Genomic DNA, 57,310 nt, shown 5'->3' on the forward strand with positions numbered 1-57,310 from the left:
TTTAGTGTGAGACTCTTGATACTTTTGCTGCTCCCGACCCTGCTCCGGAGAACAAGGTCAGGCCGCCACCGCATCAAGCGCCCACACTTATCGGCTGTAAATTTTTAAAGAACAATTCATCTTAATCGCTTCGTTTTCGTTCGCAGCGATCAGCGAAGGAGGCGAATTATGCGGGTCATCCCGGATATCGTCAAGCGACTTTCGAATAATATTTTTGGGGGTCGCTACGCCGATTATGTGAGGAGAAATTCCTGTGCCTCTTTTGCAGCGTTTGCGGCGCGAGTCTCACGCCCGTGCGCGAAGGCGTGGTCGATCAGCGCGATACCGTGCAAAGTGATGCGGAAAAATGCGCGCCGAACCAGCAGATCGGGCTGTACTGCTCACGCGCGCGTACGTCGCGCATCGTGATCGACCCATGACGCGAGCCCGCATGTGGGGGGCGATCACGCCTTCAGCGCCACCCATGCCGGCGCGGCGTCCAGCTTGAAACTGAATGTCGCGCCGCGTTGCTCGCGGTCGACCAACTCGATGCGGCTGCCATGCAGTTGCAACATCCGTTGCACGATCAACAATCCCAGACCGCCTTGACGGCGCACATCGCCTGAACTGAACGCACGCCGGAACAGGCTCGCGCGAAGCTCGGGCGCAATCCCCGGCCCCGTGTCGCTGACCACGACGCTCACTTTATCGCCCTCGCGGGCAAGCTCGACGCTGACCTCGCCGCCGTCCGGCATATGCCTGATCGCGTTGTCGAGCAGATTGGTCAGCACACGCTCGATCATGCCCAGGTCGGCGCAGACCGCTGGCAACCCCGGCGGGATATTGGCCTGCAAGCGGATTTGCCGGGCCTGTACTTCGAGTTCGAACTTCTGGAACACGTCCTGCACGACGTCCGCGAGGGGAAACGTTTCGAGCGTGAGTTGTACGTTCTCATGCTCCAGTCGCGCAAGCTCGAACAGCGATTGCGCGAGCCGCCCGACCTTCGCGCTTTGTGCGAGCGCGATCGCCAGATAGCGACGGCGCTCGACGCCTTTCAGGGTGTCGTCCTTCAAGGACAGCGTCTCGAGATAGCCGTGCAGCGAAGTCAACGGCGTGCGCAGATCGTGCGAGATGTTCGCGAAGAGTTCGCGCCGCTCCTGGTCCTGCCGTTTGAGTTCGCGCCACTGCAAGCCGATGCGATCGGCCATCTGGGCAAACGTGCGTTCGAGAATGGCAATCTCGTCACGCGTTCCCGTGTGCGCCGCCGAGCGGCTGAGCGCAAGCGGCGCCGGTTCCGATCCTTCGCGAATCGACGCATCGAAGCGGCTCACGGTATCGGTCAGACGTCGCAAGGGTCGCGTGATCAGGCCAAACGCGATCAAACCGGCAATCAGACCGAGCGACGCGACCACGGCCATCAACCCGAGCGTCGTGCGCAGCACCGTGCTTTGCGCGAGCCGCGAAGCGAGTGCGTCACGCGCTTCTCCAATCAGGACTACGTAGATATAGCCGGCCGGCCGCCCGTCGGCGCCAGAGATCACGGCGGCGCTGAACACCTTTCGGGCGTCCACGCTACGCGGATCATCGCCCAGAATCGGCAATGGTTGGTTGGCCAGAAAACGCTGCACCGGTAGCAGGTCGACCTGCATACGCCGGATGTGCCCCGGCGGCGCATCGTCGCCCGTGATGCGGCCGTTGGCGTCGAGCAGGTACACCTCGACGCTGGGATTGACCGCCATCAGTTGTCCGAACAATGTGCGCAACGCCGCCGGTTTGGGCCCGTCCGCGCCCATGAGCGCAGAGTTGCTGGCGATATGGAACGCCAGATCGTGAGAGAGCGCCTGAATGACCTCCTGATCGTGCAGATCCGACGCCCGTATCTGCAACCAGGCCGACGCCCCGCAGCACGCGAGCAACAGCACCGAAAACACGATGGACACCCGCTGCGTCAACGACAGTCTCACGACGCCCCTCCTTGCATCTCGTCGCGCGGCGCGGCGTTGCCCGGGGCCGTGGGCGCCAGCGGGTTGAACTTGTAGCCGCGTCCCCATACGGTCAGGATGCGCACGGGCTGCGCCGGGTCGGCTTCGATCTTGGTCCGCAGGCGGTTGATGTGCGTGTTGACCGTGTGCTCGTAGCCTTCGTGCTGGTAGCCCCAGACGGCGTTGAGCAACTCCATGCGCGAGAACACCTTGCCCGGATGGCGCGCGAAGTGGTACAGCAGGTCGAATTCACGCGGTGTCAACTCAATGCGCTTGCCATCGACTTGCGCTTCGCGCGTGACCGGATCGATCGAAAAGCCGCCGAGCATCAGGGTGCCGCCGTCGAGCCGCAAATCCTTCGCCATCGCCTCGACCCGGCGCAGCAAGGCCTTCACGCGCGCGACGAGTTCCAGCACTGAAAACGGCTTCGCGAGGTAATCGTCGGCGCCGAGTTCGAGTCCAAGAATGCGGTGCACCTCGCTCGAGCGCGCGCTCGTGATGATGATCGGCGTGTAGCGCGTCATCGCCCGCGCGCGCCGGCAGATCTCGAGGCCATCGACGCCCGGCAGCATGAGGTCGAGGATCAGGGCATCCCAGCCGCCCTGCTCCAGCAGCCGCAGCCCTTCGGCGCCGTCGGCGGTGTGGACGACCTCGTAGTGCTCGTCGCGCAGATGCAGCATGAGCACGTTGGCGATATCCGCGTCGTCCTCGACGATGAGCACGCGTTTGGGCTGATCCATGTGTCGTTCAGGCGTAGGGCGCAGCGCGCCTCGGATTGCCCATTGTGCAGAAAATTCCGCCACGGAGTTATCACAATTAATTTTACTTTTCGTGAGGACTTCGATATCGGCGACTGCCTAAGCTTCGTGTAAAGCATGCGCGCCGCCCCAATCCCATTGGGGTGGCGTTGCAGCGCACAAGGAGGGCACGATGGATATTCGTAGACGACTCCTATTGTCCGGTGGCGGCGCGCTTGCCGCCATGGCCGCGCTCGGTCAGTGGCGCGTGAGGGCGGCCCAAGCGGGCAGCGACACGGCGGCGGCCAGCAGTGCGACGTCCGGCCCGGCCGAACATTTCGCCGTGGTTCATACCGAGGCCGAATGGCGCAGGCTGCTGACGCCCGCCCAGTATGAAGTGCTCAGGAATGCGGGGACGGAGCGCCAGTTCACCAGCCCGCTCAACAACGAACACCGCACTGGCACGTTCGCCTGCGCGGGCTGCGCCACGAACCTGTTCGCCTCGAGCACGAAATTCGACAGTGGCACGGGCTGGCCGAGCTTTTATGCGCCCCTCCCGCATGCGGTGGTCGAACATGAGGATCGCTCGTTCGGCATGGTCCGTACCGAAGTGCACTGCCACTGCTGCGGCGGCCACCTCGGCCACGTCTTCGATGACGGACCAAAGCCGACCGGCCTGCGCTACTGCATGAACGGCGTTGCCATGACCTTCAAGCCCGGCTCGGCCTGAACACTCAACCCGGATTGCCCTTCCCGACACCATCATGTTACTCATCGTCCTCGCGTATCTCGGCGGCGTGCTCACGATCCTGAGCCCGTGCATCCTGCCCGTGCTGCCGTTCGTCTTTGCGCGCGCCGATCAGCCCTTCGTCCGCTCCGGCCTGCCGCTCCTCGCCGGCATGACCGCCACCTTCGCGGCCGTCGCGACGCTTGCCGCCGTCGGCGGCGGCTGGGTCGCGCAGGCCAACCAGTATGGCCGTTGGCTCGCGATCGTACTGCTCGCCGTATTCGGCCTCACGCTTCTAATGCCCCGCTTCGCCGATCGGATCATGCAGCCGCTCGTGAACGCCGGCAATCGGCTCTCCAACGCCGCGCAGCACGACGGCGCACCAGGTATCGGCTCGTCGTTTCTGCTCGGCATTGCCACGGGGCTGCTGTGGGCGCCTTGCGCCGGCCCAATTCTCGGCCTCGTTCTGACCGGCGCGGCGCTGCAAGGCGCGAGCATCGGCACGACCTTGCTGTTACTGGCGTATGCGGCAGGGGCGGCCACTTCGCTGGCCGTCGCGCTACTGCTGGGCGGCCGTGTCTTCGCGGCAATGAAGCGCTCGCTGGGCGCGGGCGAGTGGATCCGACGCGGTATTGGCGTGGCGATGCTCGCCGGTGTCGCCGCCATTGCGCTGGGCCTGGATACGGGCTTCCTCACACGCGTTTCGACGGTGGCGACGGGCGGTCTGGAGCAGCATCTCGTCGATACGTTCGCACCGTCGCGGCACCCCGCCATGGCGATGACCGGTTCCGCCAATCGCGCGCAGTTGCCGAACGCGTCCGACGACAACACGGATGCGGCGAACACGATGTCGGCGAACAGCGGCGCCATGATGCGCACCTCCGACGCGATGCGCGCCGCGACGACGCCCGCGCTACCGGTGCTCGGCCAGTTGCCGCCGCTTGCCGGCGCCGTGCAATGGCTGAATTCGCCGCCGCTCACCGCTCAATCGCTGCGCGGCAAGGTCGTGATCGTCGACTTCTGGACGTATTCGTGCATCAACTGCCTGCGCTCGCTCCCCTACGTCAAAGCCTGGGCCCGCAAGTACCGCGACAAAGGGCTTGTCGTGATTGGCGTGCATGCGCCCGAGTTCGCCTTCGAGCGCAATATCGACAATGTGCGCAAGGCCGTTCGCGATCTCGGCGTCGACTATCCCGTGGCGATCGACAACGACTACGCCATCTGGCGCGCGTTCGACAACCAGTACTGGCCTGCCCATTATTTTGTCGATGCCAAAGGGCAGATTCGGTATGAGCACTTCGGTGAAGGCGAATATGACCAGTCCGAACGCGTCATTCAGCAACTGCTCGTGGAAGCGGGCCACCCGGAGGCGGCGAATGTCCCGCTCGGCCTCGGCGGCACCACGGAGCGCGGCGTCCAGCTAAAGGCCGACAACGCCGACATGCGCTCCCCCGAAACCTACATCGGCTTCGAGCGCGCCGAGGGCTTCGCGTCGCCGGACGGCGTCGCGCAGGACGCTGCGCGCAACTATCGCGCGCCCTCGAACCCTGGCCTCAACCATTGGGGACTGGCGGGCGAATGGAGCGTCGGCGCCGAGCACGCGACGCTGGCAAGACCTGGCGGCGAGATCGTCTACCGCTTCCACGCACGAGACCTGCACCTGGTTCTGGGCCCTGGCCCGGACGGCAAGCCAGTGCGCTTTCGCGTGACGGTGGACGGCAAGGCGCCGGGCAACGCGCACGGCAGCGATGTGGCGTCGGACGGCGCCGGCACGGTGACGGGACAGCGTCTCTATCAACTGGTACGCCAGCCCGGCGACGTGGCTGACCACACGTTCGCGATCCAGTTTTTCGATGCGGGCGTACAGGCCTTTGCATTTACTTTCGGTTAAACCCCAGCCGCCGGGCGCGCTTCGCCCGGAAAGGATGACATCGTGAATCCGTTTTCCATGAAATCCGGATCTGCATCGATCCGCAGATTCCCCCTGCCTGGCAAGATCGCCCGTTTCGGCGCCCTGGCGATCGTGATGGCCGCCGTCGCGCTATGGCAGCGCAGCGCACACTCCGATGAGCGTGCGGTCTCCGTACCGGCGCCGCTTCAGGACGAGCATGCGAGTGACGCGCATTCGGAAACCGCCGTCGTTGCGGGAGGCTGCTTCTGGGGCGTCCAGGGCGTGTTCGAGCACGTGCGCGGCGTCACGCAGGTGGCGTCCGGCTATACGGGCGGCGCGGCCGATACGGCCGAATACGAGCGCGTGAGCGACGGTGATACCGGGCACGCGGAATCGGTGCGGATTACTTTCGATCCCGCTGTGGTCAGCTACGGCAAAATCCTGCAGATTTTCTTCTCGGTCGCGCACAACCCGACGGAACTCGACTACCAGGGCCCCGATCACGGCACTCAGTACCGCTCGGCGGTATTTCCGATGAATCCGCAACAGCGCAACGTGGCGCAGGCATATATCGCGCAGTTACAAGGCGCGCATGTGTTCGCGAGCCCGATCGTGACGCGTATCGAGACTTTCAAGGGTTTCTATCCTGCGGAGAATTACCACCAGAACTTTCTCGTCCTTCATCCCGACTACCCCTATATCGCGATCAACGATATGCCGAAGGTCGAGGCACTGAAAAGCTTGTTCCCTGCGGTTTACCAGACCAAGCCTGTACTGTTTCAGGCCACGGCCAATATGAAGCCATAGTCGCATAGGAGAGCGGATAGATTCTGGCGCGCTGCAAGGTGCGCCCTGCTGCCTCATTTTTCCCTGCAGTTGGACTTCGGGCTCGCTAGCGTTTGCTCGACGGTCCGCCGCACTACGAGTCCCCACTGCGGCGCCCTGGTTCACAACCCTCGTGTGGTGAAAACGTCAAAGTCAGCCGGTCGTATTTTTGAAATGTATTTTTTGAGGACCATCATAGGGCGACGGACTTTGAATCAGGCTTACAGGTAAATGGGGGCATGTCATGGGCAGCGCGCTAGTTTGGGCAGCAATCCCTCACAACAGCGATGGGGTCGTGTTCCAGGTTCGCGTGATTCGCGGACTTCAACGTTTTCATCTTCCACGCCGGGCGCTCGAGGAGGCTTTCGACCTGGCACCTCATGCGTCGGATGCACGGCAACTCGAACTCTTTTATCAGCACAAGACCCACATCGTGAGTCGGGCCATGCGCAAACGTCCGATTGCGGGCACTCACACCGCTGCACTTCAGACTGCGGATTTGACCACTTCCGTAGAAGCAGGACAGGACGCGACAGCGTATCTGTCGGAAACGCAAGGGTACCTGGCTACAAACTGAAGGGCTGTCGACGAGAACGGTCGTTGGCGTGCGGAAAATCGGACATCGAAAACGGGTTGCGGATTCAACCGGTCGATGCGCCGGTTTAATGGAATCGTTCTGCCGGTGTGTCGAAGGCGAGAGCGGCAGGCGAATCAAGCACGCAGCGATGCGTGCTCACGTATATGCGACCTGTACGAGGAACGTTGCGAAGTAGTCGTCGTCCAGCCATCCAGAAATATGCTTCGATGCCTCGATGCGCTGGATTTCCCTCTGTCCTTTATCGGTCAGGATGGCAATCTGGAATGCCGGGAGATACGTCGCATTGGGGGGAGTTCTCTGGTCAACAGTCTGGATCAGCCCTTGCGAGCGAAGCGACGTGAATATTGCCGGTCGCTTGTGCCATGGTATTTGTCGATACAAAGCAAGTCGAAGAGCTTCGAGTACAGCGCCATTGTTGAATTCCATGAGCATCCTTCTGGTGATCGGCTGAATCGTCCTGCTGGCTCTGAACACACACCGTAGCACATCAAACGGCTCTGTACGATGACACACGCAGGAAACCTTTCGTCTCCAGCGGCACTTGACAGACGAAGCCATGCAGACACGAGTGATTTTCAGCTGACCGAGCAGCACCGATAGCCGAGTGCCGGGAAAGACCAAACTGCTGTTCCTGGATCTCCGGCGCGGGCGGCCGATCAACAATTGGTGCGTTGAACCCGTTGGAGGGAACGGGGCGTAGCGCGCAGCCACGCGGTTTCGCATCTTTGGCGTCACGCCTCCTTCAAGGATCTTTTGTCTGCCGGGACGCTGAGGTCAGGGATACTTGGGCTAGAGACAGTTAGTTGCACAACAAAACAAAAACCACCTCCCTTCGTCGGCCGACGCTGCCACGTGCGATGGCAACGGCATGCGAAGAGGATCCGGGCCATGCCGGTGGATCGTACAAACCACGAAATGTATGATGCCGCTTATCGCGACAAAGACCTCATGCGCACCGAGCGCCCCGCTGGCAGGCGCCGCGCTTGAGCCGCTGCGTCGTCCTGCATTATTGGTTTGAATGGGACTTGTCCGCCGAAACGGGTTACCGGCACTGGAGGAATCCATGTTCGACAAGGCGCTACGGATCGAGGACGGGGCGGACTGGCATCACTTCCACGTTTATACCGACAGCACGCCTGTCGCGATGCTGCTTATTGCAGCCTTGCTGCTCGCAATCCTGCTGGCGAGCGCGATCTGCTACTACGTCACGCGCTCGATCATGCTGATGATCGTTGGCCGCCTTGCGCGCCAGCCGCAGCGCAAGTGGCTGCGCGCAGCCGAGTCCCACAGGGTATTCCATCGGCTCGCGCCGCTCGTGCCCGCCTTGATCCTCTATGCGTCCGCCCCCCTGCTCTCGGGCCTCACGTTCCCGCTCATTGCGGCGCTCGGACATCCACTGGCCGTGCTCGCGGCATGCTACATGGTGTACACGCTCCTGCGCGCCGCGCTCGCGTTCCTCGACAGCGTAGGTGAGCGCTACAGTCACTTCCCGTCCGCCAGCGAGCGCCCGATCAAAAGCTTTTTGCAGACCGCAACCATCGCGCTCTACGTGATTGCCCTGATCGCGGGGATTTCGGTTTTGCTGGAGCGCTCCCCGGCCTACTTCCTCACCGGCCTCAGCGCAATGACGGCGCTTCTGATCATCATTTTCCGCGACTCGCTGCTCGGCTTCGTGGCCAGCATCCAGCTCACCGTCTATGACATGGTGCGGGTGGGAGACTGGATTGAAGTGCCTGGTTTTGTCGCCGACGGCACCGTGATCGACATTGCACTGAACACGATCAAAGTCCGGAACTTCGACAATTCGATCGTCATGCTACCAAGCTACGTTCTGCTCACGAACAGCGTAAAGAACTGGCGTGGGATGACTGAGTCGGGCGGTCGGCGCGTCAGGCATGCGATGCATTTCGATGCCGACACCGTCCGCTTTCCAGACGAGGCACTACTCGTCCAGCTGGGCAACGATCTTGAAGGGCCACTTGTGCGAGTCGCCCCCGGGGACACCCAGCGCCGCACGAACCTCGGCCTGTACCGCCTCTATCTGAACGCGTATTTTCGCGATCATCCGGCGGTCCGCAAGGACATGCCGATCGTCATCCGGCAGGTGCAGTCGAGCCAGCCCGTCATCGCACTCGAGATATTTCTCTATGTCGACGAAACGCGCTGGGAACCCTACGAAAACCTGCAGTCGGACATGCTCGATCATGCCTACGGGCTCGTGTCGCAGTTCGGCTTGCGCTGCTGGCAGGAGCAACGCGCGTCGTCGCGACAGCTGTAACCTGCCCGGGCAGGCCGCGGCAATCTGGCCGACGCGACCTGCGATTCCTGACCGTACGTTGGAATCCGGCGACAACGGCCATATTGCCTTTGCCATTGAAAGCCGGGATCGCTCAACTCCCCTTACTAAATCGATCAGGGCTTCCAGGTCCGCAGCCGAAGCGTGCGTAACGATGTCGTCGCTTAGAAGAAGTGCCGTATGCCGACATTGGCGCCAACCGTCGTGCCATCTACACCAAAAAGCGCGCCGTTGATGGCAAGGCCCGTATCCATCTTGCCGTTGTTGTGCACGATGGCGGCTTGTGCGTAGACCACCGTCGCCTTCGACAAGAAGTATTGCGCGCCGATCGAACCCAGAATCGAGTTGTTGCCGGTCTGGTTGCGATCGCTCGTCCACCACACGCCGCCGTCCACCGTAACCGTGGGCGTGACCGAATAGTTCAGGCCGCCGGCAATGACATTGTTGTTGAAGCTTCCTGCGACCTTGTAGTTTGTGAAGGAAGCCTTCGCAATGACCGACCCGAACGTATACGAAACGCCGAGGGTACGCCCGAGAAACTCAATATCCGAAGGAACCGGCGTAGGCTGCGCGGCGCCGCTGTTGCCGTCATACATCGCGGCATTGATGGCAAATCCGGCGTGCTCATACTTCAAACTAAACGAGTATTGGCGGCCAGCCTGAAAGTCGCCCGCCACGCCGCCAGGTGCAAGCATCGCGCGCGCGGTGAACCCTGCAATCTCGGGGCTCGCGTACGACACAGCGTTCGAATTAAAGAGGCCGGTTGCGTATACGTTGTCGACGTAGATGATTGCGCCACTGCCGAAATCGGAGAATCCGCGTGGGTCGGTTTCGTCGATCGCGTAGAGAAAAGGGGAATACTGCAAGCCCGCCTTGACCTCGCCAAAACGCCCGGCGAGCGAGATCCAGGCTTGACGTCCAAAGAAGTTGCCGTTCGAATCGTTAAAACCGCCATTGGCCAGACTGATCCCGCTTTCGAGGTCGAAGTTTGCTCGCAAGCCGCCGCCCAGATCTTCAGAGCCGCGCAAGCCGAACCGTGAAGAATTCAACCCGCTGTCGACCAGCGAAAACTGCTTGCCGCCGTTCCCGCCGTTCTCCGCCAACGTCTTGCTGGTATACAGCAGCGCGGCATCTGCCGCGCCGTAAAGCGTCACGCTACTCTGCGCGTGCGCGGCCCCACAGGTGGCCAGTAAAGCCAGAATCGCCGCCCGTTGTGCAATTTCGCATCCCATCTTCTTCATGATTTCAACCTTTCATTTGGCGATATTTAGTATTGCAAAACAATTATCTTAAAAGGCGGTTAGTAAGCGGTTTATGCGGCTCGAAGTCCCCGTCGTTCCTTCCGGCCGCAGCCTGCACTCACGCGCTCAACGACCTGCCTGCGCGCCAGCGCGCTCCGTTTTCGTAATCACCAGCAACAAGATCGCACCAAACGCGAAGAGCCCAGAGAACACATACAGGCCAGTAGCCATGCTGCCCGTAGTGGTCTTGAGCCAGCCGATCACGGTGGGGCTCACGAAACCGCCGAGAAGACCGATGCTGCTGATGAGCGCGATCCCGCTCGCCGCACCCGCGCTACCCGAAAGCCACGCGGAGGGAATTGCCCAGAAGAGAGGCACTGTCGAGAAAATACCTGCGGCCGCAAAACACAGCAGTACGAACGACAGCGCCACTTGCGACGACGCCATCGGCAACATCATCAACGCCGCTGCACCCACCATCGCGGCGATCGAGGTGTGCCAGCGACGCTCGCCAATGCGGTCGGAACTCGCTGCGCAAGCAAACATCGCCACGGCGGCCACGACGTTCGGAATCGCAGCATAAAGACCAATGCGAGCGAGATCGGTCACCCCCAGCCCCTTGATGATGGTCGGCAGCCAGAACGGGATCACCGCAATCGCGCAAATGAAGGAGAAGTAAACCGCTGCAAACGCATATACCCGCCGGTCTTTCAGGACATCGCGCACCGATCCGGCGACGTGGGTCGATCCCTGCGCCTCGACCTCCTGGGCGACGAGCGCTTTTTGCCGGGGCGTCAGCCAACGAGCGGCATGCGGGCCTTCGGGCAGTGCGAAGAGGATGACGAGGCCCAGTCCGACACTGGGCAACCCCTCAAGAAGGAACATCCATTGCCAGCCCGCGAGCCCGGCCACGGCGTCCATGTTCTTGAGGATCCATCCCGAGAGCGGATTGCCGATCACACCGGCCAGGACGAGTGCAGAGGAGATCGCCGCGAGCGCCTTGGCGCGCCGCGCCGCGGGGTACCACAGAGTCAGGTAGTACACGACACCGGGGAAAAAGCCTGCTTCGAACACACCCAGCAAAAAGCGCAGCGCGTAAAAGGCCGGCACCGAGTTCACCATCATGGTCGCCGCCGAGACGATCCCCCAGCCGATCGTGATTCGCGCCAACGTGCGGCGCACGCCAATCCGGTTCATCAGGAGGCTGCTAGGCACTTCGAACATGAAGTAGGCGATGAAGAAGATTCCCGCGCCAGCACCATAGACAGCGTCGCTAAAACCGAGCGCCGTTTTCATTTGAAGCTGAGCGATGCCGATGTTGATGCGATCGATGTTCGCCAGAACGTAAGCCACGAACAACAACGGCATCAAGCGCCACCGGATCTTCGAATACGCGGCGTCAATCTCACTTGTGCCGATATCGGGCAGGTCTTGCGCCCCTGCCGCTTTGGTTGGTGCGTTCATCGTCTGTCTCCTGATTCTTTTTTTGAATGTGCTACCTGAATGTCAAACCACACCGCGCTCCCTTAACTGTGCGAGCCTCTGCGCGTCGATGCCGAACTCCTCGCCCAGCACGCGCGCGGTATGCTCGCCGAGCATGGGCGGCGCGCGGTGAGTGACGGGCGTGCGCGAGAAGCGCAGCGGGCTGCGCAGGGAAGGTACGTCGACGCCGCGGCTGTGAGCTAGCGTGAGCGCCAGTTCGCGGTGACGCGCCTGCGGGTCGTCAAACACCTCTGCGATGCTATTGATCGGGCCACCCGGCACGCTAGCGTCGTTGAGCTCCGCGAGCAATGCTTCGCGCGAACGGCCGACAATGCGTGGCGCGAGCTCGGCCCGCAACGCGCTTCGGTTCGCTACGCGCAGGGCATTGGTGCGAAAACGCGCATCCTCCAGCAGCGTTTCGCAATGCAGGACCCGACACAACGCCTCGAACTGGCCATTGTTGCCCGCCGCGACGATCAGGCTGCCATCGACGCAATCGAACACTTCGGATGGCGAAGCAATCGGATTGGTATTGCCCGCGCGTGCTGCCACCTTGCCGCTCATGAGATAGCCAAGTGCGAGATGGCCGTTCAGCGCAAGCGACGCATCGAGCATGGCCGCGTCGAGATATTGGCCCTCGCCCGTGCGCAATCTGTGAAACAGCGCACCAAGGATTCCGATCGCCGCATAGAGCCCCGTAACGACATCGGTGATCGGTATCGCGGTGCGCATCGGGCCGCCGCCGGGTTCGCCGTCGGGCTGGCCGCAGGTGCTCATCACACCCGCCATGCCCTGCAGAATGAAGTCGTATGCGGGACGGTTCGCGTAGGGGCCGTCTTGGCCGAAACCCGTAACCGAGCAATACACGATGTCAGGCCGCAGCTCGCGAATCGACTCGTAGTCGAGCTGATAGCGCGCCAGCGATCCAACCTTGTAGTTCTCGACGACCACGTCGCATTGCGCCGCGAGCTCCCGGGCGAGCTGCGCACCTTCGGGCGTCGAGATGTCGAGCGTGATCGATTGCTTGTTGCGGTTGTATGCAAGGTACAACGCGGAGTCGTTGCTGTCCGTGCCGTCTTGCGGATCGCGGAGAAACGGCCCCATACGCCGTGTGTCGTCCCCCTCGCCCGGCCTCTCGATCTTGTAGACGGTCGCCCCCATGTCGGCGAGCGTTTGCGTACACAACGGTCCTGCGATGACCCGCGTCAGATCCAGCACCTTGATGCCATTCAATATGCCACTCATCCTCACCTCAATCGATTGTCTGCCTGCGTCGTATGCGCGGGCGGGCGTTGCTTCAGGGCAAGTCGGCGCAATGGCACGGCGTGCCACCGGCGTGATACGTTCAGGTCGTGTGCGGCACGAGACCGGAGGCGACCCACTTCCGCGGAATTTGCACCGGAAAATCCAGCAGCATTTGCGCGTAGGACTTGCCTAGCGGATCCGAGCGCAAGCTGCCTACGCCGCCACCGCCCAGCGCCTCGTGCAGCACGAAGTTCAGCGCACCGAGACCCGGCACCTCGAAGCGTTCGACGGCACCGCTAACCAGATGTGCGACGTACGCCCGCACGCTTTCGACCGTGAGCTGTCCGCGCAGAACCGGCAGGAATTCCGCGTGTCTGGCGATCACGGCAATGTTTTCGTCATCGCCCTTGTCGCCACTGCGCGCCCACGCCAGCGCCACGAGCGGGACTTCGAGCGTATCGCCAGTGAGCGCGCCAGCATCGTCGCGGGACTCGGGCATGCGCAGCGGCGCCGCCGGCACAGGCGCGCATTCAGGCGCGCCGGGCACGGGTTCGCTGTGCGTATCCATTGCCACCTGCAGCGGCACGGCGTGCTTCGGCACGAGGAAGGAGAACACCTTGATGACCGGCTGGATCTCCGCGCGCCCCGAGAATGACGACCGGGTGCCAGGCCCCATCGACGTGCCCGCGGACGCGCATTCGCGTTGCAGGAAGCTCAACGCTTTGGCGTTCTCGTGTCTGACTGCAATGCGCAGAACGACTTCGCGTACGTCGGCGCTCGCGCGTGTGCGTTGTTGCGGAGGGTATAGCGAATCGCAGCCCAGCAACTCGACGCAGGTCTGCGTGTAGTCGCCAAAGCCGCGCTCTTCCATGAGCCTGCGTGTACGCTCCAGCAACGCGGCGGCGGTGCGGTTTGCTTTGGCCACGGCGTCGATACCGCGAATCGCCATCATGACCTGCATCTGATAGCCTTCGCGATGCGTCCCGTTAGCCTTGTACGTCGCAGTGGGCGGCCGCCCGCGCGCGCCGCTCACATGAACCGTGTCCGTCGTGACGCGAGCCACGCGCACCTCGCGAAAGTCACAGGTGACATCGGGCATCAGGTAGTTCGCCGGATCGCCGACCTCATAGAGGATCTGCTCCGCCACCGCGCCCGGGTGGATCAGCCCGCCCGTGCCGGCCGGCTTCGACAACGTCAGGCTGCCGTCCTGCGCGACGTCGATCACGGGATAACCGATGTTTGCCCAGTCGGGCACCGTCTGCCAGTCGGTAAAGAGCCCTCCGGTTGCCTGCGCGCCGCACTCGATCAGGTGACCCGCGAGCGTACCCGCCGCAAGCCGGTCCCAGTCGTCCCACTGCCAGCCGAACTCGTGCGCCAGTGCACCGACCACCACGGCGCTATCCACGCATCGGCCCGTAATCACGATGTCCGCACCAAGTGCGAGCGCCTGTGCAATGCCGCGCGCGCCAACGTACGCGTTGACCGAGAGCGGATCGGTGGGCAGATCCGCGCCGTCTGGCCACTCACGTATCCCATGCGAGCGCAGCGTATCGAAGCTCGACAGGATATCGTCGCCCGTCACGACCGCGACGCGCAGGCTTAGCCCCTGCTCGCGCGCCACCGCCAGCAATGCCGCACGGCACGCATGCGGATTGAGGCCGCCAGCATTCGCGATCACGCGCACGCCTTGCCGGCAGATCTGCGCGAGGTGCGGCGCCATCGCGGTGTGCACGAAATCCGTTGCGTAGCCTAGCGATGGGTCCTTGACGCGTGCACGCGCGAGGATCGCCATCGTCGTTTCGGCGAGGTAGTCGTAGACCAGATACTGGAGCCATGGCACCGCCAGCAACTGGGGCGTGGCGATGGCGGAGTCGCCCCAGAAGCCGCTTGCGCCGCCAATCCGGATCGTCTTGCTCATACGGCCGCCTCGATGCGCACGAGCAGCGCCCCCTTGTCGGCCTGGCCGCCGGCCTGCGCTCGAATCTCGGCAACCGTGCCGCTCATGGGCGCCACCAGCGTGTGTTCCATCTTCATCGCCTCCAGCGCCAGCAGGCGTTGGCCCGCTTCCACACGATCGCCTTCACTCACGGCGAGTTCGAGGATCCGTCCCGTCATTGGCGCAATCACCGAGCCTGTGCCCTCCTCATCGAGGCGGCTCTTGCGCGCGCTGATCTGCTCGAACGTCCACGCTTGTCCCGCATGAAACACGTGCAAGGTGTCGGCCTGTGTGGCAACGGTGACCGTTTCGCGCATGCCGTCGCATTCGGCCGTGAGGCGCGCGCGATCGGCGCTGCACCATTGCACGCTGCGCATGACGAACTGCTGCGATCGGGTCGCCGCTTCGTTTGCATCCGCGCACTCGCGGCTTATCTGCAGCCGCCAGTCGCTTCCCGCCGCATGCAATGTCGCGAGCCAACGCGCGTCTGCACTACCGAGCGTCAAGCTGCTAACTGCCTGACAAGGCGACGCCGGTGCAATCAGCCGAGTATCGAGCCGTTGTGGCATGCGCAGCGCGAAGGCCGCGAAGGCCGCGTAGGCGAGCGTGCGTCCATCAGGCAGCCCACGCGCGGCGAGCGTTGCGCCGAAGCGCTCCTCGACGAAGCCGGTGTGTACCGCGCTAGCGCTCGCGAAAACCGGATCGACGAGACAGTCGGCCAGAAAGCCCTGATTGGTCGGCAACCCGAGCAGCACACATTGGCGCACGGCGTGCGAAAGCTTGCGCCGTGCCTCGTCGCGCGTTGTCCCGTGCGCGATCAACTTGGCGACCATCGAATCGTAGTGCGCGGAAACCTCGCCGCCTTCGGCGAGCCCGTGATCGACACGCACGCCGCACTCGGGCGCCGGAGGCTGCCAGCGCAGCACCGGCCCTGTCTGGGGCAGGAAGCCCGCGGGAACGTCCTCGGCGGTCAGACGGACTTCGATCGCGTGCCCGTTGAACTGGACGTCCTGCTGCTCGATGGTCAAACGCTCGCCCGCGGCCACGCGCAGTTGCCATTCGACCAGATCGATGCCCACGACCGCCTCGGTCACCGCGTGCTCCACCTGCAGACGTGTGTTCATCTCCATGAAGTAGAAGCGGCCTTCGCGATCGAGCAGGAATTCGAGCGTGCCCGCACCCACGTAGCCGATCGCGCGCGCACTGCGCACCGCCGCCTGTCCCATGCGCTCGCGCAACGCCGCATCGACGGCAGGCGACGGCGCCTCTTCGATCACCTTCTGATGGCGTCGCTGCACCGAGCAGTCACGCTCGCCGAGATGGATGGCATTGCCATGATTGTCGGCCAGGACCTGGATTTCAATGTGCCTCGGCGCGATGACGGCGCGCTCGAGAATCAGTTCGTCGTTGCCGAATGCGCTAGCGGCTTCGGCCCGCGCCGAATTCAGCGCATGCGCGAGCATCGCTTCGTCGCTCACGAGGCGCATGCCGCGCCCGCCGCCTCCTGCGACGGCCTTCACCATCACGGGGTAGCCAATCTCGGCTGCCGCACGCGCAAATGCGGCAAGGCTCTGATCACGGCCCTGATAGCCGGGGATGCACGGCGTGTCCGCAGCACGCATCAGATCCTTGGCGCGCGCCTTGTTGCCCATTTCGCGAATCGCCGTGCCGGAGGGACCGACGAAGACGAGACCGGCTGCGTCGACGGCATCGGCAAAATCTTCGTTCTCGGCCAGAAACCCGTAACCGGGATGGATCGCGTCGGCACCGCTGCGGCGAGCGGCTTCGAGAATCGCGTCGATGTTCAGATAGGATTCGCGCGGTGCGGCAGCGCCGATATGGACCGCGCAGTCCGCGAAGCTCACATGCGGGCTGTTGCGATCCGCATCCGAAAACACAGCCACGGTGCGATAGCCCATACGTCCTGCGGTGCGCATCACGCGGATCGCAATTTCTCCCCGATTCGCCACGAGCAGCGTGTGGAACGGTCGAATCTGCTTCGTGGTGCTCATGCCTCGTTTTCCTCCTGGTTCTTTGCCGGCGTACGAGCCTGCCGTACGTCGTCCTTGCTGAAACGGCGACTCCATGCCGACGCACGCTTCTCCCTGAACGCGGCAATGCCCTCCGCTCCTTCGTTGCGCATGCAATCGGAAAATAGCGCGGCTGCCGCATCCAGCACCGTGTCGCGCGCGTTATCGTCGCAGCGCTGAAGCAGCGGCTTGAGCGTACGGTTCGCGCCCGGAGCGCATGAACAGATGCGCGTGAGCCACTGCGCGACCAGTTCGTCGAGCGCGTCGCTGTCGGGCGCAAGCTCGTCGACCATGCGCAGCCTGACGGCGGTCTCGCCGCTGATGCGCTCGCCGCTCAGGCCGAGACGGCATGCCACCTGCACGCCAAGCCGCGCCACGACCCACGGCGCGATCTGCGCGGGAATGATGCCGAGCGAGGTTTCGCTCAGTGCAAAGCGGGCGTCAATGGTTGCGAGCACAACATCCGATGCGCAGGCAAGGCCCATCCCGCCGCCCATCGCGGCCCCTTCGACCGCAACGATCACCGGCACGGGCAGTGCGCTCACGCGCTGCATGAAGCGGCCGAATTCACGGTTGCGTGCGGCGACCGGATCTTCGCCGGCCGCATTGGCGTCGAGCCGCGCCTGGAAGCTGCCGACGCTGCCACCGGCACAAAAAACCCCGCCATTGCCGCGCAGGACGACGGCCCGCACGCTCTCGTCCTGCGCCGCCTGCGCCACGGCCTGATCGAGCCGCGCCACCACTTCTGGCGCGAGTGCGTTGCGGGTTTCGGGCTGGTTGAGCGTGACGAAGAGCACGTCTTGATGTCGCCGCACGAGCACGGCGTCAGTGCACGGCGCCATTTGAGGCTTGATATCGAAATTCACGGCGTGCCTCATGCGTCCATGTTCATGAGGCCCATCTGGCGCGCGATGACCATCAGCATCACCTCGTCGGCCCCGCCCCCAATCGAGCCGAGGCGGTAATCGCGGTACGCGCGCGAGACGGGGTTGTCCCACGTGTACCCCATGCCACCCTGAAACTGCATGCACCAGTCGGCAATTTCGCGCGACAGGCGGCCGGCCTTGAGCTTCGCCATCGACGCCAGTTCCACGACATCGCCGCCCGCGACATAGGTCTGCGTCGCCATGTAGACCAGCGCGCGCAACGCCTCGAGTTCGATCTTGAGCTCGGCGAGCTTGTACTGGATGAACTGGTTGTCGAGCAGCGGCTTGCCGAACGCCCGGCGCTGGCGCAAATAATTTGCGGTGTCCTCGATCAGCGAAAGCGCGGCAAGGCGCCGTGCGGCGCCGTCGAGACGCTCTTCCTGAAACTGCTTCATCTGATAGATAAAGCCCATGCCCTCTTCGCCGATGCGGTTGCGCACCGGCACACGCACCTCGTCGAAAAAGATCTGCGCGGTGTCGGACGACCACATGCCGAACTTGCGGATCTTCTGGACTTCGACGCCGCGCGCGCGCTTGCCGCCCTCTTTCAACGGCACGACGATGAGTGACTTGTTGCGATGAACCGCCCCCTCCGAGGTATTGCACAGCAGACAGATCCAGTCTGCCTGCGTGCCGTTGGTGATCCACATTTTCGAGCCGCTGATCACATAGTCGTCGCCATCGCGGCGCGCGCGTGTTTTGAGCGACGCGACGTCCGATCCCGCACCCTGCTCGGACACGCCAATCGAGGCCACCATCTCGCCGGCAATCGCCGGCGCAAGAAACTCGCGGCGCAGTTCGTCGGAACCGAATGCGGCCAGCGCGGGCGTCGCCATATTGCTCTGCACGCCCACACCCATCGCCACGCCCTGCGCGCGGCAATAGCCCATGCTCTCTGCGGCTGCGAGCGCAAACGAGAAGTCGAGCCCGAGGCCGCCATAGGCCTCCGGCTTGGTGATCCCGAGATAGCCCAGCGAGCCCATCTTGCGAAACAACTCATGTGCGGGAAATATCTCCGCTGCTTCCCATTCGTCGACGAACGGATCGATCTCGGTCGCGATAAAGCGCCGGATGCTGTTCATCATTTCGCGATGTTCTTGCGTGTACAGCATGTCTGTCTCCTGATTTTTGATGTGAGCAGCCGTTCGAGCGCGGGCTAGAAGCGCGCGACGCCGAACTGCACGCGCTTGGGCTCACGCCGTTGCGCTTCACGTGTCGTTGCCAGCACGAAAGCGAGCACGGCTCGCGTGTCGCGGGGATCGATCACCCCGTCGTCGAGCAGATGACCGCTGGTATAAAACGCGCTAGCCTGGCGCTCGAAGTTCGCGACGATCTCTTCCTTCTGCTGCGCGAGCCGCGCCTCGTCGACCGGCTTGCCTTTGCGCTCAGCCTGCTGGCGCGCGACGATCTCGAGCGTCATTGCCGCCTGCTCGCCGCCCATTACCGCGGTACGCGCATTGGGCCAGGAAAAGCAGAAGCGCGGTTCGAAGGCGCGGCCGCACATGCCATAGTTGCCCGCGCCAAACGACGCGCCGCAATAGATCGTGAAGAGCGGAACGTCGGCATTCGAGAGCGCCTGGATAAGCTTCGAGCCGTGCTTGATCATGCCGGCTTCTTCGGAAGCCCGGCCAACGATGAAGCCCGTGGTGTTCTGCAAGAAGACGATCGGCGTGCCGGACTGATTGCACAACTGGATGAACTGCGCGGCCTTGGTTGCGCCCGCCGGGTCGATCGGCCCATTGTTGGTGATGAACCCGACCGGGTGGCCTTCTATCCTCGCGTGGCCGCACACCGTGGCCGCGCCATAGTCAGCCTTGAAGTCCATCCATTGCGAACCGTCCACGAGACGCGCGATGATTTCGCGCATGTCCACCGGCCGGCGATGTTCGAGCACCATCGCGCCGGCGAGTTCGTCGGGATCGCACGCAGGCCCCTGCGTTGCGCAGGTGAACGTCTCGCGGTCCCACGGCAGCGCCGCAACGATATCGCGGACGATCTCGATTGCATGTGCATCGTCTTCCGCCACGTATTCGGCGAGGCCGCTCACGGTGGCATGCATTTGTGTGCCGCCGAGCGCTTCGTCGGTCGCGATCTCCCCGGTGGCCGCCTTCAGCAGCGGCGGCCCGGCGAGAAACGCCTTCGCACGTCCGCGCACCATGACGACATAGTCGGACAGGCCGGGCATGTAAGCGCCGCCCGCCGTTGATGAGCCATGCACCACGGTGATGACCGGCAGCCCGGCGGCGGACAGGCGCGCGAGGTTGTAGAACATGCCACCGCCGCGGATGAATTTTTCCACACGGTACTTGCGCAGGTTCGAACCGGCCGATTCGACCAGATGAACGAATGGCAGTTTGTTCGCCAGTGCAATTTCCTGGCAACGCATGAGCTTCTGGTTTCCTGCTTCGGTCAGCGCACCAGCGTCGATACCCGAATCGGTCGCGACGATCATGCAGCGCACGCCGCTCACGAACCCGATAGCGGCGATTTGCGAACCGCCCGGGACAGATGCTTCGAGGTCGGCATCATCCATCCCGTAACCGGTCAGGTTGCACAACGGCAATAACGGACGACCCGGATCAAGCAGGCGGCTCACGCGCTCACGCGGCAGCAGCGCGCCGCGCCGTGCGAACGTGGCCGCCGCTTGCGAGGACAGGTCCGCCGCGCGCCGCTCGAGCGCACGCAACTGGTCGATCATCGCCAGCATGCCTGAGCGCTGCGACCGATATGCTTCCGAAAGAACATTGATACGTGATTTGAAAGGGGCCATGTTGCTGTCAGTGTCTTGCACGATGAATCGGTTTGGTTGGTGATATTGCAAACGACACTGCTTGCGTGCACAACGATAAATGCGACGAATGTGCACAATGTGCACATAGCGTTTTCACTGCCTGCTATACTCGACCGCGCCGGAAACGCCCCCCGAAAAAGCCCAATCGCCCAGCGCGCGAATCTGCCATGCCCAACTCTCGTCGTACTCACTCAGAGCCCGTTGTGCGCGGTGCGCAGAGCATCGAGCGCGCCGCGCAGGTGTTGCGGGTGCTCGCGCAGCATCATGTGAGCGGTGTGTCGCTGCAGACGTTGACGGACGTAACGGGGCTCGATCGAACCACCACCTACCGGATCGTCTCCGCCCTGGTTGAGGTAGGCCTTTCGGTGCGCGACCCGCAAACGAAGCTCTATCGCCTCGGCGTTGAAAGCATGGCGCTGGGATCGGTTTCGATGCAGGCGCCACCGCTCGTGGAGCAGTGCCGCCCGATGATGAAACAACTCGCGCGTCAAACCGCCGAGCACGTGTTTCTGGTGGTTCGCTCGGGTGACTACAGTCATTGCCTGCACATCGAAGAAGGCGAAACGCCGTCGCCGGAGTTCGGAAGAAACCGCGATCGCATGCGGCTGCTTGGCATGGGCATACCAAGCATTGCATTGCTAGCCGAACTGCCCGACGAGGAAATCAGCGCGCACTATGCGCGCCACACAATTGAATATGGTCACCGCAATCTCGACGAGGCCCGCCTGCGCCGCTGGGTCATGCAAACGCGAGAACTGGGCTACGCCCAGGTCGCCGCGCAAGGGTTGAGCGGCGTGGGCATCAGCTTTGCGATGGGGTCGTGTGCGACGGCCGCGATCGGAATCGTCACTGTGTCCGCGAAAATGCCCCGAGGGCGCGGGGCCGCCCTCGCTGCGCTCGCTCGCGAACAACTCGCGAGCGTCGTGCACCCCTCGCGATCCTCAACCCAATCCTTGGTACCCGGCAATGCAGGGAGGCCGACTGACGTGTAGTGCGGGCGTGCACGTCGAATAACGATATCAACCGTCTCGTCGAAGTATAGGAGTCCCTATCTTTCAACCTGGATTTTGAGGTGCAATACCGGGGCACTCGACCTTGCCGCGCGCGGCCTCGTACCGCCCGGTTAGTGCGCTAGCGCGCACAACTCCCGACGTGCTGGGTGGCACAATCCGCGCGGGCACGGTGGCAGCACCAATGCGCGCCGCATAGCTGGCGGAGAAGAAATCGCGCGCCCAACACTGGAGACGACCGGATGGCAACATTCACGTTTTGGCGGTGTGTGTTGGGTGGATGGGCCGATGCCTGGCGCTATGTCTGCCAGCGCCCGGTCCGCGTCATGTCTTTTTTCCTCATTGCATGGCTCGCTCCATATATCGACGCGCTCCTGCTGCCCGATTTGCATCCTCCGTTCAAGGCGATCGTATGGGTGCCGTTTGGCGTGGTCGGGCTTGCCAGGGTCGTGGTGCTCACGGCATTGCCTGTGGATGTTTTACGCTTTCTTTTGCTGGATGCCCCGCAGGCACGCGCGGAACCGGTTTTCGGGCGCAGTCTCCGGCGATACGTGACCGTCACGTGGGCCAGTATCCTGGCCATACTTTGCGCTGCGGTGGTTGTCGTCGGCTTCGGGATCGGCGTTGCAGTCGTGCTCAAGCCGGACCATTTTCGCGCGCCGCCGATGTCCGTCCTGCTAGCGTATGCCACGATAGTTGCGGTGTGTCTTGGCCTCATTTTTCTCACCCGCTTAAACCTGCTTTTCACTCACGTGGCCATCGGCGGCCGCGTGCGTGTGGCTGACGCGTGGCGAGACTCTCGCGGCCACTTCTGGAGCATCTCGGCAACGCAGGGCATTGCGTCGTTACCCCTATTCCTGTTCTCTTGCCTCCTCATACGTCAGCACATGGGTATGGCCCGCCCTGCGGATATGTGGGCGTTGCTTGGGGCAATTGCGGATGTCACCAACTTCTGTGTGGGCGCCGGATGCGCTGGATGCCTGTATCGTCGTTACGCGCAATCACTCAAAAATCCAGGGGAGGCCGCTTAGCGGTTGACGGAGTTCCTCACTGGCGGCGCTCTCCAATTCTCGAACACATTGAACGAACCCATCCCACGCGCACAGCCGAATGTAGACACAGGTGACGGGTCCGGTCGCCATGGGATCTGCGAGCCGGATTCGGGCTGGCCCGATGTAAAACTCGTCGCCGCCGACTTCCAGTCGATACTGGCGTCCTACGAACGCGAGTCCGGCGCCGAGCAGAACCTGTGTGATGCCCGGGTCAATGCGCGCTCGATATCGTGCTTCGGAGCGTCTTGCGCCAACGCCAGAAAGTCAAAGATGTAGGGGTCCTTCAGCGCTTCCCGGGCAAGATAGCCCGATCGCTAGCTTGCTGCCGCGAGTCGTTCGTTCCAGCGATTCGCGCGCCATTGGACTTTGCGGGTGGTGCCTGTCGCCAGAGTCACAGCGTCAGGCATCTGAGCGCTGAATTAAAGGACGACCCGTACCCCAAGTTGCTCCAGAGCCGCATTGAATGCGGTGACTGTGGTAACCATCTCCTTAATGTCTCCATTTTCGGAGTAATCCGCAATGGAGATTTGGGATATGTTACCCGCGTTACCGAATCGAACGATTTTCTTTGTGAGAATATAGTGAAGTATACATTTGAAATATGCCGCTAGATTCTGATTTCTGAAAAGATCTCCAACCTCTACCTCCTTCAGTTCCGGAAGACCCGATCTCGGCTCAGTAATAGTCAGATCGGGATAGTCTTGATCTGAAAAATATGGGGCGTCGTGCCCGCGCACCGTATATTTCTTGCCCGCGAGTAAATTGCCAATTTTTGTATTTGCATAGATTTTTTCCTTCTCTACGGGCAGCATTTCATTAAAACTCTTGTCATTTTTCGGGTGAGCAAAATAGTACCCACCGCTTTCCCGAAAAACATTTCCCACTCGATTTGGGAGTTTCTTTGACCATTCATAAGGATCCGAAGTCCCTTGAGCCGGCTTTTTGAAAAAATCATGCGCCGGATTATATAGGACAACCTGAGAACGATAGCCTGCAACCATGCAACCATCCAGAACAGTCAGTGGCATGGCCTGGCCGCTCGCAAAGAACGTGGCATCTTTCAGGGTAGCCACGAGATTCTGGCAGAAATCAATAACCAGATTGCCTTCATACTTCAACCCGACTTCGATAGCGTGGCCCGGTTGGCCAGCCGAGAAGCACGCATTTAGATTTATTTTTTGGAATCTCAGACCGGCTTCGTAATATTTCGCCGCAATCTTTGCCATCGAAGCCATCGGCGGCGCTGTATCCCCTTTCGCTTTGACAAAGTGCGCGGCTAGATAGAGACCAACGCTCGTCCCTCTCTTCAACTGATCCACGTTTGCGCCAATCGCTCCAAAAATTGTATCGACAGAATGGTCGTCTGCCACTTTAACAATCTTGTTGATGAGCCGAGTACCATTTCGACGGCATTTTTCCACCATTGCCTCGAAGCTCGCCTGCATCTCCCGATCGGTATCGGACTCAACAAACGTTATGGATAAAATATCCGAGCATTTCATGTTCATCCCCTAAAACATCGGCTATGCCACTTGAATTGCAGCAATCTTTCAGGAAACTTGCGGATGCCCGTGATCGCGGCTAACGACTCGCCACCGGCGCGAAGCCTCGTTACCGACGGCCAGCCCGAACGAGAACCCCCAACGAGCGATATGGTACTGCCGGGTCGGTAAAGAAGTTTCGACAGTGCTCTGCTGAACCATCAGATCCGACGTGATGAACGGCTTGAGTAGCTAGTCGGCGCGCGCCGTGATAACGCAACGTTAGCAACGCGAATCGCCGCCCGGCGCGAACGCGCTCACTCGCCACTAACTTTGCCCGCTCACCATGTCTCTCCTCGACAGCCCCATTCAATTACCTCGAGGATCACCGTGACAGGCGGCAACGGTCCGAGACGACGCAATGAAGCAAGGTGACACCATGAATCACGCCACGAAAATGAGAGAGACAGGGACGTACCGGCCCTATGTCGATTGCCTGCTCGATGAGTTCGAATCACGAGCCGAGCGGCCGGTCATCCGCTACGAAGGGACGAACGTGACGGGCCGCGCGCTGCGCAGCGCCGTCTACCGCTACGCGCGGGCACTTGAGGCGCTCGGCATCGAACGAGGCTCGCTCGTCGCGCTCTTTGCGCCGAACCGGCCCGACGCGATCGCCATCCGTTACGCCGCCAACCTGATCGGCGCCGCGGCGATCTACCTGCCCGCGGTGGTGGATGCCGACCGCCGCGCGGCGCTGCTTGCGCGAATCGAGCCCACGCTGCTGGTGGTCTTCCCGGAGACCGCCCGGCTCGTACCCGAAGCGACGTCACTTCGCGTGATCCAGGTCGGCTGCGGCGACGCCGCGACGCGGTTGGACGTGCTCGCCAATGCGCAGTCCGACAAGCCGCTGCCGGGACGCAGCGCGCCAAACGAACTCGCTGTGATCGTCTCCTCGGGCGGCACGACGGGCGTGCCCAAATCCAGTTGCCGTTCGTTCTCGGCGTATTCGGCGCTCGTGAAAGCGCCTCGCGACGAACAACGGCGTCAACTCGTCAACGGTCCGCTCGCATACCTGTCCCAGGTGCTCGTCGATACCACGTTGGCCGGCGGCGGCACGGTCGTCCTCGAGCGCCGGTACAACCCTGCCGCCACCCTTGCCGCGATCGAAGTCGAACGCATCACCGATCTCCTGCTCGTCGAACCTCAGTTGTTCGAAACGATGGATCACCGCGACGTTCCCTATCGCGACCTGTCTTCGCTGCGCTCGATCGCGCATGTAGGCGGATCGGCGCCTCCCGTGCTTCGCCGCCGCGCAATCGCGCGGTTCGGCCCCGTGCTCACGCATCTGTATGGCGCGAGCGAGGCGGGGCTCGTCAGCACGCTGGCGCCTCCCGAATCGTCGAAGCCGGCGCTGCTCGACTGCGCGGGCCGCGTGCGCGTCGGCGTCGACGTGCGATTTCGGCATACCAACGGCGCGCTCGCGGCGTCCGGGCAGCCCGGGAACATCGAGGTGCGCTCTGCGGCGGTTGCGCAAGGCTACTGGAATCAGCCTCAAGAAGCGACCCTGAAATTCCGGAACGGATGGTGTCTCACGGGCGACGTGGGTTTCATTGACAAAGACGGCTACCTCCACGTGCTCGGGCGAGCGAATGACATCAGGCGAATCGCCGGCCGCACGATCGCTCCCGTCGATATCGAGGATGTCCTCTGCCGCTTGCCCGACGTGCGCTTTGCGGCCGCGTTTGCCGCCAATGGCGGGATTGGCGACGAGCTATGGCGTGTCGTCGTCGAGCCATGGGCCGGGCGTCGAGTGGACGTGGTGCGGTGCCTGCGTGCGCTCGATGTGGCATTCGATGAAACGGTCGCAAGCCAGGTCCGTCTCACGCAAAGTCGCTCCATTGCGCTAACCGAACAGGGGAAGGTGGACCGTAGTGCGATCATGCGGGCGGCACCATCACACGCCTCGGAAGGCCCGTACCACGCCGAAATTCGGTTCTAAGCTTCCGGCGCGGTGATAGGGTCCGTCTCCTCCCGGTACCCCCGTCATCGCGCCATTCACGCTTCGTGGGCACGCGGCCACCGAAAGACAAGACCCTCGGCAAAATCCAGCGGGAAAACTAACGCCGTCACTCTCAGCTAACTCTCGGCCCGTACGATGACATTCATCGACGCACCCACAAGGTTCCGTTGCCTACGTTCCTCGACTCAGGAGAATTGAAATGAAAAGCCTTACCTCTGCTGCAACCGTCGTCGCCGCCCTCGTTGCCGGTCTCTGTGTTTCCCCCCTCGCGCTCGCTGACAGCGTCGATCCCGCCAGTGCTGGCTCGCCCGCAAAGATGAGCTGCTCCGACTTTCTCGCCGTGGACGACGCCTACAAGCCGGCGCTCGTCTACTGGGTTTCGGGCGTCGACAAGCTCGGCGTGAGCGAGACCGTGACGACGGTTGTCGATGTCGCGACGCCGGTGGCCGTCGTCGTCGGCGAATGCCAGAAGGCGCCGCACGCACCGTTCGCAAACAAGCTGCACGACCTCTACAAGAGCGGTCGCATCGCGCTGTTCCAGCATAGCTAAGCGTTCCCAGGACGCCCGCTTCTCAGGAGCAGTCATGAAGCTCAACTCCGCGCAGAAACGCGCCTTGATCCAGGCCTCGAAACTCGGCATCGACCATATCGACACGACGATCCTCCACCTGAAGATCGAGTGTCCCGAGGCCTTCCATACGGATAGAACGTTGCGCAAGCGCCGGTTCCATCACCAGCCCGCCTCGGACGCCCCGTATTGCGGTTTCGTCGTGGACCGCAATGCGTAATCGATCAACCGCATTCGATTCCGGCTTTTTTCTTTTTGGCATGATGAGACGTTAGTTCTGCCAATATTATCTCTCTGAATGATTGAAGCGGCTGGCCGCCGCTAGATCGATCGTAGCAAGCCTCCGTCGCATGCTATTGCCTGCCCGGTAATGTACGCGGCAGGTTCCGACGCGAGAAAAGCCGCCAGCGCCGCGAACTCCTCCGGCCGCCCCATACGCCCCGCCGGCACCTGGCTTGCCACCTGATCGTCGCCCACGCCGATTTCCTGCAAACGCTCCGTGGCCGTGAAGCCCGGCAGCAGTGCGTTCACCGTGATCCCGTCCGCGGCGACCTCACGACTCAGCGCGTTCACGAGCCCATGCAGCGCGGGACGAATCGCGTTGGAGAGGATGAGCCCCGGATGCGGCTCGAGCGCCGCGACCGACGTGACGATCAGGATGCGCCCCCAGCGCTGCGCCCGCATGCCGGGCAGGCAGGCGCGAACGAGACCGACCGCGCTCAGGAAGAGACTATCGACGGCACCTTCCCACGCGAGATCGTCGACCGCTTCGAACGTGCCGACCGGCGGCCCGCCCGTGTTCACAACCAGGACGTCGACGCCGCCCAGCCGCGCGATCACGTCCTGAGCGAGACGCGCCGACGCGCCCTTCGGCGTGAGATCGGCGGCAAACGCCGTGGCTCCGATTTCCGCGGCGACCTTGGCAAGCCGCGCTTCGTCGCGCGCACACACCGCCACGCTGGCGCCTTCATCGCACAACGCGCCGGCGACGGCGCGTCCCAGACCGCGCGACGCCCCTGTCACGAGTGCGCGCTTCGAGTCCAGTCCAAGCTGCATGTTGCTGCTCCTTAATGATCCAGAGATAACCGGTCGGCGCCGAACCGGGCGCCGTCGTCAGCGTGCGCCAACGGCCGGCTCGACTTCGAACACCGCCTCGACGACGATCACGCCGTTGAGCGGCAACGCCGCAACGCCCACACAGGTCCTCACGTGCCGCCCGCGCTCGCCGAAGATATCGACCATCAGGTCCGAGCAGCCGTCCATCGCGGCGGGCTGGTCCGTGCAGTCCGGCGTCGAGTTCACGTAGCCCGTCATGCGCAGGCAATGCGTCACGCGGTTCAAGGTGCCGCCGCACGCGTTGCGGACGTGCGCGAGGATGTTGAGGCCGCAAAGCCGCGCGGCGTCGCGCGCGGCATCGAGCGTCGCGTCGTCGCCGAGCTTGCCGCGATGCCGCAGGGCGCCGTTCTCGAAGCTCAGTTGCCCCGCCACGTGGACCTGATTGCCTGATACGAGCGCCGGGACGTAGTTGTACAGCGGCTTCGGCGCCTGTGGCAGTTGCACGCCGAGCCGTGCGAGGCGTCCATCGAAATCCTCGATCATCGATCTCCTCCCTGGCCTTCGCTCGTCCTGCGCCATCACGCCTCGAAACGGCATGTCATGCTTCCGAACGCACCGTAGTCGACCGTCACTTCGTCGCCTGGCTCGATGCCGAGCGGCGTCATGCACGTGCCGGTGGTGACGAACTGATCCGGTGTCAACGCGATCTGCAAGCGGGAAAGCTCGTTGACGAGCCACGTCAGCGCGATATACGGATCGCCGAGCACGTTCGTGCCCTCGCCTTCGCGCTCATATTGCCGCGCATGGCCGGCCACCGTCGCGCGAACGCGATGCGCCGCGAGGTCGATGCCCTGCCACGTCCCCAATGCACACGGGCCGAGCACGAAGGCATGCGCGCAGGCGTTATCCGCGATCAACTGCGCTTCGCCCGCTGTCACGAAATCGACAAAGCGCGAATCGGGAAACTCAATGCCGAGATAGAGGCCCGCCACCGCTTCCCTGACCTCGTCGATCGCGTAAGGCTGCGCGCGCGGCGTCAGCGGACGGCCCACGCGAAACACGAACTCGGGCTCCGCGACCTTCATGCGGTTGCCCGCCATCGACAGGTGCGCGCCGGCTGCGTGAACGCGCTCGGCCAGAATGCGCCCCGCGAGCGGACCGTCGACGTTGATGTGCCGCTGACCCGCCACGCTCGTCGCCGCGATCTTCCATCCCGCCAGCGGCGCCGGCGAATGTGCCGCGAGACGCGCCTGAACGGCGTAGCCCTCGGCGCGATCGCGAGGGCGCAGCCCATCGGGCAAGGCGTCGATCACGCGCCCTTCGTGCCAGGCGCGCCACAGCAGGTCGGAAGCGGCCTCGATGTCAATGGTCATACGACGTTCTCCAACGTAGACCGAATCTACATGATTCGTCATCCGAAATAATTCTGACAATGGCTTCCTCGACGCGCATGCAACGCGCGATCTATACGTAAATCTCCCCGGCCATGTAAGTGGCGGCATGGCCGCTGATGATGACGCGATCGCCCACCACCTCGCAACCCACCTGCCCCTTGCGCACGCCGCCCTGCTGCGCCGTCAGGATCGGCTTGCCGAGGCGCGACGCCCAGTACGGCGCAAGCCATGCGTGGGCCGCGCCAGTGACGATGTCCTCATCGACACCGACCTTCGGCCCGAACCAGCGCGAGACGAAGTCGAACGCCTCGCCGCGCGCGGTCACGCTAACGCCGAACTTCGTGCACTCGCGCAGCGCCGCGAAATCCGGCGCGAGCCGCGCGATTTCCGCTTCCGAATCGACGACGACCACGTAATCGCGCGCTTCGAGCACTTCGGCCCGCACGATTCCGAGCGCGGGCAGCAAAGCCGGCGGCGGCGTGCAGGGTCGCGGCATCGTGCCGGGGAAATCCATCGCGAGCCGCTCGCCCGCGCGGCGTACGCGAAGCTCACCGCCGCGCGTGTCGAACTGCAACAGATCCTCGGGGACGGACAACTCGTTGAACAGCACCCACGACGTGGCCAGCGTTGCGTGCCCGCACAGATCGACTTCCACCTGCGGTGTGAACCAGCGCAACTGGTAACGGCCACCTTGCCCCACGAAATAGGCGGTTTCGGCGAGATTGTTCTCAGCGGCGATGGCCTTGAGCATCTCGTCAGGCAGCCAGCTTTCCAGCGGACAGACCGCGGCGGGATTGCCCTCCAGCGTCTTCGAGGAGAATGCGTCGACCTGAAAGATCCTGAGCTTCATTCCGGGTTCCTTGTGAGCGGGCACGGTGCGCGGCGGCATCGTGAATCGTCGGGTACGAATGAATTCTACAAATTGTAGAAGTGATCGTCAATTTGGATACATGTGACGTATACCCTTAACGCTGCCATGCGGGCGGCGACACGCGCACATCAGCGGTCGAGCAATGCGAGGTTTTCGGCGTTGTAGCGCAGCCCCGCAGTCGCGCCCGGCGGCATGGCCGCATCGAGCGCGGCCATGTCCCCGTCGCTGAGCAAAACCTGCGCCGCGCCCAGATTCTGTTCGAGCCGCGAAATCTGCCGTGTGCCGGGAATCGGTACGATGTCGCTGGCCCGATGAAGCAGCCACGCCAGCGCGATCTGCGCCGACGTCACACCCTTCGCAGCCGCAATCGCATGCACGGTCTCTGCCGCGCGCATGTTCGCGTCGAAGTTCGTACCCTGCAGACGCGGATCGTTCGTGCGGCGGAAATCGCCTTCCGGCCAGGCCTCGGCGCGCTTCGCGCTGCCGGTCAGAAAGCCGCGCCCCAGCGGACTGAATGGCACGAGCCCGATGCCAAGTTCGCGCAGGGTGGGGATGACGTCGGTTTCGATGGCGCGCTCCCATAGCGAATATTCGCTCTGCAACACCGAGACGGGATGCACGACGTGCGCGCGCCGGATCGTCCCAGGACTCGCCTCCGACAGCCCGAAATAGCGCACCTTGCCCTCGCGCACGAGCGCGGCGACGGTATCGGCAACCTCCTCGATCGGCACGGCCGGGTCCACGCGATGTTGATAGAGCACGTCGATGTAGTCGGTCTGCAGCCGCGCGAGCGAAGCGTCGACGACTGCGCGGATCTGCGACGGACGGCTGTCGGTCGTGCCGTGCTCGGGATGCCCGATTGCAAAGCCGAACTTGGTGGCGATCTGCACCGTATCGCGCCGCCCCTTCAGCGCGCGCCCGAGCAGCGCCTCGTTGGTGTAGGGCCCATAGACCTCCGCGGTGTCGAAGAACGTACAGCCAAGGTCGATCGCGCGATGAATGACGTCGACCGATGCCGCTTCGTCAGCGGTCCCGTACTCGCACGACATGCCCATGCAACCGAGTCCAATCGTGGAAACCTCGAGTCCCTGCTGTCCCAGCTTGCGGCGTGGAATCATCATGATGCCCTTCCAGAAATGATGGCCGGTGCGCGTCGCTCGCCGTCCCGCGCCAGGCCGTTGTCGAGTCGGACGGATCCGCACAGTCTAGGTCTCGCGACGCAGGAATACCGACCAAATTGACGGCTGCGTCGAGCCTCCGCTAGCACGTTTGAACCACGAATCCGTGGCTACGCGCTCCGAAGCGTGCCGCGATGCGCCCTGTCCTACGCGACCTCGCCTGTCCGCGCCGTTTGCCCTGGGGTTAATCCCGAATTTCTACAATTTGACTAATATTTCGACAATTTATAGACTTTTGTCGAAAGAGGGAGGCGTCACTTTCGCCGCACAGGGTTTGCCAACGTTCGTAACTGGAGATGGGAAATGAAGATGCACAAAAGCTTGCGGCTCGTCATGGGCACCTCCCTGGTCGGACTTTGTCTTGGGCCGGTACGGGCGCAGGAAGTCGTGACGGTCGGCGCGGCGAATCCGCTGACCGGCAGTCTCGCGGCGATGGGCAAGGACGCCGAGAACGGCGCGCGGCTCGCGGTGGAGGAGATCAACTCCTCGGGGCTCACCATCGGCGGACGCCCGGTCACGCTCAAGCTCGACGGCAAGGACGACGCCGCCGACCCGCGAACCGCCACGACGGTTGCGCAATCGCTCGTGGACGACAACATCGTCGCGATCATCGGCCACCTGAATTCGGGCGCGTCGATTCCGGCTTCGAAGATCTACAGCGGCTCGGACATCGTGCAGATCTCGACGGCTACGAATCCCGCGTACACGCAGCAGGGCTTCAAGACGACGTTCCGCGCGATGGCAACGGACGCCCAGCAAGGCCCGGCGCTCGCCGCCTACGCCGTCGACACGCTGCACGCGAAACGCGTGGCCGTCGTCGACGATGCAACCACCTACGGACAAGGCCTCGCCGACCAGTTCAGCCAGGCCATCAAGGCGAAGGGCGCCGAGGTCGTGTCGCGCGACGCGACCAACGATCACACCATCGACTACCGGGCGATCCTCACGCGCATCAAGGGCGAAAAGCCCGACGTCATCATGTTCGGCGGCGCGGACGCGGGCGCGGGTCCCTTCGTCAAACAGGCACAGCAGCTTGGCATCGTGGCGAAGATCGTCGGCGGCGACGGGATCTGCACCGAGAAGCTCGCAGAGCTCGCAGGCCCGGCATCGCGCAACGTCGTGTGCTCCGAGGCCGGCGCGGCGCTCGACAAGATGCCGGGTGGTCCGGCCTTCAAGGTGCGTTACGAGAAGCGCTACGGCCAGCCGATCCAGGCGTATGCGCCGTACAATTACGACGCCGTTTATGTCGTCGTTGATGCGATGAAGCGCGCCAACTCGACCGACAAGGAAAAAATCCTCGCGGCCATGCCGTCGACCGACTACAAGGGGGTGACGGGTGAAATTGCCTACGAGCCGAACGGCGATCTCAAGCACGGCGTCATTTCGATCTTCACCTACGTGAACGGCAAGCAGAAGCTGCTCACCGAAATGCAGCCGCAATGACGGGGAAACCGACCGCAGGCTGTATCAGCCGGCCGCGTCGCTGCGCTGGCGCAGCGCCTCGAGATAGTTGTAGATCGTATGGCGCGACACGTTCAGCGCGAGCGCCGCGCGCTCGACGCCACCCTTGACGATGAAGAGGCCGCGGCGCGTCATCACCTGCACCGCGTAGATCTTCTCCTCCTTGTTCATCATGGATACCGGCTTGCCGAGCTTGTGAACGGCGTCGTCGATGATCTCCTTCATCAGCACGTCGAGCTGCGGCTCGGTGGTCGCCACCGGCTCCTCGGCCGGCTTGCGGTTGAGCAGCCGTTCGAGCCAGTTGTGCGCCATCTCGAACATCGTCATGTCGGCGTTCAGGCAGAGCGCGGAAAACGGATAGCCCTCGGCGTCGCGGAAGACCACCGTGGACGAGCGCAGCGGCTGGCCCGACGCATTCTCGGTCGGATAGTCGCCGATGATCGCGTGGCCGGGCTCGCCGCGCGCGGAGCGCGCATCCATGACCGCCGCGTACGAAACGTCGCCCTTCGGTCCGCGCAGCGCCGAGCTGCCGACCGAGCGTCCCGTCACGTGCCCGTTCACGATGCTGACGACCGAGTCTTCCGGATGCGTCAGATCATGCAGCGCCACTTCGACGTTCGAGCCGAGCACGCTGCCGAGCAGCTGCACGACCGGGTGCAGCGCGTTCATCACGGCCGTGCGCTCGGCCTGGATCTCGGGCGACAACGCGCGGCGGCGCCGGCTCGCGGACGCAGAGGAAGAAGAGGATCTCGTGGCCATCGCTGCTGTATGGGAAAGGACCTGCCGATGTACGGGGTGACGGCGCCATGACCCTCACGAGGAGCATCGGGGGCGTTGCCGGTGCGCCTATTGTAGCGCCGGCCCGTCGCCGTCCGGCGATGGACGTTCCGTTTCGCCAGCACGTTCCGGAGAACCTGGCATGCAAGACAACGAGCAGCTGGACCGCATCGATCTGCGCATCCTGCGTGAGTTGAGCGTCGACGGCCGCATGAGCTGGCGCGATCTCGCCGAGAAGATCCATCTCTCGCTGACCCCGACGCTGCGCCGCGTGCGCCACCTCGAAGAGCGTGGCTATATCCACGGCTACGCGGCCCGGCTCGACGAAGCGCGGCTCGTCGGCAAGATGACGGTCTTCGTCTCCGTCACGCTCGACAACCAGTCCGAGGCCACGATCGCGCGCTTCGAAGAGCAGGTCGGCCTCGCGCCCGAAATCATGGACTGCTTCCTCGTGACAGGCGATGCCGACTACACACTGCGTGTCGTCGTCCGCGATCTCGATGGCTATCACGCGTTCCTCACGCGCTCGCTCACGCGCATTCCAGGCGTCGCGCACATCAAGTCGAGCTTCGCGCTCAAGACCGTGCTGATGCGTGCCGCGCCGCTGATCTGAAGCGGCCACACATCGGGACGGCGTTAAGCGCCCTCGGCAAGCCTCGCACGATGGCGCTCCCGCACCGGCCGCGCGGCTTCGTACTGGCGGATCAGCGCGCGTTCGACCACGCGGTCCTGCAATCGGCTACGCCGCTCGCGGCGACGTCTCCCATTGCTCATGCAACGTGGTGGATCCAGCCGAACGGGTCAGCAATTTTGCCGCGCTGAATACCGGTGAGCGTAGCGCGAATGCGTTGCGTGACAGGCCCTTCGCCGCCATCGCCGATCGTGAATTCGCCTGCTGCGTGACGAACCGCTCCGATCGCCGTCACAACTGCTGCCGTACCGCAGGCAAAGGCTTCCCTGACACGACCACTGATGGCATCGGCTTGCCATGTTTCGAATGCATAGGGTTCTTCGGAGACCACGATGCCTTCCCGTTTGGCCAGCTCGATGATGGAAGCACGCGTAATACCCGGCAAGATGGTGCCCGACAGCGGCGGTGTACGCAGAGAACCGTCGTCCATCACGAAGAACACGTTCATGCCACCCAGTTCTTCGATCCATTTGTGTTCCGCTGCGTCGAGGAACACGACCTGGTCACATCCGTTGGCCGACGCCTCTGTCTGGGCACTGAGGCCCGCGGCGTAGTTTCCGCCGCACTTCGCTGCGCCCGTGCCACCCAACGCAGCGCGCGTGTATCGATCGGACACCCAAACAGTGACTGCCGTCTTGCCCGCCTTGAAATATGGCCCCACCGGCGAGGCGATCACGCAGAACAGGTATTCGCTCGAGGCGCGCACACCGAGAAAAGTCTCCGTTGCAAACATGAAAGGCCGCAGGTACAAGCTGCCGTCACCTCCAGGAACCCAGTCCCTGTCGACCTTCACAAGCGATTCCACCGCCCCGACAAAGAGTGCATCGGGAAGTTCGGCCATGGACATCCGCTCTGCCGAGGCGCGAAAGCGCTTTGCATTCTCGAAGGGCCTGAAGAGCGAGACTGAGTTGTCTTCGCCGCGATAGGCTTTCATGCCTTCAAAAATTTCCTGCGCGTAGTGCAGGACGGCGCAGGCAGGGTCGATCTGAAACGGCCGGCGCGCCTCGATTTTCGCGTCGTGCCAGCCGAGCGCACTAGTCCACCGGACAGTCGCCATGTGATCGGTGAACACACGACCGAACACCGGGTTGGCAATGCTCGCGACGATTTGATCGTGCGGGGTAGGTGTCGCGATGAGCGAAAAAGCAAACTGCATGGTTGATTCAGTATTCATGGTTTTTCCGGGCAATGACGAGAAGGATTCGCGGGGGCACGCAGGGTGAGAAACCAACACTATAAGCGTTCCCTGTGGCCCAGCCGATTGCACGCTCAAGAATGGCGCACGGAGAAGCGCGCGTCTATCTTCAACGGGAATGACTTCGGGCTTATCTGGACGGCGTCCTTCGCGCCAGGGCGACCAGCTCGTTATCGGAAACGGTGGCCTCCTGATCAGCAAGCGCCTTGAAACGCATGAACGCTGCATTCAGTTGCGCATCGCCGTCTATCGTGACGCCCAACTCGTGCAGGCGTTGCCTGAAGGCGGTTCGACCGGAAAGTTTTCCGAGCACGATCCTGTTCGCGCTCCAGCCTACATCTTCCGCTCGCATGATTTCGTAGGTGTCGCGCGCCTTGAGCACGCCATCCTGATGAATGCCTGAAGCATGCGCAAAGGCATTAGCGCCAACGACTGCCTTGTTCGGTTGAACCGCAAAGCCGGTAATTTCCGAGACCAACTGTGAAGTCGCGAGAATCTGGGTTGTATCGACACGCACATCGAGGCCGAAATGATCTCGCCGGGTCTTGAGCGCCATGACGACTTCCTCGAGCGCCGTATTCCCTGCCCGCTCGCCAAGGCCGTTAATCGCACACTCGATCTGCCTTGCGCCGCCTGATTTGACCGCGGTTAGAGAGTTCGCCACCGCAAGACCAAGATCATCGTGACAGTGCACCGAAAATACCGCCCGGTGTGAATTTGGAATGCGCTCGCGCAGTTCGCGGATCAGCGCTGCATAGCCTTCCGGAACGGCATAGCCGACCGTATCCGGTACATTAATTGTGGTCGCGCCTTCGTCGATTACGCCTTCCAGCACACGGCAAAGGAAGTCCATGTCGGAGCGGCTAGCGTCTTCCGGGGAGAACTCGACGTCATCGGTGAATTGACGCGCCTGACGCACTGCGCGCCGCGCTTGCTCATACACCTGGTCGGCGGACATGCGGAGTTTTTTCTCCATATGTAGCGCCGATGTTGCGATAAAGGTATGAATGCGAAAACGACTGGCTGGCCGCAAAGCTTCGGCCGCACGGGAAATGTCACGCTCGTTCGCGCGGGCGAGAGAACAGATGACGCTGTCTTTCACCTCGCTTGCTATCGCACGCACTGCGTCGAAATCGCCATCCGAACTCGCTGCGAAACCTGCTTCGATGACGTCGACGCGCAGACGCTCTAGCTGCCTGGCGATGCGGAGTTTTTCTTCTTTTGTCATCGACGCACCCGGCGACTGCTCTCCGTCACGCAAGGTGGTATCGAAAATGATGAGTTTTTCAGTCACGCCAGTCTCCTGTGGGGATCGGCCACTGCGTTGATCAGGGAAAGGGGGGTAACCCTTCCTGCCGGCCGGGACGCTGGATCACAGCGCCCGACCGTTCGCGATTATAGCCAACGATATTTCAAATGAACCCAGGATCAACCCGCGACCTCGAAAGCCCGCTTAGGGGCGAATGCGCATCGCCACGCATCGGTCAGGACGCACCCGCCAGCCGCTATCTACCGCTGCCGCATGGACCCGGCACGCGAGCTTTCCTCCCTGTACCCATCAGTTGGCCGCGCGCAGTTTGTTGCGTACCGTTTTCACACCGCTGACCGCCGCCGCCGCGGAAGCAGCGGTTTGAATCGCCTCGGCATCTGGCACTCGGCCACTCAGCGTCACGACGCCGTCGCGAGCGCGTACCTTCACCTTACCCGCGTCGACGCCTGCCGTGCCGAGCGCCGCGCGCACGTCCGCCACCATCTGCTTGTCGCGCGCCGTGGCCGCGATGATCTCCGAAGCCGATTCCGGCGTGAGCGGCGAGCCGCCCTGCGCCCAGGCCGAGCCCGCCGCAAGCGTCAGCGCAATGGCAACCGTCAGGGTTCGCATGCGTTTCATGTGGGTGTTCTCCTCGTGGTGTGTCTATCGTTGTTCAAAGAGCGATGCTTTCACACTGCAATCGGTTGGCATCACGTTACGCTGCACGCCCGCTCGACGAACTCGACCGCCAGCGTCTCGCGCGCAACCGAGACGCCCGCATAGCGATTGCCATGCGCAACGGCTCGCGCGGTGAAGCGCTCCAGTGTCGCCTGCCTCGCGTGGCAGTCGAAGAAGCCGCCCACACCGATCGCCCGCATACGTCCGTCGGGCGCCCGCTCGAGCGCGGTCAGCGCAACGCTCTGCAGTTCACGATCCGGCGAAGGGTCGGTAAAGCCCAATAGCACGAGTTGCGCGCCGTCACGTGTCGTGAGCGTTCCACTCACTGTGCCGAACTCGTTGTACGTGTAGTCCATGGACTCGATCCAGCCGTTCTGCACGCCGCGCATCCCGACTGCCGAGCGCGAGGAAACCTGCGGCACCGCTGCGCGGACAGCGGGAACTGGCCCGGTCATGCGATCGAATGTCAACGTTTCGGAGTACACACCAGGTTCGCCCAGTTCGACCGCGTCGAATGGGCCGGACGCAACCAGTCCGTGCAACACCTGCAGATGCGTGCCCGCATATAAAACGCCTGCCATGACCGAAACCCAATGCCAGCCCGGGTCGATCACGTCGCTATCGAGCGGACGCCATTGCACCGCGAGCGCGAACGGCCGGTTGCCGTCGTGCGCCTCGCCTATCCACCCCGAGGCGGGATACGTCCCCGTCGCGCCCGTTTCCGAGCGGTACGTGCCGCTCACGCGCCCGTCCGCCTCGTGCTGCGCGATCTCGAGCAGCGATCCATACTGGTTGCGCCACGTCCCGAGTCCCGGCGCGTGCTGCATTTGCTGAGCATTGGACGTCATGCGAGTTCCTTGCCTTCCGTCTCTGGCAGCATCAACGCGAGCAGCACCGTGACGACGAGAAAGAGATTGATGAAGGTGGTCGTCATATTGAACGACGATCCACGCGCCACGAGAAAGCCGATAAAAGTCGGCGCGGCGAAGTTGGCGAGCCGCTGCGCGAGAATGGCCCAGCTATAGCCGATCGTGCGCAGCCGCGTCGTGTACATCTCGGCTACCCACGTATCCCAAACGCCCCACGCGCCGAGGCTGAAGAACGCGAGTGCGAAGTTGCTGGAGTACAGCGCACCCTGCGTTTGCGCATTGGCGAAAACATAGCCGGCGACGGCCGAAAGCGCCACGTACGCGATCATCACTTTTTTGCGCCCGAAACGCCCGGTGAGGAACGACGCGCTGATGTAGCCCGGAATCATGCATAGGGCCGAGAGCGCGATAAAGCCATAGCTTTGCGGCAAGCTCAGTCCGCGCTGCTGGAGCAGCGTGGGAAGCCAGGTCTGCAGCCCCCAGTAGCCCCAGGCAAACGTGAAGTTGATGCACACCTGCAGGATCGTCATGAAGAAGGTGCGCCCCGCGAAAAGGTCGCGCCAGACGCTGCGCACGACGGCCTCCACATGCAGCGTGTGGTCAGGCGCGATCTGTGTCGCGCCTCGGCTCAGACGTGCAATCGCCGCGCGCGCCTCTTCCTGCCGCCCTGTAGCGGCAAGCCAGTACGGTGACTCCGGCACCCAGCGCGCGACCACGAGCGCCCAGCAGGCTGCCACCGAACTCACGCCGATTACCCACCGCCAGCCGAACGGCATCAGCCAGATCGTCGCGCACACGGCGAGGATCATGCCGATGGGCCAGCCCGCCGCGAGATAGACCGTGAACGGGCCACGCTTGGGCACGGGCAGCAGTTCCTCGAAGTACGGGAACGTCACGACGAGCATGCCCGCAGCAACGATGCCCGACAAGAGCCGCGTGGCGTAAAGCGTGGCGTAGTCAGGTGAGAACGCACTCGCCGTGGAGACTACGCCATATATCACGAGGCTCCAGATAATCGAGCGCTTGCGGCCGAGACGCTCCGATAGCGGCCCCCAGAAAATCGACCCGATACCCATGCCCACGAAGATCGCTCCAATCAGGTTGCCGATCGCGACGGGCCCGAGATTGAAGTCGTGCGAGATGAGCGGCGAACTGTAGACGATGATCATCATCTCCCACGCCTCGATCACGAACACGAAGAAGAGCGCCAGACAGCTCTTCAGATGCTCTCGTGTGAGCGGCAATGTTTCGAACACCTTGCCAACTGGAATCGCTGTGGGCGAAGATGGACGTGCGCGATGGCGCTCGCTCTCGTCGAAGCCAGGCACGTCCGCTGCGATGCCCGCCGCGAGGGCTGACTGCAACGCGGCGCGTGCGTCCTGCGAAGAATGCGTCATGATTTCCTCTGTCGATATGAGTTGGTGGACGCCCGTCAGCACGTCACGACGTCGCCAAGCGGCGCGGGCCCCGCGAACAGGCCGAAATCACGCAACTCGCTTTCCGGCGGGGGCTCGCAACTCCATACGCGCGAAGGTTGCCAGCCGAACTGGCGCTTGTACTGCGCGAGCGATTCAGCGAGCTTGAATGCGGCCACGACCGGATCGATCACGGGCACGCCCACGGCCTGCTGAACGGCGTCGAAGAAGCCGAACTCGATCGTGCAGCCCAGAATCACCGCCTCGGCGCGATCTAGCTCCACGGCGCGCCGCGCTTCTTCGATGATGCGCGCACGCGTATGCGCCGGATCGGTCTGAAAATCGTTCACGCCCATCGCGAGCGAACGCATCGACGCGAGACGATCCAGCATGCCGTAGCCGCGAATGCGCTCGCGCATCTGCTCGACCCACTTTTCGCGCCCCACGATCACCGAAAAGCGGTTGGCCAGGTTGGCGGCGATCTGCAAACTCGCCTGGCATGGACCGACCACGATCGTCTGCGCCGAGATTTCACGTGCCGCTTCGAGCGAGGGATCGTAGAAGCACCCGATCACCATCGCATCGATCCCCTGCACGCCGGCGTCGCGCGCAACATGGACCGTCTTTTCCTCGATCAGCGCCTCGTAGGCGCGGTACTCCAGATGCGTTGGCGTGGGCATCAGGTCGAGCGACGCCACTTCCACCGTCGTCGTTGGCTGTTTGATGGCGTGCAGCATCTGCGCGATGGGACGATTCCACGTGGCCACGCCCACAGGATTGAGCCAGCGCACCGAAACCGGTACGTCCACCGGTTCGCCCTTGAACGAATTGCTCATTGCACAACTCCTTGCTTGAATAAAGCATCTGCGAACTGCGAAAGGTGCAGTTGCGTTACAGGTATTTAACGAGCGCCATCGTGAACGAGACCGATCGGTGCAGGTTCGACGACGTGTAGTAATCGAAGTTGAGATTGCCTGAGATATAAATGCCGTATTTCGCGAGACCGTAATAACTGAACGCCGGGCCGATCTTGCCTTCACGCATTTCCTCGAAATCGGAGCCCGCCGCGCTATAGATGCTGTACGCGTGGTGCAGGCCAACGAAGAGGTCGTCGCGCACCTGGTAGCCGCCCGCGATGTCGAGGAGCGTCATGCTGAGGCCGCCGCGCAGATGCTCCACCTGACCGTTGCCGATGTCTGTCGCGTTGAGGTTGCGCGTCGCGTAGGTCAGTTCGACAGGATTGATCGTCACGCCGATGCGCCCAATCTGGATGTAGTTGTTGACGTTGAAGCTGTACGAATACTGGTTTGCCCCGGCCCCGAAGCCTGCGCTTTTCGTGCTGCCGTTGGGGAACGTGACCGTGAATGTGGGGCTCGTCCAGAATGTCTTGTAGCCGGGCGTACCCACGGGCTGGTCGGGCACGATCACGTTGTAGTAGTACTCGATGCCGATATTCGGATACGCGCCCCCGAAGCCGCTTGCGCCAGGCGCACCGTGCGTGTTCGCATAGCCCACCGAGCCGTTGATCCAGAACTCGAACTGATCGCGATGCGTGCCAGTGAAGCCCGTCTCGGTGAAATACGCCGGGTTAAATGACGAGTAGATCTGGTTGGAATTCGGGCTCGTGTGCTGGAACGCCGGGAACGCTTCGAGCGCCCATGAGTTCGGCGCGCCCGCCTGGCCGTAGCCGATGAATTCGTCGGCGCAAGCCGGCAACGCGGCACCTGCAAAAAGAGTCAGACCGGCAGCACCGATCGCCAACCTACGCCCCACTTTCATGCTAATCCCCTGTCCGTTTCATTTGATACGCAATCCTGATTAACCGTCTGTCTCCATGCCGCTTACGCGGCAGGACGTTCAGTCCGCCATCGCCGCTTCGATTTCGCTCACGGTCTTCGGTGTCGGCCGGCCCATCACGCGCGCCCCCGTTGCCGTGATCTCGATTTCGTCTTCGACACGCATGCCGCCCAGCCCCACGTAAGTGCGCAGCTTCGCGTAGTCGATCAGCCCCTCATGGCGCTTTTCCGCAGCCCAGCGCTCGATCAACGCCTCGATAAAATAGATGCCGGGCTCAACCGTGAGGACCATCCCTTCCTTGAGCGGCTTGCCCATGCGCAGACTGCGCAGACCGAACTGGGCGCTGCGTGGCGTTTGTGCGTCGTAGCCCACGCGGTCCTCGCCGTAAGACTCCATATCGTGAACGTCGAGGCCAAGCTGGTGCCCGAGACCGTGCGGAAAGACGACCGCGTATGCGCCCGACGAGACGACGTCGGAAACGGAGCCCTTGAAAATCCCCATCTGCACCATGCCGTCGGCAAGATGCGTGACGGCCGCGCGATGTACGTCCGCGTAGCGCACGCCTGGGCGCGAGCCGCGAATACCGATGTCTTGCGCCTCGAGCAGGAGCGTATATAGCTCCGTCTGGCGCGCATTGAATCGCCCGCTCACCGGCAGCGTGCGTGTGATGTCGCTCGCGTAGCCGAGTGGGCTCGTCGCACCCGAGTCGTTGACGACCAGGTCACCCGGCTCGAGACGTCCGCCGTAGTTGAAGTTATGCAGGATGTCGCCGCGCTTCGTGAACACGGATTGATAGGCTTCCAGCACGCCGTGTTGCGCCAACACCTCGTGCATCCGCGCAAGGCCTTCGCGCTCACCGGCGCCGGGGCGCACAGCGCGCATCGCCGCGCGATGCATTGCGTCGGTGACCGCGAGTGCGGATTCGATCTGCGCGATCTCCTCCGCGCCCTTGAGTTCGCGAAGCGCGACGACCGCATCGATCAGCGCCGCCGAGGCGCGCGTCGCCACTTCCTGAGGCGTACAGCCAATGAGCCGGCCAATTTCGAGCGTCGTTGCGGCACGATACGGCGGCAGAAAATGCACGGTACGACCGTCGCGCCGCGCATGGTCGAGCGCGGCTTGCAGCGCCGCGTAGCCGCGCACCGTCCGGCAGCCCGCCCGCTCGCATTCGCTCGCGAGCGAGGGTGTTTTGCCGAGCCAGATCTCGTCGTCGAGCGTAGCGTCGTCGCCGAACACGATGTCTTCGCCGCTCTCCAGATCGAGCCACGCAGCAAGCCCCGGGCGATTGATACCGAAGAAGTAGCGAAACGTCGCGTCCTGCCGGAACGGATGCACGTTATGCGCGAAATTGATTGGCGCGTCGACATTCCCCGGCATCAGCGCGATACCCGAGCGAAGCCTTTCGCGCAGCGCCTTGCGTCGCGCGACATAGATGCTTTCTGCAAACATAAGGAAATCCTGGGTCGTGTTGCGATGATTCAATGCGGCGGTCAACCGGTGACGCCATAGACGCTCTTCGCGATTTCGGCGCTCACATAACCATTCTTCAGGTCGTCAAGCACCGCCGCGCGCGAGCGCGCCGCCGGATCGCCGAAGCCGCCACCCGACGCCGTCCGGATGCGGATCACATCGCCGCTATCGAGTGGAAGCGCACTCACCATGGAATAGCGCTCGGTCGCGCCGTTCCCGCGCACGACTTCGATGTAGTTGAGCGAGCCGTCCGCGCCGCCGGCAAGGCCCCAGGGCGGCACGTTCGAACGGGTATAGCCGCAGGTGAGCAAGGTGTGATCGGCGCGCACGCGATACTCCACGTGAATGCCGCGGCCGCCGCGGAACTCGCCGTGTCCGCCCGGTTCGTCGTTGAGCGTCATGCAATCCACGTACAGGCCATAACGCGCTTCGCAGACTTCCGCGGGGCAGTTGTAGGTTTCGCCATGCATGCCCGAATACACGGCGCTGTTGCCGTCGCGCCCGGCTTCGCCGCCCCAGCCGCCAATCTCGGGTTCAACGAGCGTGAACGCTCGCCCCGTATCCGGGTGCACGCCACTGATGAAGGTGCCGCAAATCGAAGCGAAGTTGCCCGCTGGCAGGCGCTCCGGCAAGTGCGCCGCGAGACAACGCAAGATGAGATCGTGCGCCCGGATCAGGTTCTCGAAGTAAAAGCCTTCAGCGGCCGGGCTCTGTGCCTCGAACATCGTGCCCGGCCGCGTGAGCACGGTCAGCGGACGGAAGGTGCCGCCGTTGGTCGCCGCGCGTGGATCGGTGACAGCCTTGAATGCCATCTGCGCGGCGACGACGGTACCGTCGCGGCTCAGGTTGTGGGGTCCGGCCGATTGTGCCGGGTTGTCGCGCAGATCGACGACCATACCGCCGTCGTTGATCTCTACGATCACGCGCAACGTCTGTCCATCGTCCTGTAGTTCGTCCATCGTGAAGCGGCCGCGAGGTGCGTCCTTGAGCGCCGCGAGCGAAACTTTCTCACCCAGTACCATGAAATCCGCCACGGCCTCGAGAAACAGGTCGACGCCGTACTTGGCCGCGAGGTCGACAATGCGCGCCGCGCCGCCGCGTACGGCCGCGATCCCGGCCCAGAGGTCACCTTCCATGAAGTCGGGCAAGCGCGTGTTCGAGCGCAGGATCTGCATGACCGGGCGGATCGGCCTGCCCTTCGATATCAGCTTCACACAGGCAAGACGCAGGCCCTCCTGGAAGATATCGCCCGCATTGGTCGAAAGCGAGCCCGGTACCGAGCCGCCTACGTCGTTCCAATGCGCGATGTTCGCGGTCCACGCAATGATCCGGTCGCCGGCGAACACGGGCATCGCGAGCACGACATCGTTCAGGTGCGTGACGCCGCCGCCGCTATGCGGATCGTTGGTGATGAACACGTCGCCCGGCTCGATCTCTCCCGGTTGCGCGTGCTGGGCGAGAATGCGCTTGACCGCCTTGTCGAGCACCGCGATGAAGCCCGGGGCCCCAGAGCCAGAACTTGCGATGTCGCCTTGCGCATCGGTGATGCCCGTGCCCATGTCGAGCACTTCGTAGATGATCGGGCTCATCGCGGTCTTGATCATCGCCGCGAACATTTCGTCGGCAATGGCCTGCAGCGAGTTCTGGATGATCTCCAGCGTAAAGATGTCCACTTTGCTCATCGTCGTTCTCCGTCGTCAGAGCGTGATGTGAAGGTTGCCGAGGCGATCGACGCTCACAGCGTTGCCCGGATGCACGACGATGGTCGTGCCTGCGTCTTCCACGATCGCGGGCCCCATGAACGCCATGCCGGGTTCGAGCTTCGCGTTGTCGTAAATGGTGGCTTCATGCACGCCCTCGAGCGCGTAGTCCACGAAGCGCTTGCCTTTGACGGCGCTCGCAAGCGTCGCGCCCGTGACGGGTAGTTCCGCGAGGTCGAGCTTGCCGATCTCCGAAGTCGTGACGATATGGAAGCCGACGATTTCGAGCGGCGCATCGAGCCGGTAGGTGTACTGCCTTTCATAGATGGCGTGAAAGCGCGCGGCGATCTCGCTCCAGTGCGAGTCAATGCGCTCGCCCGCATTGAACGGCACTTCCACCGAATGCTCCTGGTTCTGGTAACGCAGCTTGCAGTGGATCGCAATGTTCAGTTGCTTGCGGGCGATGCCCTCGTCGCCGAACTGGGCGACGGCGACCTCGACGAGTTCGTCGAGCGCGCCTTGCGCGGCCGCGAGCGCGGCTTCGTCGGCGGTCTGGGAAAAGCGGTTCACGAAGAGGTCGCGGCGCAGATCGGACATGGTCATGCCCCACGCCGAGAACACCGACGCACCGCGCGGAATCACCACTTTCCTCACGCCCAGTTCCTGACCGAGCGCGACCGCGTGCATTGCCCCGCCGCCGCCAAACGCGACCAGCGTAAATTCTCGCGGATCGCGGCCGCGATTGAGCGAGACGAGCTTGAGCGCATTGACCATATTGTCGTTGGCAATACGAACGATGCCGCGTGCGATTTCCTCGCGCGTCATCGCGAGGCGCGCCGCGAGCGGGTCGAGTGCGCGCTCGACCGCCTCCATGTCGGCGACGGTCTCACCGCCGCAGAAGTAATCCTTGTTGATGCGGCCGAGCACGAGGTTCGCGTCGGTCGTCGTCGCGTGCGTTCCGCCGTTGCCATAGGCCGCCGGGCCCGGCGACGCGCCCGCCGATTGCGGACCGACATGCAGCTTGCCAAAGTCGTCGACCCACGCGATCGAGCCGCCGCCATTGCCGATCTCGACCAGATCGACCACGGGCACCATGATCGGATAGCCTGCGTTCACACGGTCGCGTTCCACCCAGTAGTCGGTCTTGATGGTCACCTGCCCGTTTTCGATCAGCGAGCACTTCGCCGTGGTGCCGCCAATGTCGAGCGCCAGCACGTTTGGTTCGCCGATCAGGCGGCCCAGTTCGGCGGCACCCCAGAAGCCGCTCGCCGGACCGGATTCGACCATCGTGATCGGAATTTCGCGCGCATGGGCAACCGTATCGACGCCACAGTTCGACTGCATCACATAGAGCGGCGCCCGATAGCCGTTGGCCCGCACGCCCTGCTCGAGCTGGTCCAGATAGCGCGAAGCGATCGGCTGCACGTAGGCCGAGAGGACTGCCGTGCTCGTGCGCTCGTATTCGCGCCATTCGCGCGTGATCTGGTGCGAGGCCACGACCGAGACTTCGGGCCACAAGCGGCGTACCTCGTCGAGCACGGCTCGCTCGTGCGCGGGGTTCGCATAGGCGTGCAGCAGGCAGATCGCTACCGCCTCGACTTCCGCCCGGCGAAAGTCCTTCACGATGTCCGCGAGCGCGCCGAGGTCGATCGGCTCGCGTTCCGCGCCGTCATAGTTGACACGTCCGCTCACCTCGCGGCGCAGATGGCGCGGCACGAACGCTGCAGGCTTGACCCACTTCAGATTGAAGAAGTCCGGGCGATTGGCGCGTGCGATTTCCAGCACGTCGCGAAAGCCCGCGGTGGTGATGAGACCGGTGCGCACGCCGCGCCGCTCGGTCAGCGCGTTGATGACGACGGTCGTGCCATGCGCGAGAAAGCTCACCTCGTCGAGTTTGACCTGCGCCTTGTCGAGCACGTTGATGATGCCCTGCTCGAAGTTGGGTGGCGTGGTGTCGGTTTTTGCCGTGCGAACGGTCTGCGCACCGGTCACGGGATCGATCTCGAAGTAGACGAGATCGGTGAACGTGCCGCCGACATCGGTCGCCACACGGATGGTCTTTCCACCAGGGGTCATCGCACTTCTCCTTGCGTCACGATGGCCGGAGCAAACGCCGCCGGCCGATGATTTTCTGACTGGTTACCGCGTTTCATGATAAGTAGCATGCCTAAGCGTATGTTCATGTGAGCGGCCAGGCCGCGTTCGTGCGAAGCGCTCGCGATACAACCCACGCACAATGCGCGCCCAGGGACGGCGCGGGGCGGTTCATTTGCTGCTGAGGCGGACTTTATGAATCCAATAAGCGCGCGGCAACCGGCACGGCGGGTAGGCGAGCGAGGGGGCGTGCTACCCGCCTACCCATTCGGGTAGTTTTGTGCGGGTAGATTCGGAGGAAGGCTAGGTCGAGAAAGGCGCTGCGCGCCGCGAATTCACGGCTGCGTGGGCAACAGCCCCTGCTGCATGGCGGCCGCGATGGCGCCAGCGCGTGAATCGACACCGAGCTTCTGGAAGATCTGCTTGAGGTGGAATTTGACCGTGTTCTCGGAGATGTCGAGCGAGCGCGCGATTGCCTTGTTGGTCTGCCCCGTGGCGAGCAGGCCGAGAATCTGCGTTTCCTTGCCGCTGAACTGTGCGCGCGGGCGCACGGGATGCGCCCGCCAGCCGCGCAGTTGCGAGACGACCGACTGCAAGGCGGCAACGCCGGCGACATCGCCCGTCTGCAAGAACGGCAGAATGCCGGGCCCCACATCGAGCAGCAAGCCGGGAATGTGATGGGCGATGACCGGTCCGAGCGCCTCGGCAAGCTCCGCGGGCGTTGGTCCATTCGCGCCCGCGGTTTTGCGTTGGGGGATCAGCGCAAGCAGCCGCAGACGCCAGGCTGGCAGCAGCAAGCCCGCCCGCTCCAGCTTCGCGGCGTCGTGCGTGAGCCGTGCAAGCGCCTCGGCGGCCGCACCCGTCGCGAGGCGCATGCGTGCGAAAGCCAGCGACGCCGCTTCGCACAGGCGCCAGTCGAGACCGTCATCCTCCGCGGCTATCCCTCCGAGACCGAGCGCCTGTGCCTCCTGCTGCGCGCGCTCCCCCTGCCCGCACTGCGCGAACAAATCGACGCGCCAGATGCCCACCAGTTCCGCAAGTCGCGGCAGTTGCCGGTCCTGCGCCACGCGCGCGGTGTGATCGAGTACGCGGCAGGCGTGCTCCATGCCGTGCTGGCGCAGGGCGACGCGCCAGGCGATATCAGCGGTATTGGCGAACAGTTCGAACCAGCCGTCGATATGCTCCAGCGTTTCCTGGCCCTCGCCCAGCCACGATTCGGTGTCCGCCCACGCGCCTTCGAGATAGAGATGCTGCGCCTTCAGGCAACCGACCACGGCCTTGAGCGAACTATCCGTGCCGAAGTTCGCTTCGGCGAGCATCATCGCCTCGTCGATCCGTTCTCGCGCAGTTGCGATCTCGCCGCTCGTGCACAGGGCGAGCGCCTCGTGCATCAGGCAAAAATTCTCGCCAAGCGGACTCGCCACGATGCGCATGCGCACACGTGCCGCGCGCGCCGCTCCGATCGCGTTGCGCATCTGGCCGCGCCGCATCGCGAAGAGCGCGCCCACGCACAGCAACGTCGCCTGGCCGAGAGAGTCGTCGGGCAGCCGCTCGTTCGCGCTCTGATCGTCGACGGGCAAGCGCAAATCGTCGCCGTCGATGTCGAAGTAGCCGCGCAAGAGCGCCTCGATTACCGTGAAGTCGCGTTCAAGGCGCGCATTGCCGTGCATGGCCGGTTGGGCGAGGCGCAGCAACTCCATCGCCAGTGCAGGGTTGCCGAGCTTGGCCTGCAGGTATGCCTGCATGAGCACGAGTTCCGGGTCGCTGCGGCGCGCACGCTCGTCGAATTGCTGCAGCAGGCTTTGGGTGTAGTGGATGCCGTGGCGCAGCACCAGCTCCCAGCCCCCCGCGTCGAGCACGAGCCGTACACCGAGTGCCGTGTCTTGCGCACGCAGCGCGTGCGACACCGCCAGTACCCAGTCGCCGCGCTGCGCGAGCCACTGCGCAGCCGCTCGATGGATCTGGCAGGCACGCCGGGTACTGAGGCGCTGACTGAGGAAATCGGAGAGCAGCAGGTGGTAGCGGAACCAGCTGCCGTTGGCGTCGAGCGGGACCAGCAGCGCGTGGAACGAGGTCAGGCGTGCGAGCAGCGCGGCGCTATCGTGGCGGTCTCGCGCGACATCGGCCAGATCGGCGTTGAAGCGCTCGAGCACCGACGTCTCAATCAGGAAGTCGCGGCAATCTTCGGGGAGATTGTCGAGAATCTGCTCGGCCATGTATTGCGCCATCTCGGCGACGTGCCCGGAGAACGACGGCAAGCCAAATGCTGACGCCGTGCCTCGCGCGAGCCACAAGCGCGCAAGCTGGATGGCGACGGCCCACCCTTCCGTTTTCGAGTGGACGGTCGCGAGGATCGAAGGCCCGTGGTCAGGGCCGAGGATCTGCGAGGCTTCGGGCAGCGACAGAACGAGGTCATCAGCGTCGATCTCGTGGACGAGGCCGCGCGCCTTGAGCGTGGCGACTTGCCAGGCCGGCCGCGTGCGACTCGCGATCACGAGGCGCAAGCTGGGCGTCGCGCGTTCGAGCAGCGTCAGCACAATTTCGTCGACCACGCGCGATGCGGCGCGGTGGTAGTCGTCGAGCATCAGCGTAAAGCAGCGCCCGTCGCGCGCGAGCGCCTGCAGCATCGCGGCGATCGTGCGCTGCGCGCGCGCATCCAGCGCCTGGGCGTGGGCCAACGATGACAGGCTGCCGAGATCGAGGCCGGCGTCTTCGAGCGACAGCAGCAAATAAACGAGGAAGCGGTTCGGATCGCCATCGGCTTCGTCCAGCGTGAGCCAGGCGACCGGCTGCGTTTGCGCACTTTCGCTCGCACGCAGTGCGTCGCGCCATTGCGCGAGCAACGTCGTCTTGCCAAATCCGGGGGCGGCGACCACGAGCGTGAGCGGACGGCTTGCGTGTGCCTGCAGGCGCTCGAGCAACGCGATGCGCGGTACGGCTTCGAGCTGGGTATGGGGGGGCGCCAGTTTGCCGACCCACATCCAGGCGCTCGACGGATCGGACGCATCGAGGCGGATGTCCGTCATGTGGACTGTCCGCTGTCGCGTCGCGGCTCGTGCACGGTGGCGCGGCACCCAGCGCACAGTCGATCAAGAACATAAAATGGCCCGCTCGGGCCGGGGGCTGAAAAAAGCGGCATTTGCCTGGTTTGAGTCTGGCGCATCGGTCGGAACAATCGGCGAGAAGGCAGCGGGCGACGTGTCGCTCGCGTGCCCTCGCGACACGAGCCATATTGCGCGCAGTGTAACGCAGCCGAAATTCTGTGCAGGGCGTGTGCGGGTAAGTCTGGGGTCTCATCGCACGACCCAGGTCGACGCTTTGCGGTAGGTTCGGGGGCGCGACCGTGACCCGCGCGGGAATCAGAAGGCCGCTGCGGAGATGCTCGGGCGGCGCGCCGCGCGCGGCGGCGTGCGCCCGATGGAGTCAATCAGGCGTTGGATTCCAGTTAAGTGCCTCGTGACGCGGCCGATTCGATCCCGGCTGGCAATCGGATCATATGGACCTGAAATGATCAATGCAAGGTGTGGACGCTGCTGACGGCCTCACCATCGGCCTCATCGGACGAGGCTTGATCAAGGATCGCGCACCGGAAGTCGAACTTAACGCGAAGGATCGCCGATTCAACACGTGCGTCGCCGCGATAGCCGCTCAGGCGAGTATTGATCGCCTCCTCGACCGCGAGGATCGCCTGCTCGATGCTCTCCGGATCATCGCTATCGAAACCGACCTCAATCTCAATGCTCTCCAGCAGGTTCAGCGCTGTCGCCACGTCCTCGGAAGCGACGAATAGCGTTTCGGCGTCTTCTCTCATCTTCCCTCCCCGTTGGGTTGTCTAGCGTCTTCACACAGTTGCGAGTTGCACGACTATCGTTGCACATCCAGAGCAAACCTGTGGGCCGACTAACGCGGGTGTTGGGTTCGAAACAACGGTCGAGTTGCTGAACATATTGAAGCGAATAGAATTGAATGTTCCAGCTTGATCTATGGTCATTGCGCTCAACCCGAAGCTGTCGTTCAAGTGAACACCATGACAACGACGGCTTTCAGTTTGTCCACCCGCGGTCCATCATCGAAGAGCACGTGGAGTGCGTCGGCCGGCGGTTCAAGGAGGCGGCACGTTGGGCGTTCCCGATATGCCGAACGGTGCGCCGACGAGCACTTCGAGCAGCAGCCTGCCATTGACACTCCCCCAACCCGTGCACGCGTCCCACATTGGCCCTGACTTATAGCCGGGCGAATGACCAACCGCGTTGCTGATTCCGTCGTCAACGTCACGCAGCAGGCTCGTCGCGCCTCGCGCGTAAAGCAGCGGGTTGAGCCAGCCGATGCCGTGGTCGAAGTAAGAAGCAATCAGCGCTGCCAGTCCCGCGTAGAGCGGCGCCACAACGCTCGTGCCGTAGAAATGTCCGATCGGCGATCCCATATAGAGCGTGGTCGTAGTCGGTGCGCCTTGATACCAAAGTGCGTAGCCGCTGAAGAGACTGGCATTGCCCGCGATATCGGGTATGCCACGGCCGCGATGCCACTTTTCTTGAATGGGTCGCCCCAGAGTCGGCGGTTCGGCGAGCGGCGGCACGTTGGCCTCGCTTTGCCACGACTGCACTCCGACGATCTGGCTAACGCCCCCGCCCGTCACGCCCGTCGACTTACCTGACGGCGCCCATGCCAGGTCATTCCACGTATGCTCGGTAAACGGCGATTCGACTGCAACGGGTTCGCGATCGCCCGTGCGCGGCGGCAGAAGCTGCGGCGCTTGAACTATCATTGTGCCGCCGCATGCGGTGACATACGGGTCCGACGCAGGGTACAGCACGTGCGCCGAGTGATCCCCAATCTGGCAACGCGAGCCATCGTCGCCCGTCGCGGCGAAGAACGTCATGCCCGCCATGCTGCCGCACTCAAACGCCTCACGCAGAGCGGCAGTGGTCGACTTCGTCCATTCGGAGCCGTCCACATCGATTCCCGGCTCCAGCTCCGCCCAGCCCCAACTGATTGACACGACAGAAGGCGCGCTAACCCCTGCGGGCAGCTTCGTGGGATCGCTCTCGCCCTGCGCGTTCCATTCAGGGTGAACGACGGCGTGAATCACATCTACCCAGCCTGCAAGCGTCCAGTTGCTGAAGTAGACGGCGAGGTTCGCGCCCTGCGCCACCGAACCTGCGACGTCGATATCGGCGACCATCTCGAGATCGCGCTTCGGGTCTCCCACCGGGTTGTTCGTTGCGCCGTCGACGGACACGGCGAACACATTGGGCGTGAGCAGGCCCTGTGCATTAAAAAAACCCGCGATGTCGGCAGGATCGTAGCCACCTTGGGCCCACCCCACGTCGCCCCCTGTCTCGAACTCGATGAGAGCGATCGTCTGTCCCGCGCCCGTCAACGGTGTGTCGAGCGCATAGGTGAACGGAAAATCGTAGAGCCCGGCGACCTCCCGCGGTGTGAGCGGCTGTGTATTGGGCGGCCGCAGGTTGTTCTCGAACCCGCCGGGAAAGAAGCGCCCTGCACTGCGAGCCATGCGTCGGTTATCGAGCCCGAACACGCCTTGCACGATATCGCCAAGCTCAGCGGGGACATAGATGTACCCCTCGCGACCCCGATAGCGCTCCGTGTCCGATTCGTACCGCGAAAGTTCGACCGCGAAGGCCGCTTCGATTTGCCGGACCGTGCCCGTCACGACCACTGTGCGGCGCGCGACGCTCGTCGCGTGCACGGTCAACTGGCACGTGTGCGCGTAGCCAGCCACGGCATCGAGATCCGCCCGGGATGCGCCGGTACAACGCTCAATCTCCTCGCGCGTCAGATACTGGCGCGCGCTCACGGGAAGCATCTGCCATCTCTGTGCGTCGGGTAGCGGCGACGCGTCGGGGCTGCGCCGGACCCAGATCGTGACCGAGAGTCCCTCATCGGGATCCGCAGGACCGACGCGCCGCGCCCCCATTCGAGGGACTCGTCTGCTGCCGTTCACAGGCCGAAAGTCGCAGGGTCCGGGAGTATTGGGTGTGCTCGCCATTGCATTCTCCTTGATGACCAGGGGCGGCCCGACTCAGGCCGCCTTCCAGTCGGTGCCGCCAGGCCGACCGGGCATCAACGAGAAGGCGTCGCCCTGGCCGGGAAGCTCAACGGCCCCGCCATACATCCTCGTCTTGCACCGCTTCAAATAGGAGCCACGCCTAAGGCTAAGGGGTGAGAGACGCTAGCGCGTCCATCATTTGATGGACAGAGCACACCCATTTAATCGATCGGTCCGCCACGAGACGCAGATCCTGTTCCGCACACGCACATCGCTTCTCGGCAGCGAGTGGATTCAACAGGAGGCGGCGACTGCCTGGAGTCGAAAGCCTGTGAGGTTCGCTAAAGGATTTGTCTGCGTAGGGTACGCAAGCAGTCAAGGCCGCTACCATGCGCGCGTTGCGCGCGCCGGGCGTTGCCTGCCGGAAGACACCGGAGGCGCCGAGAGATTCATGAACACCCTCTAAGTCGATGGCGAGCACGAGTTCCCTGCGCGGATTGAGAGTTTGCGTGGAGGCCATGACCTGCCCCCGGCGACAGTGCTGCCGTCAGGGTCTTGATTAAAACTATCGCGCGATACCGAGTTTTCGTCGCTTCTCATCCAGGATGGCCAACGCGCTGTCGAGGTCTTTCCAATTATTCGCAGCGGTATTAATTGCCACGTACAGCAACTCTTCAGCTTTGTCTTGACTCGCGTAAGTATTCGTCTCGGTATTCGCGGAATAATAGTCACTAATACCCAGTCCGGTTTTCTTGTCGGCAACGCTCAAAGTAGCCCAGCCCAAAGACGTTCCAGTAAGAACAGACGCCGTACCGTTGATGACAACCGAAGCGTTGGCACGCCTCAATTTTTCGCAGACAATATTATAGTTTTGAAAATTCCAGCCATTTTCCTGGAGCACCTTCGCAGGCAGACCCTGATAGATGCTATTTATAGTACATTCCGCCTTCACGGACTGTGCGACAGCAAAAATCAGCGCGGATAGTAGAATCCTCTTCAAAACTCCCTCCAAAAAATAACCAAAACGAAAAATACGTGATTCGAGCCCAGACGATTAAGCGAGCCCAACCAAATCTGCGGTCGGTCGGCCACGACACGTTGGGTCACCGACAATGGAGGCGCACACCGTCCGTCGTCCCCAAGCCTTCGCCATTTGCGTTAACGGCGGTGGCCAACAAAGGTTTAGGGCCTGTTCAGCAACTTGACGCCGTCCGGCGGTCGAGGGGCGCATGACGTTGCGCGTCGCGAACTTCGCGCGTACCAATGAGCACCGTTGTCGACGTTCAATGAGTTTCGGCTATCGCGAACTCAACCCACCTCATGAGCGCCGCTATTGTGTTGCATCGACCGGGGTTGAATCCCATCGGCTCATCCGGCCAAAGCGCTTGCGTACGCGCGCAGCATTTCTCGATCGACGTACAAATGAGCGGCAGAGATGTTCTACATGAAATTTCGGGTATGCAATGACGCGAGCTGTCGGGCCTGATCCTGTTCAAAGCCCAGGCGCGCAAGCCTTGCGTAACGACCGTCGGCCATCTCGCGCATCAGGTTCTGAACGAGAGCATAGCCCCGCGCCACGGCTTCAGGCGTCAGTTCACCCGCCGCGAGAAGAATGAGCGCGTCGAATACCTCCTCATTGAGGCCAGTCGTTCCCTCCAGTTCGGCATGGCGTCGCTCGACTGCGTGCGCGAGGCGCGAGCGCAGTTCAGGCTCTTTCTTCATCCGATAGAGGAGATGAGACATACCCAGCGCAACATGCCGAGCTTCATCTCGGGCGGCCAGGCGTGCGATCTGGCGTGTCAGCGGATCGGGGCCGTAGTTCTGGAGGAATTGCAGCAGCGTAACAAAGGTGCCCTCGCCCATCACCGAGAGCAAAAAGCTAGCGACGGAAAAATCGGGTTCATCGAGCAGTGTTTTAAGCGATGCCTGCCCTCCCGCTGTCGACAATGCCGGCTCGTGGCCTTTATGGCGAATGCGCCGCGTGAAGACCTCGACGTGTCTTGCCTCATCCGCGACCTGAATCGCGAGGGCGGCCTGCAGTTCGCGGTAGTGAGGATGCAGTTGTCCGAGAAAGCGTGCAGGCACAATGAGCGCGGCATTCTCGTTCTCGACCAGGTACGTCATGATCTGCACCACGGCGGCTTCTATCGGCGCGGGCAATTCGAATGGCACAGCCCAGTCGATCGCCTGGTCGGGATCCCACTGCGCCGCAACGCCCTGGGCGTAGAGATCGGCCGCGTTCTCCGTCCAGACTTCTAGTTTGTTGTCCAGCCGAAACGCAAACTCAGGTGCGCCCGCCTCTACCTGCGCGCCCCTGGCGGCCAGCCCCCACGCAGGAAGAGCTCGCGACTCAACCGCCTGCGCCGCGCGCGGATCACAGTGTCCCGTCTGATGCGCGTTGCGCCAACGCCCGTACCTATTGTCGCGTTCGATGACGGCGAACTGTCGACCCGCGTCGCCTGTTTGCCACGCCAGCCGATGTCCCTGACTGCGGCACCAGTGCTCGAGCATCACCTCCCAGCCGGTTGCCGTGCCCACCACGCGCAGCGACTGCCCGGGCGCCAGCGCGTCCAGCGCATGCCTGACCAGAATGTGAGCACCCGCGTCGAAGCCGAGCGACTCAATATCGATAAGCGGGTTCGACAATCCGGCCGTGGCCGTCATAGAAGTGCTCCTCCGTTACTGCACGCTCGAGCAGCGCGTAGCCGCTTGAACGCCCAGGCAGCCACGACCTGAGGCCCTCCAGTTCGAGCAGAGGACGTACCCGGGCATCGTTCCAGTCCATGGAGAGCAACAGATCGCCAAAGCGGCGTGTTGCTTCCTGCGGCACGCCAGGGCTAACCGTCATGTTGCAGTGATCGTATGCGCCAGTTGTGGCGACGATGCGCGTGGCACCCGAGGGCAGCGTACCTTCGTCTGCGAACGCCCGGAAATTGCCTGCGATCATCCACGTCGCCTCGACCTCGCCGTTCACGAGTGCGCTCGCTGCATCGCGTTCGCCGCCAATATGATCGCCGTGCTTGCCGCCCAGCACGTCGAATCGCCGCGCCTCGTAGTCGTGTCCCGCGACGAGTCCTCCCTCATGGCGCAGATGATCGAGGGGAATCAGCGTGGCCTGAGGCGAATCGATCGCGCCAAAGCCGATCGTGGCGCCCCGCAGGTCGCCGAGCGACTGGACGCTGCTATCGCTGCGCACCACCAGCACGGAACGCAGATCGATGTCCGTGTCGCGCATGGCGAGTGGGGACACGACTTCGCCGCGCGCTTGCGCGATGCGGCTCGCGCGGACCCACGCAAGCGGCGAGTTCCATGCGAAGGCGATATCGCCTGCAAACTGGGCCTCGACCTGAGTTTCGTAATTCGAGTAAAGGAGATAGTCGATCGCCAGTCCGCGTTCGGCGAACCAGGCCTTGAAGCCCTCCCAGATTGTGATGACCTTCGGCGCGTAGGCAACTGCGCCGAGCATTAGCGGTGTGTGTCGGGACATGACATGAGTCTCCTCTTCAGGCGAGCGGGAGGCCGCACAATGCACGACCGATGAAGTCGTACAGGACGTCCGAGGTCGGCCCCATGATGGAAGCCGCGCGCGCGTCGCGGAACAGACGCTCTATGCCCACTTCCTTGCGAAACGCCGCGCCGCCGCAGATGCGCATGGCCGTATCGGTCACGGCAAGCGCGGCTTCCGCGGCCGCGGCCTTCACTTCCAGTACGCGCAGCATCGTGTCGGGCCGGCCCACCGCCATGGCGGCCAGCGTGTCGTCGCGCAGCGCGCGCGCCTGATCGACGCGAAGCTGCGCGCGGGCGAGATACGCGCGGATCGTTGGCAGATCGCACAGGGACTCACCGCTCTCCGCGAATCGACTACCGGTAAGGTGAGGGATCGCACGTTGCAGCGCGCCGTCGGCAAGGCCAATAGAGGTCGAGGCGACAAGGTTCGCAAACACCGGCAACGCGTCTCCGTTCATGATTTCGCCGCCGCCGCCGTCAGGACCCAGCATTGCGCTGGCGGGCACACGCACGCCATCGGCCTGAATGGGTGCGGACGCGTTGCCGCGCAGGCCGAGACCATCGAAAGGTTTCGGGCAGTGCAGTCCCTGCGCACGGCTGTCCACAAGCCACAACGTACTGGCGCCTTCCTGCGCCAGCGCCGGTCGCGACGACCAGACATAGGAGTCCGCTTCGGCCGCGGAAGTCACCATGCTTTTGCTGCCGTTCAGCACGAAATCGTCGCCGTCAGGCCGCGCGGTACCGACCGGTGCCCAGAAGTGGCTACGCGTGCCGGTCTCGGACCATGCCAGCGTGGTGAGGTGCGTGCCCTGCGCAATGGCGCGCCGCACCTCCTCGGGTCCGTACTTTTCGATCAGGATCGCACCGGCGTAATGCATGGTGACGACCATTGCGGTGGACGGGCAATCCCGCGCAATGCGTTCCACCACCTGGCACGCCTGCGCCGCGCCTAACCCCATGCCGCCAATTTCCGTTGCGCTCACGAGTCCGAGCAGGCCCGACTTGCCGAGCGCATCGACGGCAGCGCGCGGGAAACGGGCGAGCTGATCCGTATGCGGGGCATCGGGGGAAATCGTGGTGC

At 63.1% G+C, this 57,310-nt stretch carries 47 protein-coding genes and 2 pseudogenes (1 of these 49 cut by a window edge); 12 read left to right on the forward strand and 37 right to left on the reverse strand.

Annotation, left to right across the window (positions count from 1 at the left end):
- Window positions 1–443: 443 nt before the first annotated feature.
- Together JMY28_RS34965 and JMY28_RS34970 are read right to left on the reverse strand one after the other, a co-directional pair.
- Entirely contained in the window at window positions 444–1,943 is a 1,500-nt protein-coding gene (locus tag JMY28_RS34965) for a sensor histidine kinase (RefSeq protein WP_201700454.1), read from the reverse strand.
- A complete protein-coding gene (locus JMY28_RS34970) occupies window positions 1,940–2,701 on the reverse strand; it encodes a response regulator transcription factor (RefSeq protein WP_236597186.1) in 762 nt (253 codons plus the stop codon). The genes JMY28_RS34965 and JMY28_RS34970 overlap by 4 nt, the downstream gene beginning before the upstream one ends.
- A 190-nt stretch (window positions 2,702–2,891) precedes the next feature.
- Between JMY28_RS34970 and msrB the strand changes: the two genes are divergently transcribed.
- The 4 genes from msrB (at window position 2,892) to JMY28_RS34990 (ending at window position 6,718) form a co-directional block, all read left to right on the forward strand.
- Complete coding sequence (gene msrB, locus JMY28_RS34975) at window positions 2,892–3,428, forward strand: peptide-methionine (R)-S-oxide reductase MsrB (RefSeq protein WP_201700455.1); 537 nt, start codon at window positions 2,892–2,894, stop codon at window positions 3,426–3,428.
- Window positions 3,429–3,462: 34 nt separating this feature from the next.
- Complete coding sequence (locus tag JMY28_RS34980) at window positions 3,463–5,316, forward strand: cytochrome c biogenesis protein DipZ (RefSeq protein ID WP_201700456.1); 1,854 nt, start codon at window positions 3,463–3,465, stop codon at window positions 5,314–5,316.
- Window positions 5,317–5,451: 135 nt separating this feature from the next.
- Window positions 5,452–6,123: a peptide-methionine (S)-S-oxide reductase MsrA gene (gene msrA, locus JMY28_RS34985; protein WP_236597191.1), complete on the forward strand. Its 672-nt coding sequence runs from the start codon at window positions 5,452–5,454 to the stop codon at window positions 6,121–6,123.
- 262 nt (window positions 6,124–6,385) lie between these two features.
- Entirely contained in the window at window positions 6,386–6,718 is a 333-nt protein-coding gene (locus JMY28_RS34990) for a hypothetical protein (protein ID WP_201700457.1), read from the forward strand.
- A gap of 156 nt (window positions 6,719–6,874) precedes the next feature.
- Here JMY28_RS34990 and JMY28_RS34995 read toward each other — a convergent pair whose 3' ends face one another.
- On the reverse strand, window positions 6,875–7,165 hold the full coding sequence (locus tag JMY28_RS34995; protein ID WP_201700458.1) for a hypothetical protein: 291 nt from the start codon (window positions 7,163–7,165) through the stop codon (window positions 6,875–6,877).
- 637 nt (window positions 7,166–7,802) lie between these two features.
- Between JMY28_RS34995 and JMY28_RS35000 the strand changes: the two genes are divergently transcribed.
- On the forward strand, window positions 7,803–9,017 hold the full coding sequence (locus tag JMY28_RS35000; protein WP_201700459.1) for a mechanosensitive ion channel family protein: 1,215 nt from the start codon (window positions 7,803–7,805) through the stop codon (window positions 9,015–9,017).
- A 182-nt stretch (window positions 9,018–9,199) separates the two neighbouring features.
- On the opposite strand, the gene JMY28_RS35005 is transcribed toward JMY28_RS35000, so the two are convergent.
- The 8 genes from JMY28_RS35005 to JMY28_RS35040 all read right to left on the reverse strand — a co-directional run bounded on the left by JMY28_RS35005 (window position 9,200) and on the right by JMY28_RS35040 (window position 20,665).
- On the reverse strand, window positions 9,200–10,267 hold the full coding sequence (locus JMY28_RS35005; protein ID WP_201700518.1) for a porin: 1,068 nt from the start codon (window positions 10,265–10,267) through the stop codon (window positions 9,200–9,202).
- 135 nt (window positions 10,268–10,402) lie between these two features.
- Complete coding sequence (locus JMY28_RS35010; protein WP_201700460.1) at window positions 10,403–11,740, reverse strand: MFS transporter; 1,338 nt, start codon at window positions 11,738–11,740, stop codon at window positions 10,403–10,405.
- 42 nt (window positions 11,741–11,782) lie between these two features.
- Window positions 11,783–13,003 (reverse strand): CaiB/BaiF CoA transferase family protein, encoded by a 1,221-nt coding sequence (locus JMY28_RS35015; RefSeq protein WP_201700461.1) that lies wholly within the window; start codon window positions 13,001–13,003, stop codon window positions 11,783–11,785.
- 100 nt (window positions 13,004–13,103) lie between these two features.
- Window positions 13,104–14,921 (reverse strand): acyclic terpene utilization AtuA family protein, encoded by a 1,818-nt coding sequence (locus tag JMY28_RS35020; RefSeq protein ID WP_201700462.1) that lies wholly within the window; start codon window positions 14,919–14,921, stop codon window positions 13,104–13,106.
- On the reverse strand, window positions 14,918–16,951 hold the full coding sequence (locus tag JMY28_RS35025) for an acetyl/propionyl/methylcrotonyl-CoA carboxylase subunit alpha (RefSeq protein ID WP_201700463.1): 2,034 nt from the start codon (window positions 16,949–16,951) through the stop codon (window positions 14,918–14,920). The genes JMY28_RS35020 and JMY28_RS35025 overlap by 4 nt, the downstream gene beginning before the upstream one ends.
- Window positions 16,948–17,847 (reverse strand): enoyl-CoA hydratase/isomerase family protein, encoded by a 900-nt coding sequence (locus tag JMY28_RS35030; RefSeq protein WP_407945574.1) that lies wholly within the window; start codon window positions 17,845–17,847, stop codon window positions 16,948–16,950. The genes JMY28_RS35025 and JMY28_RS35030 overlap by 4 nt, the downstream gene beginning before the upstream one ends.
- The gene (locus JMY28_RS35035; protein ID WP_201700464.1) at window positions 17,844–19,007 is read right to left on the reverse strand and encodes an acyl-CoA dehydrogenase family protein; all 1,164 of its coding nucleotides are present in this window, start codon (window positions 19,005–19,007) and stop codon (window positions 17,844–17,846) included. The genes JMY28_RS35030 and JMY28_RS35035 overlap by 4 nt, the downstream gene beginning before the upstream one ends.
- Before the next feature lie 44 nt (window positions 19,008–19,051).
- The gene (locus JMY28_RS35040) at window positions 19,052–20,665 is read right to left on the reverse strand and encodes an acyl-CoA carboxylase subunit beta (RefSeq protein ID WP_201700465.1); all 1,614 of its coding nucleotides are present in this window, start codon (window positions 20,663–20,665) and stop codon (window positions 19,052–19,054) included.
- 188 nt (window positions 20,666–20,853) lie between these two features.
- Between JMY28_RS35040 and JMY28_RS35045 the strand changes: the two genes are divergently transcribed.
- Both JMY28_RS35045 and JMY28_RS35050 read left to right on the forward strand, forming a co-directional pair.
- A complete protein-coding gene (locus tag JMY28_RS35045; RefSeq protein WP_201700466.1) occupies window positions 20,854–21,678 on the forward strand; it encodes an IclR family transcriptional regulator in 825 nt (274 codons plus the stop codon).
- 260 nt (window positions 21,679–21,938) lie between these two features.
- The gene (locus JMY28_RS35050) at window positions 21,939–22,727 is read left to right on the forward strand and encodes a hypothetical protein (RefSeq protein ID WP_201700467.1); all 789 of its coding nucleotides are present in this window, start codon (window positions 21,939–21,941) and stop codon (window positions 22,725–22,727) included.
- Window positions 22,728–22,868: 141 nt separating this feature from the next.
- On the opposite strand, the pseudogene JMY28_RS39190 reads toward JMY28_RS35050, so the two are convergent.
- Window positions 22,869–23,050, reverse strand: a pseudogene (locus JMY28_RS39190) (PDDEXK nuclease domain-containing protein); the annotation flags it as partial.
- Window positions 23,051–23,167: 117 nt separating this feature from the next.
- A complete protein-coding gene (locus JMY28_RS35055; protein ID WP_201700468.1) occupies window positions 23,168–24,250 on the reverse strand; it encodes a hypothetical protein in 1,083 nt (360 codons plus the stop codon).
- A 418-nt stretch (window positions 24,251–24,668) separates the two neighbouring features.
- Between JMY28_RS35055 and JMY28_RS35060 the strand changes: the two genes are divergently transcribed.
- From JMY28_RS35060 to JMY28_RS35070, 3 genes are all read left to right on the forward strand, one after another.
- On the forward strand, window positions 24,669–26,228 hold the full coding sequence (locus tag JMY28_RS35060) for an AMP-binding protein (protein WP_236597187.1): 1,560 nt from the start codon (window positions 24,669–24,671) through the stop codon (window positions 26,226–26,228).
- A 220-nt stretch (window positions 26,229–26,448) separates the two neighbouring features.
- On the forward strand, window positions 26,449–26,799 hold the full coding sequence (locus JMY28_RS35065; RefSeq protein WP_201700469.1) for an HdeA/HdeB family chaperone: 351 nt from the start codon (window positions 26,449–26,451) through the stop codon (window positions 26,797–26,799).
- Window positions 26,800–26,833: 34 nt separating this feature from the next.
- Window positions 26,834–27,037 (forward strand): hypothetical protein, encoded by a 204-nt coding sequence (locus tag JMY28_RS35070; RefSeq protein ID WP_201700524.1) that lies wholly within the window; start codon window positions 26,834–26,836, stop codon window positions 27,035–27,037.
- A 101-nt stretch (window positions 27,038–27,138) separates the two neighbouring features.
- Here the strand turns inward: JMY28_RS35070 and JMY28_RS35075 are convergent, their stop codons facing one another.
- The 5 genes from JMY28_RS35075 to JMY28_RS35095 form a co-directional block, all read right to left on the reverse strand.
- Window positions 27,139–27,873, reverse strand: a complete 735-nt coding sequence (locus JMY28_RS35075; RefSeq protein WP_201700470.1) for an SDR family oxidoreductase — start codon at window positions 27,871–27,873, stop codon at window positions 27,139–27,141.
- Between the two features lie 57 nt (window positions 27,874–27,930).
- The gene (locus tag JMY28_RS35080) at window positions 27,931–28,416 is read right to left on the reverse strand and encodes a RidA family protein (RefSeq protein ID WP_201700471.1); all 486 of its coding nucleotides are present in this window, start codon (window positions 28,414–28,416) and stop codon (window positions 27,931–27,933) included.
- 35 nt (window positions 28,417–28,451) lie between these two features.
- On the reverse strand, window positions 28,452–29,246 hold the full coding sequence (locus tag JMY28_RS35085; RefSeq protein WP_201700472.1) for a 2-keto-4-pentenoate hydratase: 795 nt from the start codon (window positions 29,244–29,246) through the stop codon (window positions 28,452–28,454).
- 91 nt (window positions 29,247–29,337) lie between these two features.
- Complete coding sequence (locus JMY28_RS35090) at window positions 29,338–30,117, reverse strand: PhzF family phenazine biosynthesis protein (RefSeq protein ID WP_201700473.1); 780 nt, start codon at window positions 30,115–30,117, stop codon at window positions 29,338–29,340.
- 149 nt (window positions 30,118–30,266) lie between these two features.
- Window positions 30,267–31,256, reverse strand: coding sequence for an aldo/keto reductase (locus JMY28_RS35095; protein ID WP_201700521.1), 990 nt, complete (start codon window positions 31,254–31,256; stop codon window positions 30,267–30,269).
- Between the two features lie 363 nt (window positions 31,257–31,619).
- On the opposite strand from JMY28_RS35095, the gene JMY28_RS35100 reads away from it, so the two are divergent.
- Window positions 31,620–32,759: a branched-chain amino acid ABC transporter substrate-binding protein gene (locus JMY28_RS35100; protein WP_201700474.1), complete on the forward strand. Its 1,140-nt coding sequence runs from the start codon at window positions 31,620–31,622 to the stop codon at window positions 32,757–32,759.
- 24 nt (window positions 32,760–32,783) lie between these two features.
- Here the strand turns inward: JMY28_RS35100 and JMY28_RS35105 are convergent, their stop codons facing one another.
- On the reverse strand, window positions 32,784–33,536 hold the full coding sequence (locus JMY28_RS35105) for a helix-turn-helix transcriptional regulator (RefSeq protein ID WP_201700475.1): 753 nt from the start codon (window positions 33,534–33,536) through the stop codon (window positions 32,784–32,786).
- Window positions 33,537–33,696: 160 nt separating this feature from the next.
- Between JMY28_RS35105 and JMY28_RS35110 the strand changes: the two genes are divergently transcribed.
- Window positions 33,697–34,167, forward strand: coding sequence for an Lrp/AsnC family transcriptional regulator (locus JMY28_RS35110; protein WP_201700476.1), 471 nt, complete (start codon window positions 33,697–33,699; stop codon window positions 34,165–34,167).
- Between the two features lie 23 nt (window positions 34,168–34,190).
- On the opposite strand, the gene JMY28_RS35115 is transcribed toward JMY28_RS35110, so the two are convergent.
- From JMY28_RS35115 to JMY28_RS35200, 18 genes and pseudogenes are all read right to left on the reverse strand, one after another.
- A complete protein-coding gene (locus JMY28_RS35115; RefSeq protein ID WP_201700477.1) occupies window positions 34,191–34,328 on the reverse strand; it encodes a hypothetical protein in 138 nt (45 codons plus the stop codon).
- Entirely contained in the window at window positions 34,325–35,419 is a 1,095-nt protein-coding gene (locus JMY28_RS35120) for a branched-chain amino acid aminotransferase (RefSeq protein ID WP_201700478.1), read from the reverse strand. The genes JMY28_RS35115 and JMY28_RS35120 overlap by 4 nt, the downstream gene beginning before the upstream one ends.
- Before the next feature lie 175 nt (window positions 35,420–35,594).
- A pseudogene (locus JMY28_RS35125) lies at window positions 35,595–36,734 on the reverse strand (2-isopropylmalate synthase); the annotation flags it as partial.
- 264 nt (window positions 36,735–36,998) lie between these two features.
- Window positions 36,999–37,328, reverse strand: coding sequence for a BON domain-containing protein (locus JMY28_RS35130; protein WP_201700480.1), 330 nt, complete (start codon window positions 37,326–37,328; stop codon window positions 36,999–37,001).
- Between the two features lie 71 nt (window positions 37,329–37,399).
- Window positions 37,400–38,215, reverse strand: coding sequence for an avidin/streptavidin family protein (locus JMY28_RS35135; RefSeq protein WP_201700481.1), 816 nt, complete (start codon window positions 38,213–38,215; stop codon window positions 37,400–37,402).
- Window positions 38,212–39,633: an MFS transporter gene (locus JMY28_RS35140; RefSeq protein ID WP_201700482.1), complete on the reverse strand. Its 1,422-nt coding sequence runs from the start codon at window positions 39,631–39,633 to the stop codon at window positions 38,212–38,214. Before JMY28_RS35140 ends, JMY28_RS35135 begins: the two co-directional genes overlap by 4 nt.
- A 35-nt stretch (window positions 39,634–39,668) precedes the next feature.
- The gene (locus JMY28_RS35145) at window positions 39,669–40,487 is read right to left on the reverse strand and encodes an aspartate/glutamate racemase family protein (protein WP_201700483.1); all 819 of its coding nucleotides are present in this window, start codon (window positions 40,485–40,487) and stop codon (window positions 39,669–39,671) included.
- Window positions 40,488–40,542: 55 nt separating this feature from the next.
- Window positions 40,543–41,430 carry a hypothetical protein gene (locus JMY28_RS35150; protein WP_201700484.1) on the reverse strand — a complete coding sequence of 296 codons (888 nt, stop codon included), beginning with the start codon at window positions 41,428–41,430 and terminating at the stop codon, window positions 40,543–40,545.
- 78 nt (window positions 41,431–41,508) lie between these two features.
- A complete protein-coding gene (locus tag JMY28_RS35155; RefSeq protein WP_201700485.1) occupies window positions 41,509–42,897 on the reverse strand; it encodes an aminopeptidase P family protein in 1,389 nt (462 codons plus the stop codon).
- Window positions 42,898–42,938: 41 nt separating this feature from the next.
- Window positions 42,939–44,600: a hydantoinase B/oxoprolinase family protein gene (locus tag JMY28_RS35160; RefSeq protein ID WP_201700486.1), complete on the reverse strand. Its 1,662-nt coding sequence runs from the start codon at window positions 44,598–44,600 to the stop codon at window positions 42,939–42,941.
- Between the two features lie 15 nt (window positions 44,601–44,615).
- Window positions 44,616–46,694 carry a hydantoinase/oxoprolinase family protein gene (locus JMY28_RS35165; RefSeq protein WP_201700487.1) on the reverse strand — a complete coding sequence of 693 codons (2,079 nt, stop codon included), beginning with the start codon at window positions 46,692–46,694 and terminating at the stop codon, window positions 44,616–44,618.
- 353 nt (window positions 46,695–47,047) lie between these two features.
- Entirely contained in the window at window positions 47,048–49,738 is a 2,691-nt protein-coding gene (locus JMY28_RS35170; RefSeq protein ID WP_201700488.1) for a LuxR C-terminal-related transcriptional regulator, read from the reverse strand.
- A 485-nt stretch (window positions 49,739–50,223) separates the two neighbouring features.
- Window positions 50,224–50,523, reverse strand: coding sequence for a hypothetical protein (locus JMY28_RS35175; protein WP_201700489.1), 300 nt, complete (start codon window positions 50,521–50,523; stop codon window positions 50,224–50,226).
- A 291-nt stretch (window positions 50,524–50,814) separates the two neighbouring features.
- Complete coding sequence (locus JMY28_RS35180; RefSeq protein ID WP_201700490.1) at window positions 50,815–52,650, reverse strand: S53 family peptidase; 1,836 nt, start codon at window positions 52,648–52,650, stop codon at window positions 50,815–50,817.
- A gap of 637 nt (window positions 52,651–53,287) precedes the next feature.
- Window positions 53,288–53,722 (reverse strand): hypothetical protein, encoded by a 435-nt coding sequence (locus JMY28_RS35185; protein ID WP_201700491.1) that lies wholly within the window; start codon window positions 53,720–53,722, stop codon window positions 53,288–53,290.
- A gap of 440 nt (window positions 53,723–54,162) precedes the next feature.
- On the reverse strand, window positions 54,163–55,386 hold the full coding sequence (locus tag JMY28_RS35190; protein ID WP_201700492.1) for a ferritin-like domain-containing protein: 1,224 nt from the start codon (window positions 55,384–55,386) through the stop codon (window positions 54,163–54,165).
- Complete coding sequence (locus JMY28_RS35195; RefSeq protein WP_201700493.1) at window positions 55,343–56,209, reverse strand: phosphate/phosphite/phosphonate ABC transporter substrate-binding protein; 867 nt, start codon at window positions 56,207–56,209, stop codon at window positions 55,343–55,345. The genes JMY28_RS35190 and JMY28_RS35195 overlap by 44 nt, the downstream gene beginning before the upstream one ends.
- 16 nt (window positions 56,210–56,225) lie before the next feature.
- On the reverse strand, window positions 56,226–57,310 hold the 3' portion of the coding sequence (locus tag JMY28_RS35200) for an acyl-CoA dehydrogenase family protein (protein ID WP_201700494.1). Its footprint extends 34 nt past the window's final position; the window shows 1,085 of its 1,119 coding nt (coding positions 35–1,119); its start codon lies beyond the right edge, outside the window; it ends in the stop codon at window positions 56,226–56,228.

Origin of the sequence: Paraburkholderia hiiakae, assembly GCF_904848665.1 — a bacterium.
Lineage (GTDB): Bacteria > Pseudomonadota > Gammaproteobacteria > Burkholderiales > Burkholderiaceae > Paraburkholderia > Paraburkholderia hiiakae.

What these genes read in the sequence shown, in the direction of transcription:
- JMY28_RS34970 (WP_236597186.1), bottom strand. Translation starts at nt 2,701, where the DNA reads ATGGATCAGCCCAAACGCGTGCTCATCGTCGAGGACGACGCGGATATC.
- msrB (WP_201700455.1), top strand. Translation starts at nt 2,892, where the DNA reads ATGGATATTCGTAGACGACTCCTATTGTCCGGTGGCGGCGCGCTTGCC.
- JMY28_RS34980 (WP_201700456.1), top strand. Translation starts at nt 3,463, where the DNA reads ATGTTACTCATCGTCCTCGCGTATCTCGGCGGCGTGCTCACGATCCTG.
- msrA (WP_236597191.1), top strand. Translation starts at nt 5,452, where the DNA reads ATGGCCGCCGTCGCGCTATGGCAGCGCAGCGCACACTCCGATGAGCGT.
- JMY28_RS34990 (WP_201700457.1), top strand. Translation starts at nt 6,386, where the DNA reads ATGGGCAGCGCGCTAGTTTGGGCAGCAATCCCTCACAACAGCGATGGG.
- JMY28_RS34995 (WP_201700458.1), bottom strand. Translation starts at nt 7,165, where the DNA reads ATGGAATTCAACAATGGCGCTGTACTCGAAGCTCTTCGACTTGCTTTG.
- JMY28_RS35000 (WP_201700459.1), top strand. Translation starts at nt 7,803, where the DNA reads ATGTTCGACAAGGCGCTACGGATCGAGGACGGGGCGGACTGGCATCAC.
- JMY28_RS35005 (WP_201700518.1), bottom strand. Translation starts at nt 10,267, where the DNA reads ATGGGATGCGAAATTGCACAACGGGCGGCGATTCTGGCTTTACTGGCC.
- JMY28_RS35010 (WP_201700460.1), bottom strand. Translation starts at nt 11,740, where the DNA reads ATGAACGCACCAACCAAAGCGGCAGGGGCGCAAGACCTGCCCGATATC.
- JMY28_RS35015 (WP_201700461.1), bottom strand. Translation starts at nt 13,003, where the DNA reads ATGAGTGGCATATTGAATGGCATCAAGGTGCTGGATCTGACGCGGGTC.
- JMY28_RS35020 (WP_201700462.1), bottom strand. Translation starts at nt 14,921, where the DNA reads ATGAGCAAGACGATCCGGATTGGCGGCGCAAGCGGCTTCTGGGGCGAC.
- JMY28_RS35025 (WP_201700463.1), bottom strand. Translation starts at nt 16,951, where the DNA reads ATGAGCACCACGAAGCAGATTCGACCGTTCCACACGCTGCTCGTGGCG.
- JMY28_RS35030 (WP_407945574.1), bottom strand. Translation starts at nt 17,847, where the DNA reads ATGAGGCACGCCGTGAATTTCGATATCAAGCCTCAAATGGCGCCGTGC.
- JMY28_RS35035 (WP_201700464.1), bottom strand. Translation starts at nt 19,007, where the DNA reads ATGCTGTACACGCAAGAACATCGCGAAATGATGAACAGCATCCGGCGC.
- JMY28_RS35040 (WP_201700465.1), bottom strand. Translation starts at nt 20,665, where the DNA reads ATGGCCCCTTTCAAATCACGTATCAATGTTCTTTCGGAAGCATATCGG.
- JMY28_RS35045 (WP_201700466.1), top strand. Translation starts at nt 20,854, where the DNA reads ATGCCCAACTCTCGTCGTACTCACTCAGAGCCCGTTGTGCGCGGTGCG.
- JMY28_RS35050 (WP_201700467.1), top strand. Translation starts at nt 21,939, where the DNA reads ATGGCAACATTCACGTTTTGGCGGTGTGTGTTGGGTGGATGGGCCGAT.
- JMY28_RS35055 (WP_201700468.1), bottom strand. Translation starts at nt 24,250, where the DNA reads ATGAAATGCTCGGATATTTTATCCATAACGTTTGTTGAGTCCGATACC.
- JMY28_RS35060 (WP_236597187.1), top strand. Translation starts at nt 24,669, where the DNA reads ATGAATCACGCCACGAAAATGAGAGAGACAGGGACGTACCGGCCCTAT.
- JMY28_RS35065 (WP_201700469.1), top strand. Translation starts at nt 26,449, where the DNA reads ATGAAAAGCCTTACCTCTGCTGCAACCGTCGTCGCCGCCCTCGTTGCC.
- JMY28_RS35070 (WP_201700524.1), top strand. Translation starts at nt 26,834, where the DNA reads ATGAAGCTCAACTCCGCGCAGAAACGCGCCTTGATCCAGGCCTCGAAA.
- JMY28_RS35075 (WP_201700470.1), bottom strand. Translation starts at nt 27,873, where the DNA reads ATGCAGCTTGGACTGGACTCGAAGCGCGCACTCGTGACAGGGGCGTCG.
- JMY28_RS35080 (WP_201700471.1), bottom strand. Translation starts at nt 28,416, where the DNA reads ATGATCGAGGATTTCGATGGACGCCTCGCACGGCTCGGCGTGCAACTG.
- JMY28_RS35085 (WP_201700472.1), bottom strand. Translation starts at nt 29,246, where the DNA reads ATGACCATTGACATCGAGGCCGCTTCCGACCTGCTGTGGCGCGCCTGG.
- JMY28_RS35090 (WP_201700473.1), bottom strand. Translation starts at nt 30,117, where the DNA reads ATGAAGCTCAGGATCTTTCAGGTCGACGCATTCTCCTCGAAGACGCTG.
- JMY28_RS35095 (WP_201700521.1), bottom strand. Translation starts at nt 31,256, where the DNA reads ATGATTCCACGCCGCAAGCTGGGACAGCAGGGACTCGAGGTTTCCACG.
- JMY28_RS35100 (WP_201700474.1), top strand. Translation starts at nt 31,620, where the DNA reads ATGAAGATGCACAAAAGCTTGCGGCTCGTCATGGGCACCTCCCTGGTC.
- JMY28_RS35105 (WP_201700475.1), bottom strand. Translation starts at nt 33,536, where the DNA reads ATGGCCACGAGATCCTCTTCTTCCTCTGCGTCCGCGAGCCGGCGCCGC.
- JMY28_RS35110 (WP_201700476.1), top strand. Translation starts at nt 33,697, where the DNA reads ATGCAAGACAACGAGCAGCTGGACCGCATCGATCTGCGCATCCTGCGT.
- JMY28_RS35115 (WP_201700477.1), bottom strand. Translation starts at nt 34,328, where the DNA reads ATGAGCAATGGGAGACGTCGCCGCGAGCGGCGTAGCCGATTGCAGGAC.
- JMY28_RS35120 (WP_201700478.1), bottom strand. Translation starts at nt 35,419, where the DNA reads ATGAATACTGAATCAACCATGCAGTTTGCTTTTTCGCTCATCGCGACA.
- JMY28_RS35130 (WP_201700480.1), bottom strand. Translation starts at nt 37,328, where the DNA reads ATGAAACGCATGCGAACCCTGACGGTTGCCATTGCGCTGACGCTTGCG.
- JMY28_RS35135 (WP_201700481.1), bottom strand. Translation starts at nt 38,215, where the DNA reads ATGACGTCCAATGCTCAGCAAATGCAGCACGCGCCGGGACTCGGGACG.
- JMY28_RS35140 (WP_201700482.1), bottom strand. Translation starts at nt 39,633, where the DNA reads ATGACGCATTCTTCGCAGGACGCACGCGCCGCGTTGCAGTCAGCCCTC.
- JMY28_RS35145 (WP_201700483.1), bottom strand. Translation starts at nt 40,487, where the DNA reads ATGAGCAATTCGTTCAAGGGCGAACCGGTGGACGTACCGGTTTCGGTG.
- JMY28_RS35150 (WP_201700484.1), bottom strand. Translation starts at nt 41,430, where the DNA reads ATGAAAGTGGGGCGTAGGTTGGCGATCGGTGCTGCCGGTCTGACTCTT.
- JMY28_RS35155 (WP_201700485.1), bottom strand. Translation starts at nt 42,897, where the DNA reads ATGTTTGCAGAAAGCATCTATGTCGCGCGACGCAAGGCGCTGCGCGAA.
- JMY28_RS35160 (WP_201700486.1), bottom strand. Translation starts at nt 44,600, where the DNA reads ATGAGCAAAGTGGACATCTTTACGCTGGAGATCATCCAGAACTCGCTG.
- JMY28_RS35165 (WP_201700487.1), bottom strand. Translation starts at nt 46,694, where the DNA reads ATGACCCCTGGTGGAAAGACCATCCGTGTGGCGACCGATGTCGGCGGC.
- JMY28_RS35170 (WP_201700488.1), bottom strand. Translation starts at nt 49,738, where the DNA reads ATGACGGACATCCGCCTCGATGCGTCCGATCCGTCGAGCGCCTGGATG.
- JMY28_RS35175 (WP_201700489.1), bottom strand. Translation starts at nt 50,523, where the DNA reads ATGAGAGAAGACGCCGAAACGCTATTCGTCGCTTCCGAGGACGTGGCG.
- JMY28_RS35180 (WP_201700490.1), bottom strand. Translation starts at nt 52,650, where the DNA reads ATGGGGGCGCGGCGCGTCGGTCCTGCGGATCCCGATGAGGGACTCTCG.
- JMY28_RS35190 (WP_201700492.1), bottom strand. Translation starts at nt 55,386, where the DNA reads ATGACGGCCACGGCCGGATTGTCGAACCCGCTTATCGATATTGAGTCG.
- JMY28_RS35195 (WP_201700493.1), bottom strand. Translation starts at nt 56,209, where the DNA reads ATGTCCCGACACACACCGCTAATGCTCGGCGCAGTTGCCTACGCGCCG.